Source organism: Streptomyces flavotricini, assembly GCF_020639365.1.
GTDB classification, from domain to species: Bacteria; Actinomycetota; Actinomycetes; order Streptomycetales; family Streptomycetaceae; genus Streptomyces; species Streptomyces flavotricini.
Map to the genome: position 1 here is coordinate 4,335,835 of NZ_JAINUL010000001.1, position 55,683 is coordinate 4,391,517.

The 55,683-nt window shown below is 73.0% G+C and carries 53 protein-coding genes (2 of these 53 cut by a window edge); 16 read left to right on the forward strand and 37 right to left on the reverse strand.

What is annotated here, in order from left to right; genetic code table 11:
• The 14 genes from K7B10_RS19560 to K7B10_RS19625 form a co-directional block, all read right to left on the reverse strand.
• Positions 1–624, reverse strand: the beginning of a protein-coding gene (locus K7B10_RS19560; protein ID WP_229337577.1) for a lyase family protein. 816 nt of this gene lie to the left of the window's left edge; only the first 624 of its 1,440 coding nucleotides appear in the window; its start codon is at positions 622–624; its stop codon lies off the left edge, out of view.
• A complete protein-coding gene (locus K7B10_RS19565; protein ID WP_229337579.1) occupies positions 624–2,528 on the reverse strand; it encodes an FAD/NAD(P)-binding protein in 1,905 nt (634 codons plus the stop codon). The genes K7B10_RS19560 and K7B10_RS19565 overlap by 1 nt, the downstream gene beginning before the upstream one ends.
• A gap of 25 nt (positions 2,529–2,553) precedes the next feature.
• Positions 2,554–4,125 carry a glutamine synthetase family protein gene (locus K7B10_RS19570; protein ID WP_229337581.1) on the reverse strand — a complete coding sequence of 524 codons (1,572 nt, stop codon included), beginning with the start codon at positions 4,123–4,125 and terminating at the stop codon, positions 2,554–2,556.
• On the reverse strand, positions 4,122–5,624 hold the full coding sequence (locus K7B10_RS19575) for an amidase (RefSeq protein ID WP_229337583.1): 1,503 nt from the start codon (positions 5,622–5,624) through the stop codon (positions 4,122–4,124). Before K7B10_RS19575 ends, K7B10_RS19570 begins: the two co-directional genes overlap by 4 nt.
• Positions 5,614–7,350: a hypothetical protein gene (locus tag K7B10_RS19580; protein WP_229337584.1), complete on the reverse strand. Its 1,737-nt coding sequence runs from the start codon at positions 7,348–7,350 to the stop codon at positions 5,614–5,616. The genes K7B10_RS19575 and K7B10_RS19580 overlap by 11 nt, the downstream gene beginning before the upstream one ends.
• Positions 7,351–7,428: 78 nt before the next feature.
• Positions 7,429–7,833 carry a GNAT family N-acetyltransferase gene (locus K7B10_RS19585; RefSeq protein ID WP_030152790.1) on the reverse strand — a complete coding sequence of 135 codons (405 nt, stop codon included), beginning with the start codon at positions 7,831–7,833 and terminating at the stop codon, positions 7,429–7,431.
• Positions 7,820–9,127, reverse strand: a complete 1,308-nt coding sequence (gene purB / locus K7B10_RS19590; protein ID WP_229337586.1) for an adenylosuccinate lyase — start codon at positions 9,125–9,127, stop codon at positions 7,820–7,822. The genes K7B10_RS19585 and purB overlap by 14 nt, the downstream gene beginning before the upstream one ends.
• A 101-nt stretch (positions 9,128–9,228) precedes the next feature.
• Positions 9,229–11,235: an AfsR/SARP family transcriptional regulator gene (locus K7B10_RS19595; RefSeq protein WP_229337588.1), complete on the reverse strand. Its 2,007-nt coding sequence runs from the start codon at positions 11,233–11,235 to the stop codon at positions 9,229–9,231.
• Positions 11,236–11,299: 64 nt separating this feature from the next.
• Positions 11,300–11,638 (reverse strand): PqqD family protein, encoded by a 339-nt coding sequence (locus K7B10_RS19600; protein WP_229337590.1) that lies wholly within the window; start codon positions 11,636–11,638, stop codon positions 11,300–11,302.
• Positions 11,638–12,420 (reverse strand): hypothetical protein, encoded by a 783-nt coding sequence (locus K7B10_RS19605; protein ID WP_229337592.1) that lies wholly within the window; start codon positions 12,418–12,420, stop codon positions 11,638–11,640. Before K7B10_RS19605 ends, K7B10_RS19600 begins: the two co-directional genes overlap by 1 nt.
• 572 nt (positions 12,421–12,992) lie before the next feature.
• Positions 12,993–13,532 carry a DUF5956 family protein gene (locus tag K7B10_RS19610; protein ID WP_229337594.1) on the reverse strand — a complete coding sequence of 180 codons (540 nt, stop codon included), beginning with the start codon at positions 13,530–13,532 and terminating at the stop codon, positions 12,993–12,995.
• A 124-nt stretch (positions 13,533–13,656) separates the two neighbouring features.
• The gene (gene codA / locus K7B10_RS19615; protein WP_308284607.1) at positions 13,657–14,952 is read right to left on the reverse strand and encodes a cytosine deaminase; all 1,296 of its coding nucleotides are present in this window, start codon (positions 14,950–14,952) and stop codon (positions 13,657–13,659) included.
• A gap of 75 nt (positions 14,953–15,027) precedes the next feature.
• Positions 15,028–15,195 (reverse strand): hypothetical protein, encoded by a 168-nt coding sequence (locus tag K7B10_RS19620; protein WP_158734350.1) that lies wholly within the window; start codon positions 15,193–15,195, stop codon positions 15,028–15,030.
• Between the two features lie 93 nt (positions 15,196–15,288).
• Positions 15,289–15,456, reverse strand: a complete 168-nt coding sequence (locus K7B10_RS19625; protein WP_229337596.1) for a hypothetical protein — start codon at positions 15,454–15,456, stop codon at positions 15,289–15,291.
• Positions 15,457–15,563: 107 nt separating this feature from the next.
• Here K7B10_RS19625 and K7B10_RS19630 point away from each other — a divergent pair, with 107 nt between their 5' ends.
• Together K7B10_RS19630 and K7B10_RS19635 are read left to right on the forward strand one after the other, a co-directional pair.
• Positions 15,564–17,357 carry a S9 family peptidase gene (locus K7B10_RS19630; protein WP_229337598.1) on the forward strand — a complete coding sequence of 598 codons (1,794 nt, stop codon included), beginning with the start codon at positions 15,564–15,566 and terminating at the stop codon, positions 17,355–17,357.
• 55 nt (positions 17,358–17,412) lie between these two features.
• Positions 17,413–18,264, forward strand: coding sequence for an SURF1 family protein (locus K7B10_RS19635; RefSeq protein WP_229337601.1), 852 nt, complete (start codon positions 17,413–17,415; stop codon positions 18,262–18,264).
• Here K7B10_RS19635 and K7B10_RS19640 read toward each other — a convergent pair.
• From K7B10_RS19640 to K7B10_RS19655, 4 genes are all read right to left on the reverse strand, one after another.
• Positions 18,236–19,324, reverse strand: a complete 1,089-nt coding sequence (locus K7B10_RS19640; RefSeq protein WP_229337603.1) for a hypothetical protein — start codon at positions 19,322–19,324, stop codon at positions 18,236–18,238. The two genes, K7B10_RS19635 and K7B10_RS19640, sit on opposite strands and share 29 nt — an antisense overlap.
• A complete protein-coding gene (locus tag K7B10_RS19645) occupies positions 19,321–20,103 on the reverse strand; it encodes a SigE family RNA polymerase sigma factor (protein WP_372481435.1) in 783 nt (260 codons plus the stop codon). Before K7B10_RS19645 ends, K7B10_RS19640 begins: the two co-directional genes overlap by 4 nt.
• A gap of 169 nt (positions 20,104–20,272) precedes the next feature.
• Positions 20,273–21,349 (reverse strand): aspartate-semialdehyde dehydrogenase, encoded by a 1,077-nt coding sequence (locus K7B10_RS19650; protein WP_229337605.1) that lies wholly within the window; start codon positions 21,347–21,349, stop codon positions 20,273–20,275.
• Entirely contained in the window at positions 21,346–22,620 is a 1,275-nt protein-coding gene (locus K7B10_RS19655; RefSeq protein WP_030866284.1) for an aspartate kinase, read from the reverse strand. The genes K7B10_RS19650 and K7B10_RS19655 overlap by 4 nt, the downstream gene beginning before the upstream one ends.
• A 233-nt stretch (positions 22,621–22,853) precedes the next feature.
• Here K7B10_RS19655 and K7B10_RS19660 point away from each other — a divergent pair, with 233 nt between their 5' ends.
• Positions 22,854–23,765 carry a hypothetical protein gene (locus K7B10_RS19660; protein WP_229337608.1) on the forward strand — a complete coding sequence of 304 codons (912 nt, stop codon included), beginning with the start codon at positions 22,854–22,856 and terminating at the stop codon, positions 23,763–23,765.
• A 73-nt stretch (positions 23,766–23,838) separates the two neighbouring features.
• Here K7B10_RS19660 and K7B10_RS19665 read toward each other — a convergent pair whose 3' ends face one another.
• From K7B10_RS19665 to K7B10_RS19675, 3 genes are read right to left on the reverse strand one after another with little or no spacing between them, the layout of a single operon-like run.
• Entirely contained in the window at positions 23,839–24,513 is a 675-nt protein-coding gene (locus K7B10_RS19665) for a DUF5063 domain-containing protein (protein WP_229337610.1), read from the reverse strand.
• Positions 24,506–25,105, reverse strand: coding sequence for a recombination mediator RecR (recR, locus tag K7B10_RS19670; protein ID WP_030152816.1), 600 nt, complete (start codon positions 25,103–25,105; stop codon positions 24,506–24,508). The genes K7B10_RS19665 and recR overlap by 8 nt, the downstream gene beginning before the upstream one ends.
• Before the next feature lie 37 nt (positions 25,106–25,142).
• Positions 25,143–25,487: a YbaB/EbfC family nucleoid-associated protein gene (locus K7B10_RS19675; protein ID WP_078621772.1), complete on the reverse strand. Its 345-nt coding sequence runs from the start codon at positions 25,485–25,487 to the stop codon at positions 25,143–25,145.
• A gap of 267 nt (positions 25,488–25,754) precedes the next feature.
• On the opposite strand from K7B10_RS19675, the gene K7B10_RS19680 reads away from it, so the two are divergent.
• Positions 25,755–26,510, forward strand: a complete 756-nt coding sequence (locus tag K7B10_RS19680; protein ID WP_229337612.1) for an SLATT domain-containing protein — start codon at positions 25,755–25,757, stop codon at positions 26,508–26,510.
• A gap of 55 nt (positions 26,511–26,565) precedes the next feature.
• On the opposite strand, the gene K7B10_RS19685 is transcribed toward K7B10_RS19680, so the two are convergent.
• From K7B10_RS19685 to K7B10_RS19700, 4 genes are all read right to left on the reverse strand, one after another.
• Positions 26,566–27,216: a putative DNA-mimic protein gene (locus K7B10_RS19685; RefSeq protein WP_229337614.1), complete on the reverse strand. Its 651-nt coding sequence runs from the start codon at positions 27,214–27,216 to the stop codon at positions 26,566–26,568.
• Positions 27,217–27,407: 191 nt separating this feature from the next.
• A complete protein-coding gene (locus tag K7B10_RS19690; protein WP_229337616.1) occupies positions 27,408–29,966 on the reverse strand; it encodes a glycosyltransferase in 2,559 nt (852 codons plus the stop codon).
• Entirely contained in the window at positions 29,963–30,643 is a 681-nt protein-coding gene (locus K7B10_RS19695) for a GntR family transcriptional regulator (protein WP_229337618.1), read from the reverse strand. Before K7B10_RS19695 ends, K7B10_RS19690 begins: the two co-directional genes overlap by 4 nt.
• Before the next feature lie 99 nt (positions 30,644–30,742).
• Positions 30,743–32,125: an aspartate aminotransferase family protein gene (locus tag K7B10_RS19700; protein ID WP_229337620.1), complete on the reverse strand. Its 1,383-nt coding sequence runs from the start codon at positions 32,123–32,125 to the stop codon at positions 30,743–30,745.
• Positions 32,126–32,264: 139 nt separating this feature from the next.
• Between K7B10_RS19700 and K7B10_RS19705 the strand changes: the two genes are divergently transcribed.
• Positions 32,265–32,972 carry a DJ-1/PfpI family protein gene (locus K7B10_RS19705; RefSeq protein WP_229337622.1) on the forward strand — a complete coding sequence of 236 codons (708 nt, stop codon included), beginning with the start codon at positions 32,265–32,267 and terminating at the stop codon, positions 32,970–32,972.
• Entirely contained in the window at positions 32,965–33,480 is a 516-nt protein-coding gene (locus K7B10_RS19710) for a MarR family winged helix-turn-helix transcriptional regulator (protein ID WP_229337624.1), read from the forward strand. The genes K7B10_RS19705 and K7B10_RS19710 overlap by 8 nt, the downstream gene beginning before the upstream one ends.
• Before the next feature lie 56 nt (positions 33,481–33,536).
• Here the strand turns inward: K7B10_RS19710 and K7B10_RS19715 are convergent, their stop codons facing one another.
• Complete coding sequence (locus K7B10_RS19715) at positions 33,537–34,046, reverse strand: HIT family protein (RefSeq protein ID WP_229337626.1); 510 nt, start codon at positions 34,044–34,046, stop codon at positions 33,537–33,539.
• 213 nt (positions 34,047–34,259) lie between these two features.
• On the opposite strand from K7B10_RS19715, the gene K7B10_RS19720 reads away from it, so the two are divergent.
• From K7B10_RS19720 to K7B10_RS19750, 7 genes are all read left to right on the forward strand, one after another.
• Positions 34,260–35,273, forward strand: coding sequence for an alpha/beta hydrolase (locus tag K7B10_RS19720; RefSeq protein WP_229337628.1), 1,014 nt, complete (start codon positions 34,260–34,262; stop codon positions 35,271–35,273).
• Positions 35,266–36,477 (forward strand): acyltransferase family protein, encoded by a 1,212-nt coding sequence (locus K7B10_RS19725; protein ID WP_229337630.1) that lies wholly within the window; start codon positions 35,266–35,268, stop codon positions 36,475–36,477. The genes K7B10_RS19720 and K7B10_RS19725 overlap by 8 nt, the downstream gene beginning before the upstream one ends.
• Positions 36,478–36,487: 10 nt before the next feature.
• Positions 36,488–37,855 carry a sensor histidine kinase gene (locus K7B10_RS19730; RefSeq protein WP_308284608.1) on the forward strand — a complete coding sequence of 456 codons (1,368 nt, stop codon included), beginning with the start codon at positions 36,488–36,490 and terminating at the stop codon, positions 37,853–37,855.
• Positions 37,856–37,864: 9 nt separating this feature from the next.
• The gene (locus tag K7B10_RS19735; protein WP_229337632.1) at positions 37,865–38,545 is read left to right on the forward strand and encodes a response regulator; all 681 of its coding nucleotides are present in this window, start codon (positions 37,865–37,867) and stop codon (positions 38,543–38,545) included.
• An 87-nt stretch (positions 38,546–38,632) separates the two neighbouring features.
• Complete coding sequence (locus K7B10_RS19740) at positions 38,633–39,985, forward strand: sensor histidine kinase (protein ID WP_229337634.1); 1,353 nt, start codon at positions 38,633–38,635, stop codon at positions 39,983–39,985.
• Positions 39,982–40,641, forward strand: coding sequence for a response regulator (locus K7B10_RS19745; protein WP_229337636.1), 660 nt, complete (start codon positions 39,982–39,984; stop codon positions 40,639–40,641). The genes K7B10_RS19740 and K7B10_RS19745 overlap by 4 nt, the downstream gene beginning before the upstream one ends.
• A 211-nt stretch (positions 40,642–40,852) precedes the next feature.
• On the forward strand, positions 40,853–42,049 hold the full coding sequence (locus tag K7B10_RS19750; RefSeq protein WP_229337638.1) for a cytochrome P450: 1,197 nt from the start codon (positions 40,853–40,855) through the stop codon (positions 42,047–42,049).
• A gap of 25 nt (positions 42,050–42,074) precedes the next feature.
• On the opposite strand, the gene K7B10_RS19755 is transcribed toward K7B10_RS19750, so the two are convergent.
• Both K7B10_RS19755 and K7B10_RS19760 read right to left on the reverse strand, forming a co-directional pair.
• On the reverse strand, positions 42,075–43,649 hold the full coding sequence (locus K7B10_RS19755) for an ABC transporter permease (RefSeq protein WP_229337639.1): 1,575 nt from the start codon (positions 43,647–43,649) through the stop codon (positions 42,075–42,077).
• The gene (locus tag K7B10_RS19760; protein WP_229337641.1) at positions 43,646–44,584 is read right to left on the reverse strand and encodes an ABC transporter ATP-binding protein; all 939 of its coding nucleotides are present in this window, start codon (positions 44,582–44,584) and stop codon (positions 43,646–43,648) included. The genes K7B10_RS19755 and K7B10_RS19760 overlap by 4 nt, the downstream gene beginning before the upstream one ends.
• Positions 44,585–44,659: 75 nt before the next feature.
• On the opposite strand from K7B10_RS19760, the gene K7B10_RS19765 reads away from it, so the two are divergent.
• Positions 44,660–45,163 (forward strand): GbsR/MarR family transcriptional regulator, encoded by a 504-nt coding sequence (locus tag K7B10_RS19765; RefSeq protein WP_229337643.1) that lies wholly within the window; start codon positions 44,660–44,662, stop codon positions 45,161–45,163.
• A gap of 12 nt (positions 45,164–45,175) precedes the next feature.
• Entirely contained in the window at positions 45,176–45,763 is a 588-nt protein-coding gene (locus K7B10_RS19770) for an alpha/beta hydrolase (protein WP_267501424.1), read from the forward strand.
• A 63-nt stretch (positions 45,764–45,826) separates the two neighbouring features.
• Here the strand turns inward: K7B10_RS19770 and K7B10_RS19775 are convergent, their stop codons facing one another.
• Positions 45,827–46,633, reverse strand: a complete 807-nt coding sequence (locus tag K7B10_RS19775; protein ID WP_229345226.1) for a diacylglycerol kinase catalytic domain-containing protein — start codon at positions 46,631–46,633, stop codon at positions 45,827–45,829.
• Positions 46,634–46,817: 184 nt separating this feature from the next.
• On the opposite strand from K7B10_RS19775, the gene K7B10_RS19780 reads away from it, so the two are divergent.
• Positions 46,818–48,101 (forward strand): adenylosuccinate synthase, encoded by a 1,284-nt coding sequence (locus K7B10_RS19780; protein WP_229337648.1) that lies wholly within the window; start codon positions 46,818–46,820, stop codon positions 48,099–48,101.
• Here K7B10_RS19780 and K7B10_RS19785 read toward each other — a convergent pair.
• The 8 genes from K7B10_RS19785 to pyrE form a co-directional block, all read right to left on the reverse strand.
• On the reverse strand, positions 48,085–48,414 hold the full coding sequence (locus K7B10_RS19785; protein ID WP_229337650.1) for a hypothetical protein: 330 nt from the start codon (positions 48,412–48,414) through the stop codon (positions 48,085–48,087). The two genes, K7B10_RS19780 and K7B10_RS19785, sit on opposite strands and share 17 nt — an antisense overlap.
• 77 nt (positions 48,415–48,491) lie before the next feature.
• The gene (locus K7B10_RS19790) at positions 48,492–50,189 is read right to left on the reverse strand and encodes a PKD domain-containing protein (protein WP_229337652.1); all 1,698 of its coding nucleotides are present in this window, start codon (positions 50,187–50,189) and stop codon (positions 48,492–48,494) included.
• Positions 50,190–50,330: 141 nt separating this feature from the next.
• On the reverse strand, positions 50,331–51,215 hold the full coding sequence (locus tag K7B10_RS19795; RefSeq protein WP_229337654.1) for an alpha/beta hydrolase family protein: 885 nt from the start codon (positions 51,213–51,215) through the stop codon (positions 50,331–50,333).
• Positions 51,216–51,381: 166 nt separating this feature from the next.
• Positions 51,382–52,605 carry a kynureninase gene (gene kynU, locus K7B10_RS19800; RefSeq protein WP_229337656.1) on the reverse strand — a complete coding sequence of 408 codons (1,224 nt, stop codon included), beginning with the start codon at positions 52,603–52,605 and terminating at the stop codon, positions 51,382–51,384.
• Complete coding sequence (locus tag K7B10_RS19805; protein WP_229337658.1) at positions 52,598–53,443, reverse strand: tryptophan 2,3-dioxygenase; 846 nt, start codon at positions 53,441–53,443, stop codon at positions 52,598–52,600. Before K7B10_RS19805 ends, kynU begins: the two co-directional genes overlap by 8 nt.
• 208 nt (positions 53,444–53,651) lie before the next feature.
• Positions 53,652–54,065 carry a DUF3151 domain-containing protein gene (locus K7B10_RS19810; protein ID WP_229337660.1) on the reverse strand — a complete coding sequence of 138 codons (414 nt, stop codon included), beginning with the start codon at positions 54,063–54,065 and terminating at the stop codon, positions 53,652–53,654.
• A gap of 129 nt (positions 54,066–54,194) precedes the next feature.
• Positions 54,195–55,217 carry a class II fructose-bisphosphate aldolase gene (fbaA, locus tag K7B10_RS19815; RefSeq protein ID WP_229337662.1) on the reverse strand — a complete coding sequence of 341 codons (1,023 nt, stop codon included), beginning with the start codon at positions 55,215–55,217 and terminating at the stop codon, positions 54,195–54,197.
• A gap of 287 nt (positions 55,218–55,504) precedes the next feature.
• Positions 55,505–55,683 carry the end of an orotate phosphoribosyltransferase gene (gene pyrE / locus K7B10_RS19820; RefSeq protein ID WP_229337664.1) on the reverse strand. The gene runs 361 nt beyond the window's last position, so 179 of the gene's 540 nt are visible here — the last part of the coding sequence; the start codon falls outside the window, past its right edge; it ends in the stop codon at positions 55,505–55,507.

Consider the following 55,683-nt stretch of genomic DNA (forward strand, 5'->3'; position numbering starts at 1 on the left):
GCCGGCGAGCGTGCCCGCCGCCCCGCCGAGCTGCACCGGCAGCCCCCCGTCGAGCAGCGTCCCGACCCGGCGCCGTACGTCGACCACCGCGACGAGCCAGCCCGCCGCCTTGAGGCCGAACGTGGTGGGGACGGCGTGCTGGCCGAGGGTGCGGGCCACCGCCGGAGTGTTCCGGTGCGCGTCGGCCAGCCGGGCCAGGGCCGCCGCCGTCCGGTCGAGTTCGTCCCGTACGAGGCGCAGCGCGCGGGCCGTCACCAGCATCGCGCCGGTGTCGAGGACGTCCTGGCTGGTGGAGCCGCGGTGCACGTACTCCGCCGCCGCGGGGTCCGCAGCGGCGACCACCGCCGTGAACTCCTCGACCAGGGCGACGACCGGGTTGCCGGCGCCGCGCGCCCGTACGGCCAGCGCGGGCAGGTCGATCGCCCCGGCCCGGGCGCACGCCGTGATCGTCTCGGCGGCCCCGGGGGGCACCGTACCCAGCCGGGACTGGGCCCGGGCCAGGGCGGCCTCGGCGTCGAGCATCGCCTGGGCCCAGGCGGTGTCGGTGAGGGCCGCCTCGGTGGCGGCGGCGGCCCTCACCGGTGAGAGGAGGCCGGTGTCGGGGGTCGTGCCCGGGCGGTCCATCAGGTGGCGCTCCTCGTCAGCGTGTCCTGGCGGCGGTCCGCCCCGCGGGCGAGGCCGAGGACGGCGCGGGCCATCGCGTCGGAGTCGCCGAGGATCACCGAGTCGACGCCCGGCCGGGCCCCGGCGGCCGTCACCCAGTGCACGCCCTCGGTCGGCACGCCGTACGCGAAGCGCCGCTCGTGCGCGGCGCCGGCCGCGTCGACGAGGTGGTACGGGCGCCCGGTGACCGCGATGCCGCCGGTCCGGTACGGGCCGCGCCCGTCGCCGATCACGTACGGGACGCACTGGCCGGTGGCGTACAGGTACCCGAGCAACGGGTCCTCGGTGCGCGCCACATCGGGCTCGGGCAGCCGCGCCTCGATGAACGCCCGCGCGTGCACCGCGTCCCCCCCGACGCGGGGCGAGCGGGCGGTGAAGCGGCCCGCGGTCTCGTCCGCGCCGAACTCCGCCCCCGGGCCGAGGACGGTGAGCACACCGGCCTCGATCAGCGCGATCGCCTCCCGGATCCGGCGCGGCGGCGGTCCGATCGACAGGTGGGCGTTCAAGGGCCCGTAGCGGGCGGCCAGTTCGTCGCGGTAGTCCGCGCCGGATATCCCGCCGTGGTCGACCAGCAGCCGCACCTCGTTGCGCAGGTCGCGCAGTACGTCGAGGGCCGCCTTGTACGGGCCGTCGACGTTCCCCGCTGCCGCCTCGGCGACGTCCCGGCGCAGGTGCTCCAGCAGCCAGCCGGTGAACGCGGCGCGGTCGGCGAAGACGCGCTCCCCGCAGGGCCTGGCGACGCGCTCCCAGTCCCAGCGCCGCCCGGGCGGTACGCCCAGCGCGTCGAGCAGCCGGTCGCGGTCGTACGGGGTCCAGGGCCCGGCGGCGCTCCGTTCGAGCAGTCGCGCCGCGGCCTCGGGGCGGCCGTCGGCCCGCAGCAGGGCCGCGTAGTAGACGGTCTCGACCTCCTGGGAGACCAGCGGCCAGATGTCGCGCCGGAAACGGGGCCGCCGCGGGCCCCGGCGCAGCCGGGCCACCGTCGCCGGGGTGAGGACGAGGGGCAGGTGGCGGCCGTGCGCGCCCTTCTGGTTCTCCCCTCGGGCCTGGTAGGGAACGCCCCGGCGGGATCCGGCGTACAGCACGGGCTCGCGCCCGGAGCGGTGGTAGACCAGCCCGGCGTCCTTGGCCTCGTACACCCCGCCGCGGCCCTCGGTCAGCAGGGCCATGTGGTCGAAGAAGGCGAGTCCGAGGCCGCGCAGCAGGACCGGCTCCCCGGGCGCGATCCCGTCGAGCCGGACCTCCGCCGGGTTCCCGGGGGGCAGGTAGCAGAGCCCGCGGCGGGCCGCGAACCGCGCGAAGGCGGCCTCGGCGGGGGTCGGGGAGACCGGCAGGTGCCCTTGGGCCAGGACCACCGCGTCGAGCCCGGACAGCACCGTGCCGTCGTCCAGGGTCACCCGGTCGAGGCCCGGCGCGGCGGGGTCCGCGTCGAGCCGGACGGCCCGCGCGGGGTGCGTACGGATGTCCGCCGGTCCCCGCCCGACCACCGTGCGCAGCACCCACTCCAGGTAGCGCCCGTACAGGGCCCGGGTCGGATAGCCGTCGGGGCCCGGCACTTCCTCCCCGGCCGGGCGGGCCCCGCCGTGCAGGGCGGGGTCGGCGGCCCAGGCGGCCAGGTCGGGGCCGGGCCGCACCGGGCCGTCCATCGTGACGCTGTCGTCGGTGAACAGGGTCACCTGGGAGGCGACCGTGTTCATCAGCAGGTGCCGCGACTGGTCGGGGCGCCACACCCGGCCGCTGCCCGGGCGCGGGTCGACGAGGTGGACCCGCAGTCGCACCCCGGCCGGCAGCAGCTCGTCCGCGTTGGCCGCCAGCCGCTCCAGGACGGACAGCCCCCGCGGGCCCGAGCCGACGACGCAGACCGTCAACCAGTCCTCCTCGTGTGGTTGTTCGTCAGTACGCGGCGAAGTACTCACGGTGCTCCCATGCGGTGGTCTCCCCGGGGCCGGCGGGGCCCGCGACGGCCAGCCACTCCCCGAACCGGGCCACCTCGCTCCGCTTGAGCTGCGCCAGGCAGTCCTGGAGCGGCTTGCCCAGCAGGTCGCGGACCAGGGCGCTGCCCTCCATCGCCGCCACCGCCTCCGCGAGGTCGCGCGGCAGCGCGGCCGCCGTCGGGGCGTGCGGGTCCTCGGCGAGGGCGCCCGGCCGCAGCCCGCGCTCGATGCCGTCCAGACCGGCGGCGAGCTGCGCGGCGAGGTAGAGGTACGGGTTGGCGCAGGGCTCGCCGATCCGGTTCTCCACGTGCGTGGACTCCTCCCCCGGGCCGCCGAGGACGCGGACCAGGGCGCCCCGGTTCTCGGCGCTCCACACGATCCGGTCCGGGGAGAGCGAGAACCGCTCGTCGAGCCGCCGGTAACCGTTGACGGTCGGAATGCAGAACAGGGCGGTGTCCGCTGCGTGTTCGAGCAGGCCGGCCACGTAGCCGAGGCCCTCACGCGACAGCAGCGCACCGCCCTCGCCCGACGGCGGCACGAAGGCGTTGCGGTCCGCCGCCGTGTCGAACAGCGACTGGTGCAGGTGCCAGCCGCTCGGGTCGAAGCGTTCCAGCCGGGGCAGCGCCATGAAGGAGGCGTGGTGGCCGAGGCGGGCGCAGATCTGCTTGGCGACCGTACGGAAGAGCAGCATGGCGTCGGCGGCGTCGAGGCCGTTCATCGGGCTGAAGGTGAACTCCAGCTGGCCCGGCCCCGATTCGTGCTCGACGGTGCGCAGCGGCAGCCCGAGCTCGCGCAGGGCGCGCGCGAGCGGGGTGACGAGGTGCATCAGCCCGTCGGTGAGGGTGTCGAGGTTGAACTGGTAGCCGCCGTTGACCGGTTCGACGGCGGGCGGCTCGCCCTGGACGCCGAATCCGCCGACGGCCGCCGCGGCCCTCGCGGCGGCCCCCGGGCCGTGCTCCGCGCCGGTCAGCCGGGTCACGTACCACTCCACCTCCAGGCCGACGACGTACCGCAGGCCGCGCTCGGCGACGCGGTCGCACTGGCGGCGCAGCACGGCACGGCTGGACAGCGGGTGGGCGGTGCCGTCGCGCAGGTACTCGTCGGCGATGACCCAGCCGGTGGCCGCCTCGGTGTACGGCAGCACCTTGAAGGTGAGCGGATCGGGGACGATCAGGAAGTCCCCGGCTCCGGTCAGCTCGGGTATGCCGATGCCGCCGCCGGGAGCGAAGAAGTCGACGCCCACGGCGTGCCCGGTGTCGAAGACGAAGGGGCCCGGGCTCATGTCGATGCCGTTGCGCAGCGCCGTGCGGAAGGCCTCGACCGTCAAGGTCTTGGAGCGCATCAGCCCGTGCGGATCGCCGAAGCCGACCCGTACGAACTCCAGACCCGCCAGGGTCTCCTCCAGGGCCTGCGCCGCGGTCCGCCGCTCCGCGCTCCACAGGCCGTGGCGCTCGACGAAGCCGACGCTGCCGGTGGCGAAGCGGGCGTAGCGGCGCTCGTCGGCTTCGCGGGCGGTGATGGCCTCGGTCATGTCGATTCCCTTTCCGGTTCCGCTTCCGCTTCCGCTTCCGGTGATCGCGCCGAGAGCGCCGCGTAGTGGTGGTGCCAGGGGCGTGCCTGCTCCAGCTGGTACGCGGCGGCCAGGACCCGCAGGTCCTCGCGCCGCCCGCCGACCAGTTGCAGGCCGACGGGCAGGCCCTCGGGCGAGAGTCCCGCCGGGACGGACACGGCGGGCTGGCCGGTCAGGTTGAAGGTGTAGGCCTCGGGGGCCCAGGCCAGCCAGGACAGGGCGCCCTTGGGGACCGGGTCGGGCGGCTCGTGCCGGTCGGCGGCGAACGGGGCGATGGCCACGGTCGGCATGGCCAGCAGGTCGTACCGCTCCATCAGGGCCTGGCTGCGGGCCCGCAGCACGGCGCGCGCCTCGTACGCCCGGGCCAGCCGGGCGGCGCTGAGCGTGCGCCCGTACCGGATGACGCGGAGCCGGCCAGGGTCGAGCAGGCCGGCGACCTCGTCGAGGTCCCGGGGGTGGGCGGCCGCCTCCCAGCCGGCCAGGATCGTCTCCAGGGCCGCGTACGGGTCCTCGAACGGCGGCGGGATCTCCTCGACCTCGTGCCCCCGGGCCGCCAGCGCCTCCACTGCCTGCCGGGCGACGGCCGCGAGGGCGGGCGACGGCGCGGGATCGCCGAGCGAGGGGATCCAGCCGATGCGCAGGCGGGGCATGCGCGCGGCCGCCTCCTCGGGATCCCCGGCCGGGTCGCCGGATGCACCGTGGGACAGCGGATCGGCGGTGTCGTAGCCGGACATCACCTGGGTGAGCAGGGCCGCGTCGGCCACGCTCCGGGTCAGCGGCCCCAGATGGGACAGCTCGTCCGGGCTCTGGGGCACGTACGGGATCCGGCCCAGCGAGGGTTTGAACCCGACGACCCCGCAGAAGGAGGCGGGGATGCGGATGGACCCGGCGCCGTCGGTGCCGGTGGCGCCGACCCCGATGCCCACGGCCACCGAGGCGGCCGCGCCGGCGCTGGAGCCTCCGGGGGTCAGGGCCGGGTCCCACGGATTGCGGGTCGGGCCCTGCAGCCGGTTCACGCCGGCCGCGCTCCAGCCGCCTTCGGAGGTGTTGGTCTTGCCGATGACGATCGCGCCCGCCGCCCGCAGCCGGGCCACTGCCGGGGCGTCCCGGCCGGGCACGGCGTCGGCGTGCAGCAGGGAGCCGCGGGTGGTGCGGATTCCCTCCGTCGGGGTGAGGTCCTTGACGGAGACGGGCATGCCGAGCAGTGGCCGGGCCCGCCAGACGGCGTTCCCGTACCGGTCGAGGAGCCGGTCCGCGGCCTCGGCCTCGGTGGTGGCGCGCTCGCGGGCGAGCGTGAGGAAGGCGCCGATCCGGGGCTCCCACCGGTCGAGCAGGCGGAAGGTGGCGGCCAGGTGCTCCGAGGGCAGCAGGCTGCCGTCCCCGTAGGCCGCGCGGAGCGCGCGGACGTCGGAGTACCGCGGTGCGGCCGGGTCGGGTGCGGCGGGCAGGTCAGGCGCCATGGAAATCCCGGTACCAGCCGTTGTCGAAATCGCGGACCTCCAGGCCCCGGTCGGCGGCCGCCTGGTGCAGCAGCGCCTGGATCCGCCCGGCCACCATGGCCGCCCGCAGGTCGGCCCGCTCGAACTCGGCGCCCGAGGTGCGCAGCAGCCGCAGGTCGTAGAGGCCGGGGCGGTACGCGCCCTCCAGCACGATGCCGAGCGGGATGCGCAGGGCGTGGCGGACGCCGAAGGTGACGTGTCCGGTGTGGTGCTGGTCGGACCAGTTGGTGATGTCGGCCGTCATCGGGGCGAAGAACCAGTCCTCGCGGCCCGGGGTCTCCTCGGTCCACGACATGCTGTGCGGCAGGTAGTGCCAGGTGTTGTAGCGCATCCGCGCGCTGTAGGCGGAGAGGGTGCGGGCGAGGGCGGCCCGGTCCTCGGCGAACTTCCGCGCGAACGCGGCGCCCGGTGCGACGCAGCAGTAGAAATCCCGGGTGGCCAGGGCGATCCGGTCCTCGGCCGGGTGGTCGCTGTGCAGGACGGCGACGCTCTTGGGGCCGCGGCCCATCACGACGTCGCAGTCCAGGGCTCCGGCCAGCGTCTCGAAGAACCGGTGCAGGAACCCCTCGTACGCGCTGGTGAACCCGGCGGTCGGGGCGAGCCCTACGAGGCGCTCGACGACCTCCTCGGCATGCTCCCGGATGCTCTCGGGCGCGGCCGCCGCGGGGAAGGGGCGGCCCACGGCGTCGGAGAGCAGGCCCGCCACCGGCGCCGGCAGCTCGTCCCAGCCGAGGGGCTCGGCCATGATCCGCTCGCGTTTGTGCAGCGAGGCACCGTTGATCTCGCGGTAGAACACGGCGCCGCCGCGTAACCGCTCGGCGCGGGCGGCGGCGCAGGCCGCGGCCAGGGCGTCGAGGGCGGCGCCCGTCGGCAGGCCGGCGGGATCCGGGACCGGGGCGCCGTACGTCTCGATGCGTTCCCGGAGGAAGCCCGCGAGCAGGTCGGGCGTGAGCTGTACGCCGTTGAACTCCTCGGCCCGGACCGGGGAGCCCGAGCTGATGAGCGCGTGCAGGCAGACGACGAAGGTGGCGTCCTCGGGGGCCCACCGTGCGGCCGGGGTCTCCCGGAGTGCGGTGAGTACGGAACGCTCGGCCCCGGCGGCCAGCGAACGGCCGGGCAGATTGCTGAACTTGCCGAGGTTGCTGTAGAAGCGGTCGCCGACGTAGAGCAGTACGGGGGCCATGTGGAGCAGGGCGTGGCCGACGGCGTCGATCCTCGCCCGGACGCGATCGGCGTCCTGCTGCGCCAGCCAGCGGTGGACCTCCTCGAACTGGATCCGCTGGACGTCCTGGGCCAGCGCCCACAGCCGGCCCAGGGACTCCGGCCGGTTCTGCCATTTGAGGGTGCCGAGCGGCTCGGCCTCCTCGGGGCCGGCGGGCCGGGTGCCGGCCGGGACGACGCGCAGCCGCCCGGTCCCGGTCAGCACCAGCAGGTCCCCGGCGCCCTCGTCGGGCGTGGTTCCGGGGCCGCCGGTCGGGGCGAAGCCCGCGACCTGGGACTCGGCGATCTCCGTGTACACGCGCTCTCCGAGCCCCATGGCCGCTCGGCCGATCCGTTCGGGGACCATCCCGTCCAGGGTGGCTGCTATCCGTATCGCGTCGGCGGCCAGGCCGCAGGCACGGGCCCGTTCGGCGGCCGCCTTGACCTGGGCATCGAATCCGGGCGTCTTCAGCTGCATTGTCGTCACCTACGGAACGTCATTCGACGGCGGTTCGGGATCGGGGCGGGGCGGCCGGCGGACCGTCCCGTCCCGCGGGGCCCGGGTTCAGCCGAGCGCATCGAGGGTCCATGCGGACTCGTGGCGGCTGAAGCCGAGGTGTGGGTAGTACGCGACGGCGGCCGGGGCCGAGAGCAGCACGAGCTTGGCCTGCGGCGCGGCCTCCCGGGTGGCCCGGATCAGGTCCCGGCCCACGCCGCGGCGCTGGAACTCGGCGTCCACGGCGATGTCGCTCAGGTACGTGACGTACGAGCCGTCGGTGATCGAGCGCGCGATGCCGATCAGCCGCCCGTCGAGGCGGGCCGTGATCACGAGGTTGGCGCCGGCCAGCATCCGGGTGAACCGCTCGACGTCCTCGACGGGGCGGCGCTCGCCGAGGGTGGACGCGCGGTACAGGGCGGTGACTTCGGCGACGTCGAGGCTGGCACCGACGACGGGCTCACACTTCCACATGCTGCTGCAGCTCCTTGCTCAGTTCGTCCAGTCGGGATTTGAGGTGGTCGCGGTTTCCGAGGAAGCGCCGCGGGTCCATGTGATCAGCGGTGACGTCCACACCGCGGGAGCCGAGGCCGTCGGCCAGGCCGGTGCCGCGCTCCCAGGCCTCGGTGGCGGCGGCCTGGACCAGCCGGTAGGCCTCCTCCCGGTCCCGGCCCCCGTCGACGAGGTCCAGGAACACCTCCGAGCTGTAGACCAGGCCCCGGGTGACGTCGATGTTGCGCGCCATGCGCTCCGGGAACACCCGCAGCCCGCGCAGCAGTCCGGCGGCCGAGACCAGCTGGTAGTGGGCCACGGTCAGGCTGTCGGGCAGGATGACCCGCTCCACGGAGGAGTGGGCCAGGTCCCGCTCGTGCCACAGGGCGACGTTCTCGTAGGCCGCCCCGGCGTGGGAGCGCAGGAGCCGGGCGAGACCGCACAGCCGCTCGCTGGTCGTCGGGTTCCGCTTGTGCGGCATCGCGCTCGACCCCTGGTAGGCACTGGTGCGCGGCTCGTCGACCTCCCCGACCTCGGTGCGCTGCAGCATGCGCATCTCCAGGGCGAACTGCTCGACGACGGCCCCCGTCACGGCGAGCGCGGAGAGCAGCTCGGCGTGCCGGTCGCGCGCCACGACCTGGGTGGGCATCGACTCGACGCCGAGGCCGAGCTGCCCGCAGACCCACTCCTCCACGTACGGGGAGATGTGCGCGTACGTGCCGACGGGGCCGGAGATGGTGCCGACGGCCACGGCGGCGCGGGCGGCGGTCAGCCGGGCGATGCAGCGGTGGAGGGCGAAGGCGTGCACGGCGAGCTTGTGGCCGAAGGTGGTGGGCTCGGCGTGGATGCCGTGGGTGCGGGCGATGCACACCGTGTCCCAGTGCTCCAGGGCGCGTTCCACGAGCAGTCCGGCGAACGTCCGGGCGGCGTTCAGCACGTGGTCGCACGAGCGGGCCAGGAGGTGTCCGAGGGCGGTGTCGACGAGGTCGTAGCTCGTCATCCCGTGGTGCACCCACCGGGCGGAGGCGGCCGGCATCGGCTCCGTGTAGGCCGCGAGGAACGCGAGGATCTCGTGGTCGCGGGTGCGTTCCAGCTCGCGGACCCGTGCGACGGCGGGGACGGGGGCGCGGCGGATGTCGGCCAGGCTGCCCTGGTCCACGATGCCGAGCTCGGCCTGGGCCGTCGTCGCCAGTACCTCGACGCGCGTCCAGGTGGCGTACTTGTGCTCCTCGGTCCAGAGCCCGGCCAGCTCCGGGGTGGAATAGCGTTCGATCAAGGTCGGTTCTCCTCGGATCTCCCCGTCGGGCGGCGTGGCGGGGGACGGAACGTGGGGGGCAGGACTCGTGAGGCGCAGGCGGCTCAGGGGGCTCAGGGGGCTCAGGCGGTGAAGCCGAGCTCCGGTGGCAACAGGCCGGCCCTGGCCGCGGCGACGACTTCGGCGCGGGCCGCCGTGCCGCCCGCGGACGGGGTGGCCCGCAGCGGGACGAGGGCTCCGGCCGGTCTCGTGTACCAGGCGGCCAGCGCGTTCTGCACCGCCCCGTGCCGGCTGCGCATCGGGTCCACGTCGAAGGTGAGCTCCCGGGCGTACAGCCGGACCAGCGGGTGGTACGAGAAGCGCACCCCGCTGCCCTTGACGAAGTCGGCGTCCAGCAGGTGCTGCGCGGTGAGCCGCTCCAGGGTCTCCTCCGTACGGTCGTCCGGCAGGCCGAGCGCGGCCGCGGCCACCCGTACCGGGAACGAGGCCATCTCCAGCAGGCTGAGCAGCCGGAACGCCCGGCGCTCCGGGGCGTCCAGCGCCGCGTAGCCGACCGCCAGGCTGTCGCGCACGCCGAGGTCGCCGACCGCCAGCTCGTCGAGCCTCCTGCGCTCCGACTCCAGCCGCCGGGCGAGCGTCTCCAGCCGCCAGTGGGGCCGCTCCAGCAGCCGTGCGCCGACGATCCGGATGGCCAGCGGCAGCCGGCCGCAGTACCGGACCAGGTCCTGCGCGGCCCCCTCCTCGGCCGTCACCCGCTCGCGGCCGATGATGCGGGCCAGGATCTCCCGGGACTCCTCCGCGGTCAGCAGTCCGAGGCGCACGTGCCGGGTGCCGCCCAGGGTGGACAGCATCTCCAGGCTGGTCACGACGGCCGCGCAGGTCGGCGAGGCCGGCAGCAGCGGCCGTACCTGCGCCTCGTCACGCGCCCCGTCCAGCACGATCAGCACGCGCCGGTGCGAGAGCAGCCCCCGGTACAGGGCCACTCGTTCACCGGAGTCGGCGGGCACCGCGCCGGGGTCGACGCCCAGGGCCCGCAGCAACTCGCCGAGCGAGTCGGCCGGTTCGCGGAAGGCGTCGCCGCGCTGGAGCTCGACGTACAGCTGGCCGTCGGGGAAGGCGGGGCTGACGGCGTGGGCGACGCGGACCGCCATGGTGGTCTTGCCGACGCCCGCGGCCCCGTACAGGTTGAGGGTCTGCGGGACGGTGCGCTCCGCCCCCTCCCGGGAGACGTCGCGCAGCCGCCGGATCAGGTCCGCCTCGATGCCGGGCCGGGCGAACTCCGCGAGGCGCGGCGGGAGGGTGTACGGACGTCCCCGGCGGGCCGGGGCTTCGGCGGCGCCGCCCGGGCGGGGGCCGGCGGGGCCGGGCGGGGCCGGCACCGGGCCCGGGGCGGACCGGGTGGGCCCGGCGAGTATCCGCCGGTGCGCGGCGCGGAGTTCCTCGCCGGGCTCCACCCCGAGCTCCTCCGCCAGCAGCCGCCGGGCCTCCTGGTACGCGGCGAGGGCCTCGCCCTGGCGGCCAGCCCGGTACAGGGCCGTCATGAGCCGGCCCCACGCGCTTTCCCTGAACGGGTGTTCCGATACGAGCGCCCTGAGGCGGGGCAGCACCTCGGCGTAACGACCCACCGCCATTTCCGCGTCGGCCCAGCTTTCCGTGGCATTCAGCCAGCGTTCAAGCAGGGCCGCCCCGTCGCCCTGCTGGAGGTATTCCGAGGGGACGTCGACGAGCGGGGTCCCGTTGCCCTGCTCCATCGCCGACCGGAACAGCCGGGCGCGCTCGGCGGGTTCGGTGGTGAGTTCCGCCTTCTGCAGGAAGGCATTGAACCGGTCGAGGTCGAGCCGGTCGGCTCCGATTGCGATCGCGTAGCCGGAGGCGCGGCTGATGACTGCGTCGGCGCCCAGCAGTTTGCGCAGGCGGGCGATGTACCCCTGCAGGGTCTTGCGCGCGGTCAGCGGGGGTTCCCCGCCCCACAGCTGCTGGATGAGCTCCTCCGCGGTGAGCGTGCGGGGGGCGTGCAGCAGCAGGGCCGCGAGAACGACGCGGTGCTTGGCCCGCGGAATTTCCAATAGTTCTCCGTTCCGTCGTACGGTCAGCGGACCGAATACATCGAACTGGAGATCGTCCAGCATCTGATGGCCCCCGTAATGTCTCGCCCACGGGAAAATGCGGAGGGGCGGTGGCCCCTGAGGGAATTCAGGCCCGGGAATCACCCTGGGCGATGTTCACGACATCGTGCCGTGCGAGTTCCGTGAAGAGCTCGACGATGTCCTGCACCACGGATTCCTGATCGATGTCGTATTCCTGGGCGATCAGCGCGGCGATATCGGTCACGGTGCGCTTCCCGTCGATCTGCCGCCAGATGTGGGCGGCGGACGCGGTCAGCTCGAAGAAGTGCTCGTACCCGCCGACCACCGTCGTGCCCCGATGGTTGCGGATCTTCACGTTCAACGGCAGCGAGGCCACCGAACCGGGGCCCACCTGCGCGTTCTTGTCGAACGGCGTCTTGTCGAGGGGCGTCTCGTCGAGCGGCATCAGACCGACACCTCCATGGAGATCCGCTGGCAGACGGCGATGGTCTCCTCGACCCACTTGCGCGGGTGGTCCGGATCGAAGGAGCGCATCGTCTCGACGGCCCAGTACGCCTCGAACGGCAGCAGGGCGGGATCGAGGATCTCCATCCGCCGGGCCCGCCACTTCGGCCACAGGCTGCCGAACTGGCCCAGGCTGGCCTGGAGCGCGTCCACGGAGTGGTTGAAGGCGTTCTTCGTCGCGAGGACCGCGCTGTACAGATCGCCCCGGGCGATCTGGCCGGCCGCGTCCTCCGTGTAGCTGTCCGCCTGCTTGAGCGAGTTCACGATCAGCACCGAGCGGTGGGCCGAGGCGGCGAGACGCTCGCGGGTGCCCTCCAGCCAGGCCCCGTCGTCGGCGGCCGCTGCGTACGGAAGCCGCTCCAGCATGGCGATCTCGTGGTAGCTCAGGGTGCGCCAGGTGCCCTGGGCGTCGGCGAACTGCTCCTGGGAGACCTTCGAGAGGACCTGCTCGATCTGGGACGCGGTCCAGTACTCCACGTCCCAGCGGCGGCCGTCGACGAACGTGCCCTCGTACTGGAGCGTGTTCGGCTCGAGCGCCACGTGGTTGGTCTCGTCGATCGTGCTGGTCCAGCGGTCGTGGGTGACCACGTGGACGTCGAGGTCGCTGGTGGGATTGCCCCAGCCCCTGATCAGGGAACCGCTCGCGAACACCGTCTCGTACGCGTCCGGGAGCAGATTGCGGCTCTTGAGCTCGGCTATTACCCCGGAGGTGTCATACGTCATGAGGCACGGCCCTTCCCCGTCTCGGCCCGCCGCGACCGAGATCATCGGATGACGGCGCGCTCTGGTTCTCCTTGGATCGCCGCCACGGCGTCGGAACGGGCGGCACGCCCCGGAAAGGTGATCTCCGACCCCGGGGACAATTTCCGGCTCACCCGAAGAATCGGCTGGCCATGCAGAAGTGCTGAACTTCGGCACGGTCCAGCATATTGACAAACCTTCAGTTGAGTCCAGAACAATCTGGTGGCGCGAATTGGCCTTTACACACGGGGGCTGACTGTCCGTAAAGGACGCATCAGGATGCGTGTACGGCCCAGTTGAGCCACGGGATTCCACGGTGCGCGGAGGAGGCGGCCGCGGCCGCGGGATGGCGCGGCAGCGCCCGGAGGGCACGTCCGGGGCGGGGACAAACCACCGATTCTCGCCATACGCGACCCCGATGAGGACCGGTGGCGGACAAGAAATATTTGCCTTCCCGGGGTCGCGGCTGCAATCTCGCCGACCGCGAGGCCGAGGTGGAGCCGGTTCTTCGCCGGCGTAAGGGCGTGAACCGGCTTGTCGCCCTTGCGTGTTGCTCACCTATCGGTATCGGACTCGGCGGCCAGCGAAGCGAGTTCGACGCGGACCGGTGCGAGGAATGCCGCCGAAGGCCGGACCTCCACCCCGCGCCCCCGCGCCAGCGCCCGGAGGTGGTCGAGGACCGCGCCGAGCGTCGGGAGGGAGCCGGGCGGACGCAGCAGCCACAGCCGCCCCGGCGGCCGGCGCGGGAGGCCGAGGGCGGCCAGCACCTCCTCGGCCTCCCGGTCGAGGTCGTGCAGATCGGGATCGGCGAGCGGGGCCGCCTCCACTCCGGTGATGTGCCCGTGGCCGTCCAGCCGGGTCTCCACCGCCCAGTGGGTGGACCGGTCCGGGACCCAGGTCCGGTCCGCGGGGGGCCACACGTACGGGAGGAAGACCCACAGCGTGTCCTCGGGCGCGGGCTCCCAGCCGAGCACCTCCAGCTCCCGGACCTCGGGCAGCCGGTCCGGCTCCTGCTCACTGCGGCCGGTGCGGCGCAGCGCGAGCGGGTGCGGTGTTCCGTCCTCGTCCCACGAGTCCCACGAGTCCCTCGCCATGCGCGCAGGCTACCGCCGGTCCCACGGGTCGGCCCTGATCCGCCGCCCTGCGCCGCGCCGCGCCGCGCCGCTCGCGACACGGGCCGCCTCACGGGCCGTCTCACGGCCGCCGACCGGCCGTGACCTACGACCGGCGGAAGTCCACCTCCGCGGGCGGCTCCCCCGGCCAGTTCAGCAGGGTCGGCGCGGACGGGGTCTCGGCGAGCACGCTCCCCCGCGCGACCACGTACCGCGGCCGGACCTGGCGGCGCACCGCCTCGGCGGGGGTCTCGGCCGGCAGCAGCACGAAGGAGGCCGGGGCGCCCTCGCGGATCCCGTACTCCGCCTCCGTCAGGCCCAGCACCCGCGCCGCGCGCTCCGTCACCATCTCGAACGCCACCGGGATCTCCTCCGCCCCCGTGAGCTGGGCGGCGTACAGCCCGACGAGGGCGGTCTGGAGGGGGTTCGCGGTGCCGAGCGCGTTCCACGGGTCCATCACGTCGTCGTGGCCGAAGGCCACGTTGACCCCCGCCGCCAGCATCTCCTTGACCTGCGTGAGGCCGCGCCGCTTGGGGTAGCCGTCGAAGCGGCCCTGGAGATTGAGGTTCGCGAAGGGGTTGGAGACCAGGTTGATCCCGGAACGGGACAGCAGCCGCTGGAGCTTGAAGCTGTACGCGCCGCCGTAGGAGCCCATCGCCGTCGTGTGCGAGGCCGTCGCCCGTTCCCGCAGGCCCGAGCGCAGCGCGAGCGCGGCCAGCACCTCCACGAACCGGGACTGCTCGTCGTCGATCTCGTCGCAGTGGGCGTCCACGCGCAGCCCGTGCTCCTCGGCCAACGCGAAGGCGACGCCCAGCGAAGCGACGCCGTCCTCACGGGTGTCCTCGAAGTGCGGGATGGCCCCGACGACGTCGGCGCCCCGGGCCACCGCCTCGCGCAGCAGCGCCTCGCCGCCGGGGAAGGAGACGATGCCCTCCTGCGGGAACGCGACGATCTGCAGGGTCATGAAGTCCCGGACCCGGTCGCGGACCTCCAGCAGCGCGTCCAGCGCGGTGAGCGCGGGGTCGGTGACGTCGCAGTGCGTCCGCACGTGCAGCACGCCCTGGGCCGCCTGCCAGCGCAGCACCCGCGTGGCCCGCGCGATGACGTCCTCGCGGGTCAGGGTCCGCTTGCGCTCGCTCCAGCGCGCGATGCCCTCCCACAGCGTCCCGGAGGCGTTCGGGCGGGGCTCCCCTGCGGTCAGCGCCGTGTCCAGGTGGATGTGCGGCTCGACGAAGGGGGCGCTGAGCAGCCCGCCGTGCGCCTCGATCAGCACGCCGGTGCCCGGCGGCTCCTTCTGGTCGTCGTACGGGACCACCCGCGCGATCCGCCCGTCCTCGGCGACCTCCACGTCGGACAGGCCATCGGTATGGAGCAGCCGGGCACCCCGCACGATCATCCGCATGCGGCCACCCTACGACCGTGGCCCGCGGTTTCCGGGGAAACCGCGGGCCACGGCCACCTGCACCGCATGCCGGGCTCAGCCGCGCTTGGCCTGGGCCTTCTGCTGCATGCCCCGCGTCTTCGCGGAGACGGACTGCACGTCTCTGACCGCGGCCTTCGCGCGTGCCTCGGCCGCCGTGTTCTTCGCCCGCTCCCGCTCGCGCTCCGCGGCCTGTGACGTGCCGGCACGAGCCTTCTTGGCCATGATCACTCCTCCTCGGGACACATCGGGACGCACCGGAGGGCGTACGTCCTCCACTGTCCCTCCGTTCGGAGGAGGCGGCATCCGGAGCGGGGGTCAGCCGCGCCCGCCCTTGCGACGCTGCTGCTCGCGCATCCGGTCCTCCTGCATGGCCATCTTCTGCGCCTCGCGCACGTCCTCGACCAGCATCGCCGGCTTGTTCGGCATCCCGGAGTCGGACGACCGACGGTCCTCGTGAGTCTGTTCCTTGCGCTGCTTCGCCATGATCACTCCTCACTGGAACTGGAAAACGGCTGGGTGGGACCCCGCCCACGCTGCCCCCTCCCGCCCGCCACGACCATTCGACAGCGCCAATCGGGTTACATGGGGGTATGACTGACAACACGGCCGTGCCCGATTGGGAGAAGCGCTTCCGGGCGCCGCGCGTCGGGCTGCCCGACTGGGCCGAGGACGCTCCGGACCGCTCGCTCTTCGTCTCGAACGCCACCGGGACGTACGAGCTCTACGCCTGGGACCGGGCCACCGGCAGCCAGCGGCAGGCCACCGACCGGCCCAACGGGACCACCGACGGGACCCTCTCCCCCGACGGGGAGTGGATCTGGTGGTTCTCCGACACCGACGGCGACGAGTTCGGCACCTGGGTGCGCCAGCCCTTCGCGGGCGGCCCCGACGAGCCGGCCACCCCCGGGCTGGAGCCCTCGTACCCCGCCGGTCTCGCCATCGGCCGGGACGGGACCTCCGTCGTCGGCCGCTCCACCGACGAGGACGGCACCACCATCCACGTCGTGCGGCCGGGCGCCGCCGAGCCCGTGGAGATCTACCGGCACCGGGAGTCGGCCGGCGTCGGCGACCTCTCCCACGACGGCACCCTGATCGCGATCGAGCACACCGAGCACGGGGACGCCATGCACTCGGCGCTGCGCGTGATCGGCCTCGACGGGGCCACCGTCGCCGAGCTCGACGACTCCCGGGGCGGGACGGCGGAGCTGGGCCTGGAGGTGCTCGGCTTCGCGCCGGTCGCCGGGGACACCCGGCTGCTCGTCGGCCACCAGCGGCGCGGCCGCTGGGAACCGATGGTGTGGGACGTGGCCACCGGGGCGGAGCAGGACCTGGCGATCGAGCTGCCGGGCGACGTCAGCGCCGAGTGGTACCCGGACGGCTCCGCGCTGCTGATCGCGCACGGCTTCGAGGCGCGCAGCGAGCTCTGGCGCTACGACCTGGCCGCGCGGGAGCTCGTCAGGGTGCAGACCCCGCCCGGCACGGTCTCGGGCGCGACGGCGCGGCCCGACGGCACCGTGGAGTACCAGTGGTCCTCGGCGGCCGAGCCCTCGGCCGTACGGTCCACCACGGGCGGGACCGTCCTGGACCCGCCCGGCTTCCGGCCGCCCGGCTCGGTGCCGGTGGAGGACGTGTGGGTGGAGGGCCCCGGCGGGCGGATCCACGCCCTGGCGCAGCGGCCCGTGGGCCACGGCGACGGCCCCTTCCCGACGATCTTCGAGGTGCACGGCGGCCCGACCTGGCACGACAGCGACGCCTTCGCGGCGACCCCGGCGGCCTGGCTGGACCACGGGTTCGCGGTGGTCCGGGTCAACTACCGGGGCTCGACCGGGTACGGCCGCGAGTGGACGGACGCCCTCAAGCACCGTGTCGGCCTGATCGAGCTGGAGGACATCGCGGCCGTCCGGGAGTGGGCGGTGGCCTCCGGCCTCGCCGACCCGGCGCGCCTCGTGCTCTCCGGCGGTTCCTGGGGCGGGTACCTGGCCCTGCTGGGCCTCGGCACGCAGCCCGAGGCCTGGGCCGTGGGCCTGGCCGCCGTACCCGTCGCGGACTACGTGACCGCGTACCACGACGAGATGGAGGCGCTGAAGTCCCTGGACCGCACCCTCTTCGGCGGTACGCCGGAGGAGGTTCCGGACCGCTTCGCCGCGTCCTCCCCGCTCACGTACGTGGACGCGGTGAAGGCCCCCGTCCACATCGCGGCCGGCGTCAACGACCCCCGCTGCCCGATCCGGCAGATCGAGAACTACGTGGAGCGGCTGGCGGCGCGCGGGGCGGTGCACGAGGTGTACCGGTACGACGCCGGGCACGGCTCGCTCGTCGTGGAGGAGCGGATCAAGCAGGTCCGGATGGAGCTGGAGTTCGTACGGAAGCACCTGCCCCGGTAGGCCCGGCGGCCGCCCCGGCCCCGGTGATCCGGTGCACCCCCCGTACGGTGGTGGGGTGCACCGGTTTCTCCTGACCCCGCGCTGGTGGGGGATCAACGTCTTCGTCGCGCTCGCCGTTCCCGTCTGCCTGTTCATGGGCACCTGGCAGCTCGGCCGGTTCGAGGACCGCGTCGACAGCCACAAGGAGGCGACCGCCGGACGGCCCGCCGCCGAGGCCGCCGCACCGCTGGAGTCGCTGCTCCCGGTGGACAAGGAGACCTCCGGGCGCCTCGCCTCCGCCTCCGGCGAGTACGCCGAGCAGCTGCTCGTCCCCGGGCGGCGGCTCGACGGCAAGGACGGCTTCTACGTCCTGACCCTGCTCAGGACCGACTCCGGCAAGGCCGTCCCGGTGGTCCGGGGCTGGCTGCCGGGCACCGCCGACGCGGCGAAGGCCCCGGCGGCGCCGGCCGGGCGGGTCGAGGTGACGGGCGCGCTCCAGGCGTCGGAGACCGCCACCAGCAAGGGCGTGTACGCCGAGGGCGGGCTGCCGGCCGGGCAGCTCGGGGTGATCGGGGCGGCCTCGCTGGTCAACCTCGTGCCGTACGAGTTCTACGACGCCTGGCTGACGGTGCAGACCCCGGCGGACGGGCTGACCCCGGTGCCGGCGCAGGCGCCGAACAACACCGGGCTGGACCTGAAGGCCTTCCAGAACCTCGGCTACACCGGCGAGTGGTTCGTCTTCGCCGCGTTCGTGCTGTTCATGTGGTTCCGGCTCTACCGCCGCGAGGTGGAGACCCTGCGCGATGCCGAGGCGGGGCTGCTGCCGGAGGCCGCCGACCGGTCGCCGGAGCCCCCCGCCGCGGCATCGACCGCTGCCCCGGCCCCGGCCTCGACCACCGCTACGGCTTCGGCGCGTCCAGCGGAATGACGCCCGTCCGGTAGACCGTTCCCCCGCAGGCCGCGGGGATCGTCGTCTGCGTGGTCGGCGCGCCCGGCAGCGCCGTGTGCGGGGTGTGCGTCACCTCCACCCCGGCCGGCTCCGGGGCCTTGGCTCCCGTGTCCGGCTCCTGGCCCGTGGCGCGGGCCGCCGTGCCCTGTCCGCCTTCCGGGGCGCCCACCGGGGGCTTGGTCACCGGATCGGGCGTGGCCGCCGGGCAGGACTGCGCGGAGGGCACCCACGCGAAGCGCACCTCGTACGCCGTGTACGGCTGGAGCAGCAGCAGCGGCGTCTCCGCCGAGGGGTCGGGGAGCCCGGCCGCCGGATCCCCCGCCGTGTGGCCGACCACGGTGACCCCCGAGGCCTGGCCCGGCGCCGACACCGAGGCCGCCGTCACGGTGTCCGGGCCGACGACCGTGCAGCCGCGCGCCGAGACGTTGGTGACCTTGAAACTGCCGTACACCTTGCCGTCGGTCTCCGGGGCCCTGGCACTGCCCTGCACCCCGAGCTGCTCCGCGCTGCACCCGGGCACGCCGGGCGCCGCGCCCACCGGGGGCTGCGGGCCGGTGCCGGCCGAGGCCCCCGCCGTGGCGCCCGCGGCGTCCGGGCCGGCGCTGCCGCCGGTCGGGGCTCCGCCCTCCTGCGGGTCGGGCCGCTCGCCGGCGCCGCCGGTCTCCGCTTCCTTGCCTGCGGCCTTGCCGGGCCGGGGCCGCGCGCCCGCGCCGTCCTGGTGCGGATCGGAGGTTCCGCCGCCGGCCGCCGTTCCGGGCTGCTCGCCGTGCCCGGCCATCGCGGAGTGGTCCGCGGCGGAGCCCTCGCCGCCGGTGATGTGCAGGTGCAGGGCCGCCGGGACGGCCGTCCCGGCGAGCAGCACGGCCGCCACCGCCCCGATGACGGCCTGCCGCTTGCGGGTCCGGCGTACGGGGACCGCGTACTGCAGCCGCTCCAGCGCGCCCGCGGACGGCTCCAGGCCCTCGACGGCTCCGCGCAGCAGGCTCCGCAGCGCCTCTTCCTCGCCCGCCCCGCCCGGCGGAGTGTGGTCGTCCTTCATGACTGCGCAGCCTCCATCGCCACCCGCAGCGCGGCAATGCCCCGCGATCCGTACGCCTTGACCGAGCCGAGCGAGACGCCGAGCGTCTCGGCGACCTGGGCCTCCGTCATGTCCGCGAAGTACCGCAGCACCAGCACCTCGCGCTGACGCCGCTGGAGCCCCCGCATCGCCTTGATGAGATCGTCCCGTTCCAGCTGGTCGTACGCGCCCTCTTCGGCACTGGCCATGTCCGGCATCGGCTTCGAGAGCAGCTTGAGGCCGAGGATGCGGCGGCGCAGCGCGGAGCGCGAGAGGTTCACGACGGTCTGGCGCAGATACGCCAGTGTCTTGTCCCGATCGCGAACCCGGTTGCGCGCCGAGTGGACCCGGATGAACGCCTCCTGGACGACGTCCTCGCAGGAGGCGGTGTCGTCGAGGAGCAGCGCCGCCAGGCCGAGCAGCGAGCGGTAGTGGGCCTGGTAGGTCTCGGTGAGGTGGTCGACCGTGGTCCCGGCGACGACGGCCGGCTCGGCGGCAGCGGCGGCAGCGGCGGATGCGGCACCGGTGGACCGGGCGGCCGCCTCTTCCCCGTTCCCCTCGGCCCCCGCGCTATCGCGGGGCGCGGGCACGCGGCCGCCCAAGGTCGGTACGGCGGAGGGGACGGTGATCGGCGCCGCGCCCGCCGGAACAGGAACGATCACGGGGAACCCGCCGGTCGCGGGCGTACGGAAAGGCCGGCGCGGCACACCGGGTGCGCTGCGCGCCGCAACGACGGCGAAGTCGAGAAGTGCCTCTGCCACGCCAGTTGGACACGCGTCCCCCCACCAGGGTTGTACGCGTGAGGCCGCCTCACCAGCAAAATCCCCATAGCCCTCATGCGTACCCGCTCTTCCTGATTGCCCCGCCCGTCCAGGCGGCAGTCAGGCCATCACCTTGATCAAGGGATCAGCTCTGATCCTACAAAGTGAATTACGCGAATTCACCAGCGATCAGTTCCGCGATCCGCGTGGCGTTCAGGGCGGCCCCGTTGCGGAGGTTGTCCGCGCAGACGAAGAACTCCAGCGAGCGCGGATCGTCGAGCGAGACCCGCAGCCGCCCCACCCACGCCGGATCCGTCCCCGCGGCGTCCACCGGCGTCGGGAACTCCCCGGCCGCCGGGTCGTCCACGACGACCACGCCGGGCGCGGCCTCCAGGATCTCCCGGGCGTGCGGGGCGTCCACCTCGGCCTCGAACCGCGCCCGTACGCTCAGCGAATGCCCGGTCAGGACGGGCACCTGTACGCAGGTCACCGCCACCGGGAGCGCGTCCAGGTGCAGGACCCGGCGGGTCTGCGCCCGTACGGCCAGCTCGTGCGAGGACCAGCCGCCTTCGCGCAGCTCGCCGGACCACGGCACCACGTTGAGGGCGAGCGGGGCCGCGAAGGGGCCGGCGTCCTCGCCGACGGCGCGGCGCACGTCCCCGGTCTGCTCGCCCAGCGAGGTCCCGGCGACGAGCGACAGCTGGCGGCGCAGCGTGTCGGAGCCGGCCCGCCCGGCCGCGCTCGCGGCCTGGTACGAGGACACGGTCAGGTCTGCCAGTGCGTACTCGGCGTGCAGCGCGCCCAGGGCCGCGATCATCGCGGCGGTGACGCAGTCCGGGCTCGCGACGATCCCGCGCGGCCGCGTCCGTACGGCCAGCGCGTTGACCTCGGGCACCACCAGCGGCACCTCGGGGTCCTCGCGGAAGGCCGCGGACTGGTCGACGGCGACGGCCCCGCGCGTGACGACGACCGGAGCCCAGCGGGCCGAGATATCGACCGGGGTCAGGAACAGCACCACATCGCCCTGCCCGATGCCCTCGAAGGCGTCCTCGGTGAGGGCGAGCACCTCGCTCTCCTGCCCGCGCACGGCCAGCACGCGGCCGGCCGAGCGCCCGGAGGCGATCAGGCGTATGTCGCCCCAGACGTCCGCACGCTGGGACAGGATCTGGAGCACGACGGAGCCGACTGCTCCGGTCGCCCCGACCACGGCGAGCGCCGGAGCCGGGGTCGACCGGGTCTCGGTCATCGTCCGGTGCCTCCGTAGACGACGGCCTCGTCGCTGTCGGAGTCGAGGCCGAAGGCGGTGTGCACGGCGCGGACGGCCTCGTTGACGTCGTCCTGGCGGGTCACGACCGAGATGCGGATCTCGGAGGTCGAGATCAGCTCGATGTTGACGCCCGCGTCGGACAGCGCCTGGAAGAAGGAGGCGGTGACGCCCGGGTTCGTCTTCATGCCCGCGCCGACCAGGGAGATCTTTCCGATCTGGTCGTCGTAGCGCAGGGAGTCGAAGCCGATGGCGCCCTTGGCCTTCTCCAGCGCGTCGATGGCCTTGTGGCCCTCGGTCTTGGGGAGGGTGAAGGAGATGTCCGTCAGGCCCGTGGACGCGGCGGACACGTTCTGCACGATCATGTCGATGTTGATCTCGGCGTCCGCGATGGCGCGGAAGATCGCCGCGGCCTCGCCCGGCTTGTCCGGTACGCCGACGACCGTGATCTTGGCTTCGGAGACGTCGTGAGCGACTCCGGAGATGATGGCGTGCTCCACCTTCGCGTCCCCTTGCGGATTCTCGTTGCTGACCCAGGTGCCCGGCAGTCCCGAGAAGGACGAGCGGACGTGGATCGGGATGTTGTATCGGCGTGCGTACTCGACACAGCGGTGCAGCAGCACCTTGGAACCGGAGGCGGCGAGCTCCAGCATGTCCTCGGAGGAGATCCAGTCGATCTTCCGGGCCTTCTTCACGACGCGGGGGTCCGCGGTGAAGACGCCGTCGACATCGGTGTAGATCTCGCAGACCTCGGCGTCCAGCGCCGCGGCGAGGGCGACGGCGGTCGTGTCCGAGCCGCCGCGGCCGAGGGTGGTGATGTCCTTGCTGTCCGCCGACACGCCCTGGAAGCCGGCGACGATGGCGATGTTGCCCTCGTCCAGCGCGGTGCGGATGCGGCCCGGCGTGACATCGATGATGCGCGCTTTGTTGTGGACCGAGTCGGTGATGACGCCTGCCTGGCTGCCGGTGAACGACTGGGCCTCGTGGCCCAGGTTTTTGATCGCCATGGCCAGCAGGGCCATGGAGATCCGCTCTCCGGCGGTCAGCAGCATGTCGAATTCACGCCCGGCAGGCATCGGGGATACCTGTTCGGCGAGATCGATCAGCTCGTCCGTCGTGTCGCCCATCGCGGAAACCACGACGACCACCTGGTGGCCGTTCTTCTTGGCGTCCACGATCCGCTTGGCGACGCGCTTGATGCCCTCGGCATCGGCTACGGAGGAGCCTCCGTACTTCTGCACGACAAGGCCCACGTGCGCTCCTCGCTCAATCCAGTACTGCGGTCGCGGGCCAGTCTAACGAGCGACCGCGATGCGGCCGACGCGTACCACATCATGAGACATTCGGTTCACCCCGTGATCATGGCGGGCTGCCGTCGCATGGCCGGCGGGCCCGTCCGGCGTAAAATGATCTGCGGCATGCCACGCAAGGGTTCTCCTGCCCGTCCACCCTGTCTCGGTTCGCTTTCCGACAGGAGGAAAGAACGATGAACCACACGCGTCGCATCACGCTCATGGCCACCCTGCTGGCCTCTTCCGTGGCCCTCGCCCCGGCCGCGGCCGCCCTGGGGACCACGGCCGGAACGGCCGCCGCGCCCACGGGCGGCCAGTGCTCCCTCCAGAAGAGCGGGGGCAAGTCCGACAGCAGCGCCCGCTTCACGCTCACGGGCTCCGGATTCAACGGGTCCAAGAAGGTCACCGTCACCTCCGAAGACGGTCAGAGCAGAACGGTCGGGGTGTCGAAGTCCGGGAACTTCCAGGCCAAGCACCTGCCTTACGGCCAGTACAGCGCCACCCCGGGCCAGGGTTCCGCGGTGAAGTGCACCTCACCGGCGAAGCCTGCCGGCGACACGGGCACGGACACGGGCAAGGCCAAGACGCCCGAGGAGCAGTACGCCGCGGGCCGCAAGGCCGGATTCGACTCGACGAAGGCCAGCTGCGAGACCAAGCCGAAGGCTCCCGGCCTGGCCGCGGTCGACCCGAACTTCGAGAAGGGCTACAACGACGGCTCGGCGGAGGCCCTCAAGGCCTTCTGCGGGACCGGGACCAAGCCGCAGGAGCCCAACACCTCGGCCGCACAGGTCACCACGGTGACCGCCACGGCCACCCCGGCCAGTGGCACGGTGCCGTGCACCCCGTCGGCGGTGATCAACTTCAGTGCGGCCATCACATCCACGAGCGCCGGACAGGTCATCTACCGCTGGACCCGGGACGACGGCGCAGTCGGGCAGTCCGAGGTCATCACCTTCGACGCCCCGGGGACCAAGACGGTCAGCGACACGTGGACCAGGGGAGGCGCCGCCGGAACCAAGCTGACGGGCTGGGAGAAGGTCCAGATCCAGAAGCCCAACGTCGGCAAGGAGTCCAACCAGGCGACGTTCAGCCTGACGTGCTCCTGATCCCGACCACACATCCCGACCGCACCTGAGCGGTCCGCCCGGCCTCCGGCCGGGCGGACCGCTCGCCCGTTCGCTAACCCTCGACTACGCGCTGGCGCGCCGGAGCGCGGCCGATGGTGCCGAGCTCCTCGGCCATCACCCGGCCGGCCTGCTCGGCGAGGTCGTCCTCGGCCAGGTCCTCGTCGGTGTCCAGGCCGTCCAGGGCCTCCAGCGGCTGGTCCAGCCGTACGTGCGCGATCAGCGACTGGAGGGCGCGCAGGGTGGCCGAGGCCGTCGGGCCCCAGTTGGTGAAGTACGAGAACTGCCACCACCACAGCGCCTCCGTGACGCGGCCCGACTGGTGGTGGATGAGCCCGTGCCGCAGGTCGGCGACCACATCGGCCAGGTCGTCGGAGATCCGGTGGGCGACCGGAGCCTTGCGCGGCTCGTAGGGGTCGAAGACCTCGGAGTAGACGTCGACCGGCTCCAGCATGATCGCGAACCGCTCGCGCAGGTCGTCCACGTCCGGCTCCGGGCCGAGGTCGGGCTCGTAGCGCTCGTCGGGCAGGACGTCCTGGTACGCGCCCAGCCGGCCGCCCGCCAGCAGCAGCTGGGACACCTCCAGGAGGAGGAAGGGCACCGCGCTGTCCGGGTCCTCGCCCTTGGCCACCTCGGTGACCGCGACGATGAAGGACTCGATCTGGTCTGCGATCTGGACGGCGAAGTCGTCCGGATCCTGGCCCAGGGCGTGCAGCGTTGCGTCAGACATCGAGAAGTCGCCTTCCTTCAAAGGCCCGCCCGAGCGTGACCTCGTCCGCGTACTCCAGATCTCCCCCGACGGGGAGCCCGCTGGCCAGGCGGGTGACCTTCAGGCCCATCGGCTTGATCATGCGGGCGAGGTACGTGGCGGTCGCCTCGCCCTCCAGGTTCGGGTCGGTGGCGAGGATCAGCTCGGTCACCTCGCCGTCCGCGAGGCGCGCCAGCAGCTCGCGGATGCGCAGGTCGTCCGGGCCGACGCCCTCGATCGGGCTGATGGCGCCGCCGAGGACGTGGTACCGGCCCCGGAACTCGCGGGTCCGCTCGATCGCGACGACGTCCTTCGGCTCCTCCACCACACAGATGACCGTGGTGTCGCGGCGCGGGTCGCGGCAGATGTTGCACCGTTCCTCCTGCGCCACGTTCCCGCACACCGCGCAGAACCGGACCTTGTCCTTGACCTCCAGCAGCGCGTGCGCGAGGCGGCGGACGTCGGTGGGCTCGGCCTGCAGGATGTGGAAGGCGATCCGCTGCGCGCTCTTGGGCCCGACGCCGGGCAGCCTGCCCAGTTCGTCGATCAGGTCCTGGACCACGCCTTCGTACACGGACTGCCTTCTTTCGCTATGGGGTTCGGGGGGAGGACTAGAACGGGAGGCCGGGGATGCCGCTGCCGCCGCCCAGTCCCTGGGCGAGCGGGCCGAGCTTCTCCTGCTGGAGCGCCTGGGCGTTCTCGTTGGCGGCCTGGACCGCCGCGACGACCAGGTCGGCGAGGGTCTCGGTGTCCGCCGGGTCCACCGCCTTCGGGTCGATCACCAGCGCACGCAGTTCACCGGAGCCGGTGACGGTCGCCTTCACGAGGCCGCCGCCCGCCTGGCCCTCGACCTCGGCCTGCGCGAGCGCCTCCTGGGCCGCGGCGAGGTCCTGCTGCATCTTCTGGGCCTGCTGGAGCAGCTGCTGCATGTTGGGCTGGCCACCACCGGGAATCACAGGTCACTCACTCCGTCGCGTCGGTCCAAGACTGGGTCAGCTTGGTCAATCCGAGCCTACGTGCTCCCCGCGCGGCGCGCTCTACGCCGTCAGGACCAACTCTTTCGAGTGAGAGACGGGGCGTGCGCGTACCTGATGGAGACCTCCTTGCAGGCGGAAAACCGGGGATTCGTCGCCCATCGGCCGCCATTCGAAGGTAGGAAGAGCATGCGCATCATTGCGCACACGCGCACCACCACACGTCAGCGCAGGCAGAGGGAGTGCCGGGTGAGCCAGCCGGAGATGCAGCCCGAGGGGCCACCCCGGGATCCCCGGGAACCCCGGGAGGAGGGCAGCGGACCGATGGCGGCGGGCGATCTGACCGGCGGACCGTTCCCCCTCGGGGACTGGGGCGAGCCGGCCGAGCGGCTGGACGAGCTCTACCGGCGGGTCGAGGCCGATGCGCTGCGCACCGCGGAGTGGTATCTGTCCGACCGGGCGTGGAAGCGCCGGGGCGCACGGGTGCTGCGGGTCGGCGCGGCGGCCGGGGCGGTGGCCGGGGCCGCGGTCCCGCTGCTGGAGCTGACGGGCTCGGCGCCCGGCGTGGCCTCGTACGGCTACCTCTCGCTGCTGCTTGCCGCGGCCTGCCTGGCCTGCGACCGGTTCTTCGGGCTGACCTCGGGCTGGATGCGGGACGTGGCGACGGCACAGGCGGTGCAGCGCCGTCTGCAGACCCTGCAGTTCGACTGGGCCTCGGAGAACGTACGGGAGGTCCTGGGGCCCACGGAGGGCACGGCGAGCGAGGCTGCGGACCGCTGTCTGACCGTGCTGCGCCGCTTCTCGGAGGACGTGACGGAGCTGGTGCGGTCCGAGACGGCGGAGTGGATGGTGGAGTTCTCCTCGGGACCGGCGCCGCTGGTGATGCAGTCGCTCGGCGCCCCGTCCTCCCGGGCCGAGGCGGGCCTTCCCCCGGCCCGTTTCCCCCTCCCCCCGGGAACCCGCCCCAACATGCCCCGCCAGCGCCCGCCGGAGCAGCCCCGCTGACTCCGGTCCCGCCGGTGCGGGAGGGGTCGGGGGCGAGCCCCCGACCCGGCGCCGCTCAGCTGAAGATGATCATCGAGCCTTGGCCGAGGCTCCGCGTCGCCGCCGCGTGCAACCCCAGCCACACGTGCCGCTCCCGCGCGAAGGGGCTCTCGTCGTACGGAATCGGCCCGGCCGGCTCCTCCAGGGACGTGGGCCGTCCCGGCGCCACCGGCGCCACCGGCGGATTCCCCGGGTCGATCCCGATCGCCGGCGCCACCACCATCAGCTCGCGCAGCAGCCCCTGCGCCGACCCCAGTGGGCCGCCCCCGGCCAACAGCTCCTCATTGGCCAGCGGAGCCGCGAAGTCCACCGGGACGTACGCCCCGGCGTGGTCGTAGTGCCACACCAGGTGCGACTGCTGCGCCGTCGGCTCGAACATCTCCAGCAGCTGCTCGTAGTCCCCGCCCAGCTCGTCCACCGGTGTCACCGGGAGCCCGCAGATCTGCAGCAGGTACGCCCGCCGCAGGAAGTGCAGGGCGTCGTAGTCGAAGCCGGCGACGGGGGCCACGTCCCCGCTCAGGCCCGGCATGTAGGCGAACACGGGCACCGACGGGAGGCCCGCCTCGCCCAGCGCCTTGTCGTACGAGGCGATCTCTTCCGCGAACGGGTTGTCGGGGCTGTGGCACAGCACGTCGACAAGGGGGACCAGCCACAGGTCACAGGCCAACGCGGGCTCCGATCAGTCGATGCCGCCGATCCGGTCAGCGTAGTGTGCCGAACACCCTCCGCGAAGGGCTGCGCAGAACCTGGGACGGAGCCCTTGGCGAACCGGGGGCGGAACCCGCGCCCGAACCGGGTCCCCATCAGGCGGAACCCGCGCCGGAGCCGCCCGCAAGGGGTGTCTCGTGAAGACACGGCCTAGACCCGCCCCGGGCCCACCCTCCAGACCCAGACGTCCTCGACCTTCTCCGGCTGCCGACCGATCAGCTCGCTGATCATGTCCCGCAGCTCCACCCCCCGGTCCTGGAACGGCAGCACGACCGCGCCCGCCTTCCAGAACTCCAGGTCCCGCCGTGCCTGCTCCCGCCACTGCGGTGTGATCTCCGGCGGCTGCTGCCCGTAGCGGACGTCCCGCAGGAGGTTCGAGAGGTGGCGCGGGGTGGCCCCGTAGATGCCGATCCGGTCGGGTCCCCAGGGGCCGTTGAAGTAGCCCCCGGCCAGCCGGAACCCGAAGTCCGCCTCGACCTGCCAGTGCAGCGCGTCAGCCTGTCCCGGGTCCGGCAGCGGTACCGGGACGAGCGCTTCGCCGTCCTTGACGTAGCCCTTCCAGGCCCCCGAGGTGATGAACGCCGGCACCGGCGCCCGCTCCCGTACGGCCAGCGGCAGCGGCAGCACCGGAATCAGCGCCGCCGCCACCGCGAGGAGGCCGAGCGTGCGCAGCTCGCGCGTGCGCATCCGTACGATCCGGTCCAGCGCGAGCGCGAGCAGCACGCCCAGTACGGGGGCGCACACCATCGCCACGCGCCCCTCGATCACCGACTCGAACAGCGGCAGCTTCACCATCAGCCGCCAGGGCCCTGGCAGCACGACGTCCGTACGCGGGACGGGCACCCAGGGACCGAGGGACAGCGCCAGCGCCACGGCGCCGGTGATCGCGAGTGCGCGGACCACCCTGCGGCGCCACATCCACACGCACACGGCCACGCCGAGCGCCAGCAGCGGCCAGCCGTAGAAGGCGTTCTGCTCGGTGGTGTTCAGGGAGAGCCGCCCGGCCGTCTCGGCGTCGCCGAAGAGCGAGCGGGCCGCGTACTCGACCAGGGCGCGCGGGCTGTTGCCCGCGTTGTCCCCGTGGAGCACCGAGTGGTAACTCTGCGGGCCGAAGAACTGCCAGTACAGCGGGAAGATCAGCAGCGGTACGCAGACGCCCGCGGCGATGACCACGCCGAGGCCCAGCGGCCGTGCGGCCGCGAGCGCGCGCCGCCGGTCGACCAGCAGGTACGCCAGCGAGAAGACCAGCATGCCGAGCGCGGCGATGAGCAGCGGCTCCTCGCCGAGGAAGATCTGGTACGTGGCGAACAGGCCCAGCAGGACCCCGTCGCGGACCACGTTCCGGCCCTCGCACAGGCGCAGGGCCCGGTCGATGATCAGCGGGAGCACGAAGAGGACGACGAAGTTCGGGTGACCGTTCGCGTGCGAGACCATCGGCGGCGCGAACGCGGCGAGCGCGCCGCCCGCGGCGGCGGCCCAGCGGCTCTCCACGAGGCGACGGCGGATCAGCCAGTACCAGGTCCAGGCGCTGGCGGCCATGCCGAGCGTGAGGACGAGCGCGAAGGTGACCGTCTCGCCGAACAGGAGCGTGACCGGGATCAGCGGGACGGTCAGGCCGAGCATGGTGGCGTTCGCCATCAGGTTCACGCCGTCGGGCATGCCCTGGGCCAGGGTGAAGAGCGGATTGCGCAGGTGGGTGATGTTGTCGGTGGCGACGCCGACGAACCACTCCCACTGGTTCTGGTCCTGGAGCGCGTCCTTGAGGTAGCGGCCGTCGAGGTCCGCCCACAGGCCGTGGAAGACGTACACGGAGAGGGCGATGAAGACGGCGGCGACGGCGAGGCCGCCGGAGTTCAGCCGGAAGAGCTCCTTCAGGGCACGGCGCCGGTCGCCCGTGGCCGCGGCCGCGGCTGCGGCTGTGGCTGTGGCTGCGGTCCGGCGGGGGCGGGCGGGCGGCTTCGGGGTGCGGCGGACCGGTACCTCCGCCACGTGCCAGCCCTGGCGGCGCACCCAGCGCAGCACCTCGGCGTCGATGGCCGGGCCGTCGAGGACGGAGGCGCCGAAGGCGGCGCGCGCCCGGTCCCCGTCGAAGAGGGCGAAGCCGCAGGTGTCGGCGCGGAAGCCCGGCATCCCGGGGATGCCCAGGGCGCGGACCAGGCGGTTTCCCGTCCGGCCGAGGACGGCGGCCGGGGCCGGGTCCTCGTGGCTCCCGTGGCTCCCGTGGCTCCCGTGGTTCTCCTCGCCGAGTGCCTGTTCCAGGCGGTCCAGCTCGGCCGGCGGGGTGCGGGGCCCGGCGTCGGCCAGCAGCACCCGCTCTCCGGCGGAGGCGAGGACTCCGGCGCGCAGCGCGGCGCCCCGGCCGCGGTGGTCCTCGGAGCGGATCAGCCGGATCCGGGGCTCGTCGGCGGCCGCGGCCTCGACGAGGTCGGCGGTGGCGTCGGTGGAGGCGTCGTCGACGACGACGAGCTCCCAGTCGCCGGGGCCGCTGCCGAGGCGGGCGTCCAGGTGGGCGCGGAAGGCGTCGAGGGCCGGGCCGATCCGCTGCGCGTCCTCGTGGGCGGGGATGACGACGGAGAGCCCGACGGCGCCCAGCCAGGGGGCGGCCGCGGCCGGTTCGCCCGCGACCCTCTCGCCGGTCGCTCGGGCTCCGCCGGTCGCTCGGCTCCCGCCGGCCGCTTCGGTCTCGCCGGTCGCGGCCGTGTCGGTCATGCGCCGACCGCCTTGAGCCCCGCGGCCCAGTCCAGCCCGTGCTGGTTGTACGCGTACACGAGGCGTCGTACCTCGTCGGCGTCGGCCCGGGTCACCGCGTCCACCAGCTCGTTGTGGCCGGACCACAGTCCGGTGTGCAGGTCCGGCGCGGCCTTCAGGTGCGGTACGGCGAAGACCCAGCACTGCACCCGGATGCGGTGCAGGAACTCCGAGATGTACGTATTGCCGACCAGCCCGCTCAGCTCCCTCCAGAAGCGCAGGTCGTAGCCGATCAGCACTTCGAGGGAACCGCTCTGCGCGGCCCTGCACGCCTCCTCGGCACGACGGCGCACCGACACCAGCAATTCGCCGGAGCCGGGCGCGGTGCCGCGCTCGACGAGCCGCCGGAAGATCCCGTCCACTATGAGCGTACGGGCCTCGATCATGCCCCGGTAGTCGTCCACGGAGAAGACGCGCACGCGAAAGCCCCGGTGCTGGACCGATTCCAGCAGCCCCTGGGCCGAGAGGTCGACCAGTGCCTCGCGTACGGGGGTCGCGGAGACCTCGTACTGCTCGGCGATCTGCTTGACCGTGAACTCGGTGCCCGGCGGCAGGCGTCCCGCCAGCACCTCGTCGCGCAGCGCGTCCGCGATCTGCTGGCGAAGTGTGTTGCGGGTGACAGCGCCGCTGCCTGGCATAGGGGTCCGTCTCCTCAGTAGAACTTTCGGACACCTTAGGCCAGGCAGCGAGGCCGAAACCGATCGAACGCCGGTGGCGTGCGTCTCGCGCGCCCCCGGTCAGGCGGAGGTGGTGTGCCGGTCCGCGACCGTCAGCGCCTCGTCCAGCAGGGCCAGGCCCTCCTTGGCCTCCGCCTCCGTGATGGTGCACGGCGGCACGACGTGCGTCCGGTTCATGTTCACGAAGGGCCACAGGCCGGAGGCCTTGCAGGCCGCCGCGAATTCGGCCATCGGCGCGTTGTCGGCCCCGGCCGCGTTGTACGGGACGAGCGGCTCGCGCGTCTCCTTGTCGCGTACGAGCTCCAGCGCCCAGAACGCGCCGAGGCCCCGGACCTCGCCGACCGACGGGTGCCGCTCGGCGATCTCGGCGAGCGCCGGGCCGATGACGTTCGCGCCGAGGTGGGCGGCGTGCTCGACGACGCCCTCCTCCTCCATGGCGTTGATCGTCGCCACGGCGGCGGCGCAGGCCAGGGGGTGGCCGGAGTACGTCAGGCCGCCGGGGTAGGGGCGGGTGGCGAAGGTCTCGGCGATGGCGCCGGAGATGGCGACGCCGCCGAGCGGCACGTACCCGCTGTTCACGCCCTTGGCGAAGGTGATCAGGTCGGGGGTGACGTCCCAGTGCTGGGCGGCGAACCACTTGCCGGTGCGGCCGAAGCCGGACATGACCTCGTCGAGGATGAAGACGATGCCGTGGCGGTCGCAGAGCTCGCGCACGCCCGCGAGGTAGCCGGCCGGCGGGGTCATGATCCCGGCGGTGCCGGGCACGCTCTCCAGGATGATCGCGGCGATGGTCGCCGGGCCCTCGAAGGCGATGGTGTCGGCGAGGTGCGCGAGGGCCCGCTCGCACTCCTCGGCTTCGGTGGTGGCGTGGAACGGCGAGCGGTAGAGGAACGGGCCCCAGAAGTGCACGACCCCGGCGGCGGCCGTGTCGGAGGGCCAGCGGCGCGGGTCGCCGGTCAGGTTGATCGCGGCGGCGGTGGCCCCGTGGTACGAGCGGTAGGTGGAGAGCACCTTCTGCCGGCCCGTGTGCAGACGGGCCATGCGGACGGCGTTCTCGACGGCCTCGGCGCCGCCGTTGGTGAAGAAGACCTTGTCCAGGTCGCCCGGGGTCCGCTCGGCGATGAGGCGTGCGGCCTCGGAGCGGACGTCGACGGCGAAGCCGGGCGCCAGGGTGCAGAGCCGGGCGGCCTGCTCCTGGATGGCGGCGACGACCTTGGGGTGCTGGTGGCCGATGTTGGTGTTCACCAGCTGGGAGGCGAAGTCGAGGTAGCGGTTGCCGTCGTAGTCCCAGAAGTACGACCCCTCGGCCCCGGCGACGGCGAGCGGGTCGATCAGGGCCTGGGCGGACCAGGAGTGGAAGACGTGGGCGCGGTCGGCGGCCTTGACGGAGGCGCCGGTGGCCGCGATGTCTGCGGGGTTGCCCGTGGTGACGTGAGGGGTCATGCGGCCACGCTAAAAGTGCGCAGGTGGGAAGGGATATCGGCGGACTGTCTGCGGGTGGGGGCCGGGCCTCGGCAGTCTGTCGCCGCGGAAGGGGAACGAGGTGATTGACAGCACACTGTCGAAGTGACAGCCTACTGTCATGTCGATGGAAGAGGCGATGACGATGAAGACGACCGGGACGACGCCCGCTCCCTCCGCTACCTCCGCCCCCTGTGTTCCCTCCGCTCCCACCCCCCGGCCGGTGCACCTCGCGGTGTACGACACGTACGCGGACTGGGAAACCGGCCACACCACCGCGCACCTGACCCAGCGCGGACACCGGGTCCGTACGGTCGGCTTCGCCGCCGGAGCGTCCGTCACCACCATGGGCGGCGTGCGCATCCAGCCCGACCTGGCCCTCGCGGACCTCTCGCCCGAGGACTCCTCCCTCCTCATCCTGACCGGCGCCTCGCTGTGGGACTCCGGCGACGAGCTGGCCCCCTTCGCGGCGAAGGCGCGTGAGTTCCTGGCGGCCGGGGTACCCGTCGCCGCGATCTGCGGAGCCACGGCCGGCCTGGCCCGGGAAGGCCTGCTCGACGCGTACGCCCACACCAGCGCGGCCGCCGCGTACCTGGCCCGGCAGCCGGGCTACGCGGGCACCGGGCGGTACGTCGAAGCCGACGCGGTGACGGACGGCGACCTGATCACGGCGGGCCCGACGGAGCCGGTCGCCTTCGCCCGGGAGGTCTTCGCCCGGCTGGACGTCTACGGGCCGGAGGTGCTCGACGCCTGGTACCGGCTCTTCCACGACTCGGACGCGAGCGCGTTCCCGGTGCTGATGGCGGCGGCGGAGCGTGGCGATGCCTGAGGTCTCCGCTTCGTCGGCACGGGACCGGCAGGACCGGCAGGAGCTGCAGGAGCTGCAGGACCTGCTGAGCCGCACCGCGCTGGGGGTGTTCGGCCTGAACGGCCGGTTCCTCGCGATCTCCGAGGAGCTGGCCGGGCCCGCCGGGCTGACCGCGGCCTGGTGGCAGGTGCTGGGGGCGGTACTCCGGGAGCCGCTGCCGGTGGCGGGGATCGCCCGGGCCATGGGCATCACGCGGCAGAGCGTCCAGCGCATCGCGGACCTGCTGGTGGGGAAGGGCCTCGCGGAGTACGTCCCGAACCCCGCCCACCGGCGCGCGAAGCTGCTGCGCCCGACGGAGGAGGGACGTGCCGCCGTCGCCCGCATCACCCCGGCCCACGCCGTCCTGGCCACCCGCCTCGCGGACCAGCTGGGCGAGGCGGGATTCAGGGAGACGGTCGAGGTACTCGACCGTCTCACGAAGGCGCTGGACACCCTGCTCGCCGAGGGATCCGGCGCCGCCGACGCCTGAGGCGCCGGGGCGGGGCGGGGCGGGAACGCCGTGACCGCGCAGGGGTACGCGTACTCCTACGCGTCCGCGTCCGCCTCGGCCTCCGCCTCCGCCTCCGCCGACCGGTCCAACTCCTCCCCGATCGCCGCGCGCAGCCCGTCGTGCCGGGGGCCCAGCCCGTACCGGCTCCCCCGCATGTACTCGTCCCCGTAGAGCCACACCGGCATGCGCACCCTGTCGGCGGGCTCCCAGTCGTAGCGGGGCCAGATGTGGGCGTGGAGGTACGGATCGGTGTTGCCCAGGATCTCGATGTTCACCCGGCGGAAGGCCGGATCGAGGCGCCTGCAAGCCCGTTCGACGGCCCCGGCGAGCCGCTCCATGTCACCGAGGTACGCCAGTCTGCGCGCCCGCGGCAGGTCCGAGAGCCGGGTCACCGACGGATCGTCGGTCAGCAGCACCGCGTACCCGGGGAGGAACTGCCGGTCCCCGATCACGGCGAAGCCCTGGTCGAGGCGGCGCAGGACGGTGGGGTTCTCGCCCCGATGCGCGCTGCCTATGCGGTCGTTGCGCCAGTCACCGTTGGTCATCCGGGGACCGTACTCCACCGTCCCGGGGATACGTCCCGAGGACTGATCGACCGCTTCGGGCGTGGCTCTCAGGTCTGCCCTGTCATACCTGAGAGCCATACGGAAAGGGCGCTCTGCAGCGGGACGCCGACGAGGCCCCTCCATTCCTAACTTCGAGACCAGAGATGACGCGAGGACAGCCCTCTGGATCGAGCGAAGGAAAAGGGACCCGCCATGACCCGCGCCGCAGGCCGCCCCGCAGGCCGCCCACAAGGACGCCTCGAAGGACGCACCGCGGGCCGCCGCGCCGGACGCCACCCCGGCCGGCTGCGGCGGACCCTGCTGGCCGGGCTCGTCGCCGCGGCGGTCGTGTTCCCCGTCTCCGCCGCCGCCCCTCCCGACGTCCCGGCCCCGCCGCCCGCCGTGCTCGCCGAACAGGCCCCGCTCCAGGCCCGGTACGCCGCCAACCGCGCCGACCTCGCCGAGGCGGGCCGCATGGCGCGGGACGCCGGCCGCACCGGCCGCGCGGCGAAGCTGCGGGCCATGGAGGCGGACGGCACCGCCCGGTTCCTCGCCTTCGACGGTCGCGGCCGGGGCCGTGCCGTCGAGGTGCTCGGCGATCTGGAGACCGCCGACCGGGTCGCCGTACTGGTGCCCGGCTCCGACACCACCCTGGACACCTACCAGCGGTTCCGCGCCGGGGCCGTCGCCCTGCAGCAGCGCCTGCGCGCCGCGCATCCCCGCTCCGCCGTGGTCGCATGGCTCGGGTACGACACCCCCGGCACGGTCAGCGCGACCGTCCTGACCGCCGACCGGGCGGATGCGGCGGCCGCCGAACTGGGCCCCTTCCTCGCCCGGTTGGGGCGGGCCGCCGCGCCCGGCGCCCGGCTCTCCCTGCTCTGCCACTCCTACGGGAGCGTGGTCTGCGCCCGGACCGCCACCGGCCCCGAAGTCGGCGACATGGCCCTGTTCGGCAGCCCCGGTACGGGCGCCGGCTCCGCCGCCGAGCTGCCGACCGGCGCCCGGGTCTGGGCCGGGCGCGGCGGGGCCGACTGGATCGGACACGTCCCCCATGTCCGCCTCGGCGGGATCGGCTTCGGCACCGACCCCGTCGACCCCGCCTTCGGAGCCCGGCTCTTCGCCGCCGGCCCCGGCGGCCACAGCGACTACCTCAAGCCCGGCACCACGTCCCTCGACAGCCTGACCCGCATCGTCCTCGGCCATGACCCGGAGGTCCCCCATGCGTAAGCTCCGTGCCCGCTGGTCCGTCCTCGCGGACCGCATCGACGCCGGGACACCCGCCGACCGGGACCGGGCCGTGGACGCCCTGCGGGCCTTCGCCATCCTCGGCGTGGTGCTGGGCCACTGGCTGGTGACCGCCCTGACCACCGCCGACGGGGGCCTGGGCAACACCAGTCCGCTGGCCCATCTGCCCTGGCTGGCCCCGGTGTCCTGGATGTTCCAGACCCTTGCAGTGTTCTTCCTGGTCGGCGGCCATGTCGCCGCCCGCGGCCACTCCTCGGCGCGCGAGCGCGGGGTGCCGTACGGGGTGTGGGTCGGGCAGCGGCTGTCGCGGCTGTTCCGGCCGGTCGCCGCGGTGCTCGCCCTGTGGACCGTGACCGCGGCCGGGATGCTGCTCGGCGGGGCGGAGCCGGGCACCGTCCAGACGCTGGTCAAGCTCGTCCTCTCCCCGCTCTGGTTCCTCCTCGTCTTCACCGTGCTCACCGCCGCCACCCCGCTCGTGGCCCGGATCGGCCCGCTGTGGCCGCTGGCCGTGGTGGCCGGTGTGGACGTGTGGCGGTTCGGCTTCGGCGGGCCGGAGTGGATCGGCTGGGTCAATGTGGCCGCCGGCTGGCTCGTCCCCTACACCCTGGGCGCCGCCTGGTCCCGCGGGGCGTTCGCCCGGCGCGCCCCGGCCGCCCTCCTGCTGGGCGCGGGCGCGGCCGCCACCGTCGGGCTCGTCCTCTGGGGCGGGTACCCGGCCTCCATGGTCGGCGTCCCCGGGGCCCCGATATCGAACCTGAACCCGCCGACGCTGGCCGCCGTCTCCTTCGGCCTGGCCCAGTGCGGGCTGGCGCTGCTGCTCCGCGGCCCGCTGGAGCGGGCCATGCGAAGGCCCCGGGCCTGGGCGAAGGTGGCGCTGATGAACCTGTCCGCGATGACGATCTTCCTCTGGCACCAAACCTCGATGATGGCCGTCACAGCCCTGGGGCTACTGGCCCCCGTCGACCTGCCCGGACTGCACACCGTGCCCGACTCACCGCAGTGGATAGCCGCCCGGCTGCTGTGGCTGCCGGTGTTCGCCGCCGCACTGGGCGTCTGCTGGGCCGCGTTCCGTACGTACGAGCAGGGCGGGCGGCCGAAACGGGGCGGCTCCTCCAGGACCGTCGCGGCCTCCCGCCCGGCGGCAGGTTCCCCGCCGGCACCGGCCGCGGAGATCACCCATGCCTAGGCTGGCCGGTGTGAACGAGCAGAGCGCGCCCCCGGCCGCCTCCCCGGCCAAGGACCGGAGTCCGGCGGCCGCCGGGGCCCCGGCGGCAGACCCGCACGGGCATCCGGGCCGGGCCGCCGCACCCCGGGGAGGGTGGCTGGGGGCACTGGGCCGGGACCTGCTCACCGCGGAGTGGGATCCGCTGCCCAAAATGTCCCGGCCGCGGTGGCTGAACCGGCTGCCGCATATTGCGGTCGGCTACGTCGCCGTCTTCTTCTGCTTCCTCACCACGGAACAGCTGGGCGACCACTACGGCGTCACCGGCGGTCCGCCCCTGGTGGCGGCGCTCCTGACCGGCGCCTCGATCGCGCTCGCGATGTTCCGGCCGTTGGCCGGCTGGTGGCTCGGCCTGCTGGCCGGCGGGCTGAGCGCGTGGCTGATCCGTCCCGACGTCGGCGCGGGGCAGACGTGGCCCTGGACGGCCGGAGGGTTGATCGCCTTCGCCCCCGTGCTGCTGCTGGTCGCCCTGCGCGTACCGCCGCGCGTGACCGTCTCGGCCGTCACCGTCCCCGTCGTCCTCACCGGCCTGGCCGAGCTGCTCTGGAAGCCGGAGCACGGCCAGACCACCGTACTGACGGCGCTCCTGCTCTACGGGTTCGTCGGACTGCTCGGATACGCCCTGCGGGCCACCCGCCTGGCCCGCGGCAAGCTCGTCGAGCAGGAGACGATCACCGAGGAGGAGCGGGCCCGGCGCACCCTGCTGGAGGAGCGCAGCCGCATCGCCCGCGAACTGCACGACGTCGTCGCCCACCACATGTCGGTGATCTCCATCCAGGCGCAGGTCGCCCCGTACCTGGTGGAGAACCCCTCCGAGGAGCTGAAGGAGAACCTGGCGGGCATCCGGGAGAACGCCCTGGAGGCCCTGACGGAACTGCGCCGGGTGCTGGGCGTGCTGCGCTCCGAGCAGCCGGACGATCCGGCGAACCCGCACCATCCGCAGCCCACCCTCGCCGAACTGGACGGCCTGGTGGACAACGTCCGCGGTGCGGGGCTGGTGGTCACCACGGAGATCGCGGGTGTCCGGCGGCCCCTGACCCCGGGCGTCGAGCTCACCGCGTACCGGATCGTGCAGGAGGCGCTGAGCAACTGTCTGCGCCACGCGCCCGGTTCCCGGGTCGAGGTGGGCATCGCGTACGGGCCGCGCGAGCTGCACCTGTGCATCGCCAACAGCGCGCCGACCCGGCCGGCCCCGCCCTCGCACGGCGCCGGGCACGGGCTGCTGGGGATGCGGGAGCGGGCGGGCATGCTGGGGGGCGAACTCGCCGCCGGCCCCCGCCCGGGCGGGGGGTACGAGGTGAGCGCCGTGCTCCCGATGGATCCCGAGACGAAGAAGGACTGAAGAGGACGCATGAGCACTCCGGCCGACCCGATCAAGGTGATGATCGCCGACGACCAGATGATGGTCCGGCAGGGATTCACCGTCCTCCTCAACGCCCAGCCCGACATCGAGGTCGTCGGTCAGGCCGTGGACGGGGCCGACGCGGTGGCGAAGGTCGCCGAACTCGGGCCGGACGTGGTCCTGATGGACATCCGCATGCCCGGAATGGGCGGCATCGAGGCCACTTCCGTCATCACCGCGGTGCCGGACTCCGCCGTCAAGGTGCTGGTACTGACTACCTTCGACCTCGACGAGTACGTGTACGAGGCACTGCGCGCCGGCGCCTCGGGGTTCCTGCTGAAGGACGCGTCGGCCGACCAGCTCGCGGAGGCGGTCCGGGTGGTGGCGGCCGGCGAGGCACTGCTCTCGCCGAACATCACCAAGCGGCTGATCACGGAGTTCTCCCGGATGGGGGCGCCGCGTGCGCCGTCGAGGGCTCGGATCGACGAGCTGACCGAGCGGGAGACCGAGGTGCTGTCGCTGATCGCGCAGGGGCTGTCCAACGCGGAGATCGCCGGGCACCTGGTGGTGGCCGAGCAGACCGTGAAGACCCATGTCGGGCGGATCCTGGTGAAGCTGGGCCTACGGGACCGGACCCAGGCCGCGGTGTTCGCGTACGAGACGGGTCTGGTCCGTCCGACGGGCTACTGAGTAGCCCGGGTAGTACCTGAGAGGGAGGCCGGGATATCCCCTTCAGCGGCGACGCGGACGAGGGGGCGGCCGACCTACGGTGTGGGTATGAGCGAGACGACCTCCCGGGTGAATCCCCGGACACCCGAGTTCCGGATGGCTTCCGGCATGTTCCAGAGCCTGCGCCGGGATCTGATCACGGACGCCTTCGCCTACCGGCCGCTGGCGCCGATGCGCACCGACGGACCGGTGACCCGGCGGCTTCCCCGGCGGATACGGCCGTACATGGCGTATCTGCCGCATGCGGTCGTCGGATTCGTCGCCTTCTTCGTGGTGATGCTGACCTCCACGACCAGTGGGGAGTACGTCGCGGCGAGCAGCTCCCTCGTGATGGGGCTGGTCGCGGCCACTCCGGTACTGATGACGCTGGTGCGGCCGGTGGGGGCGTTCTGGGCGGCCATCGCCGCCACCGGGGCGCTCGCGGTGGTCGGCTCCAGCTCGAACGACGTGTGGCCCTGGTCGCCGGGTGCCTTCGTCTCCTACCTCGCCACGGTGACGTTCGCCGCGATGCGGACCAGGCCCCGGGCGGCCGGCTGGATGTGGCTGATCACCCTGGGCATCGGGATCGGGGTACCGGTCGTGCTCGGCCGGGGGGAGCCGGTCGAGGTCATGCCGATGGCCTTCCTCCTGGCGGTCTCGCTGCTGGTGGTGACGGTCCGCAACATACGCAGGGAAGCGGAGCAGGAGGTCAGCGCGCAGCAGGAGGTCACGGCCGTCGAGCGGGACCGGCGGACGCTGCTGGAGGAGCGGACGACGATCGCTCGGGAGCTGCACGACGTGGTGGCCCACCACATGTCGGTGGTGGCGATCCAGGCGGAGGCCGCGCCGTACCGGGTGAAGAACCCGCCGCCGGAGCTGGAGGCGGCGTTCGCCACCATCCGGGAGAACGCGGTGGCGGCGCTGACGGAGCTGCGCAGGGTGCTGGGTGTGGTGCGCTCCGCGGACTACGAGGCGCCGGACGCGCCGCAGCCGACACTGGCCTCGCTGGACGGGCTGCTGGCCAATGTGCGGGAGGCCGGGCTGAGCGTGGAGAAGACGGTGACGGGTGCGGTGCGGGAGCTGCCGCCGGGCGTGGAGCTGTCGGCGTACCGGATCATCCAGGAGACGCTGAGCAACACTCTGCGCCATGCGCCGGGGGCGGCGGCCTCGGTCGAGGTCTCGTACGTACTGGGCGGGTTGGGCATACGGGTGGTCAACGCGGCGGCGACCGGGGACGTGCGACCCTCGCCGGGCGCCGGGCACGGGATCACCGGGATGCGGGAGCGGGTGGCCATGCTGGAGGGTGAGATGACGGCCGGAGAGACCGAGGCGGGCGGGTACGAGGTGTCGGTGTTCATACCGGTGCGCGGCCGGCAGGGCGAGGCCCAGGACGCGGCGCAGGGGCCGGGGCAGTCGGCATGACGATCAGGGTGTTGATCGTCGACGACCAGATGATGGTCCGGGAGGGCTTCTCCGTCCTGCTCAACGCGATGGACGGCATCGAGGTGGTCGGCGAGGCGGTGGACGGCCGCGAGGCCATCGCCCAAGTGGCGGCGCTGCGGCCGGACGTGGTGCTGATGGACATCCGGATGCCGGTGATGAACGGGCTGGAGGCGACACGGGAGATCGTGGCCTCCGACACGGACGCGAAGGTGCTGGTCCTGACGACCTTCGACCTCGACGAGTACGTGTACCAGGCCCTGCGGGCCGGGGCCTCCGGGTTCCTGCTCAAGGACGCCTCGGCCCGGCAGCTGGCCGACGGGGTGCGGGTGGTGGCCTCCGGTGAGGCGCTGCTGGCGCCGACGGTCACCAAGCGGCTGATCCTGGAGTTCTCGAAGCTGTCGACCCCGCCGAAGCTGGCGGATCCGGCGGGGATAGGGGAGTTGACCGAGCGGGAGACGGAGGTGCTGGTGCTGATCGCGCAGGGGCTGTCCAACGTGGAGATAGCGGACCGGCTCATCGTCGCGGAGTCCACGATCAAGACGCATGTGAGCCGGATCCTGGTGAAACTGGGTCTGCGGGACCGCACCCAGGCCGCGGTGTTCGCCTACGAGACCCGCCTGGTGACCCCGGCCTAGCCAGGGCCGGGCGGGGCCGGGGCCGGGCGGGGCCGGGGGCCGGGGGCCGGCGGTGTCGAGGCCGCGGGGCGGGTGGTGTCGAGGCCGGCGGTCTCGGCGGCCCGTTGCGCGGCCTCCGTGGCTGCTGGGGCACGGGGGCTCTGTCGCCCCGGCGCGCAGGCCTCACACGCGAGTTCCGGCCGCGCGCGGGGCGGTCTTCTACAGTGAAGGGATGGGCTTTGATCCGTGGGACGCCGCGTTCGTCGCCGATCCTTACCCCGCCTACCGCGAGCTGCGGGAACAGGGGCGGGCGCTGTGGTGGGAGGCCACCGGGCAGTGGCTCGTGCCGCACTACGCCGATGTGAGCGCGCTGCTGCGCGACCGCCGGCTCGGCCGGACCTACCTGCACCGCTTCTCGCACGAGGAGTTCGGCCGCGAGGCCCCGCCCCCGGGGCACGAACCCTTCCATGTCCTCAACGACAACGGCCTGTTGGACCTGGAGGACCCCGCCCACGCGCGTGTGCGGCGCCTGGTCTCCAAGGCGTTCACCCCGCGCACAGTGGAGCAGCTCGCGCCCGCCGTGGACCGGCTCGCCGGGGAGCTGGTCGGTCAACTCCTCGCCGACGGGGGCGGGGACCTGCTCACCGTCGTCGCGGAGCCGCTGCCCGTGGCCGTGATCGCCGAGCTGCTCGGGGTCCCGGAGGCGGACCGAGCCCTGCTGCGGCCCTGGTCGGCGGACATCTGCGGGATGTACGAGCTCCGCCCCGACGAGGAGACCGCGCGGCGCGCGGTCCGCGCGAGCGTGGAGTTCAGCGCCTACCTGCGCGAGCTGATCGCCGAGCGGCGCAAGGAGCCCGGCGAGGATTTGATCTCCGGCCTGATCGCCGCCCACGATGACGAGGGTCGGCTCAGCGAGCAGGAGATGATCTCCACCTGTGTCCTCCTGCTCAACGCGGGCCACGAGGCCACCGTGAACACCACCGTCAACGGCTGGTGGGCCCTCTTCCGCCACCCCGAGCAGCTCGCCTCGCTCGATTCCGAAAAGTTGTCCACAGCTGTGGATGAACTGATGCGTTACGACACACCCCTCCAGCTCTTCGAGCGCTGGGTGCTCGACGACATCCGGATCGGCGACACCCTCATCCCGCGCGGAGCCGAGGTCGCGCTGCTCTTCGGGTCCGCGAACCGGGACCCCGCCCGGTTCGGTCGGCCCGACGCCCTGGACCTCGTACGGGACGACAATCCGCATCTCAGCTTCGGCGCCGGGATCCACTACTGCCTCGGTGCTCCACTCGCGCGGCGGGAGCTGACCGCCTCGTTCGGGGCCCTGCTGGCAGACGGCGTCCCGCCCCTGAAGCTCGTGCGGGAGCCTCGGTGGCGGGACGGGTACGTCATCCGCGGTCTGGACGAACTCCTCGTGGAGTTCTGAGAGTCAGGGGCGTTGCGGGCGGAGGCTACGCGGCCAGGTCGCGGCGGCGCAGCGCCGCCAGGCCGGCCGCCAGCAGGGCCGCCGCCAGCGCGGTCAGCACCAGCAGCGGGGCCCAGGCCAGGGCCTCGGCACCCGGCAGCTTGGGCAGGTGGGCGAAGGGCGAGAGGTTCAGGACGGCCTGCGGGAGGTTCAGCGCGGGGCCGATCCAGCCCAGCGTCAGCGCGCCCCCGGCCACCGCCCAGGCGGCCACCGCGTAGCGCGGGGCGGCTCCGTACAGGAGGGCCGCGAAGGCCCCGATCATCCAGACCGCCGGGAGCTGGGCGAGCGTCGCACCGACCGCCGCGGCCACGCCCTGACCGTGCCCGATCCCCAGGCCGAGCCCCGCCAGCAGCAGGATCAGCGCGGAGCCGCCGAAGGCCACCGCCAGGTGGCCGCCGGCCCAGCGCAGCCGGCCGACCGCGTTCGCGAGCAGCGGTTCGGCGCGCTGCCCCGACTCCTCGCCGCTCAGCCGCAGCACCGCCGAGACGATGAACAGGGCGGCGATCATGCCGAGCATCCCGGCCATCGTCGCGAGGAAGGCGTCCGCGATCCCGCTCTGCCCTCCCATCCGCTCGATGATTTCGCGGGTCCGTTCGTTGTCACCGACCAGCTGCGCGGCCCCGTCCGTCATCCCGCCGAAGACCACCCCGGCCGCCAGGAACGCCAGGCTCCATCCGATCAGGCTCCCCCGCTGGAGCCGCCAGGCCAGGGCCCCCGGGCCGGCGAGCCGGCCCTCCGCCGGGCCCGGGCGGGCCGGCAGGAAGCTCATGCCGATGTCGCGGCGGCCGGCCAGCGCGTACGCCGCCGCCACCTGCACCGCCACGGCCGCCGCGAACAGGGCGAACACCCACCAGCGTTCGGCCGCGAAGGCCCGTACGTTCTCCAGCCAGCCCAGCGGCGACACCCAGGTCAGCGCACTCGAACCCCCGGCGCTCCCGGCGTCCCCGGCGGCGCGCAGCACGAACGCCGCGCCGATCGCCGCTCCCGCGAGCCCCTTCGCGAGCCGCGCGCTCTCGGTGAGCTGCGCCGCGATGGCGGCCAGGGCCGCGAACAGCATCCCGGTGGCGCCGATGCCGAGCCCGAGGGCCATCGCACCGCCCGCCCCGCGCCCGGTGAGCCCGGCCGTCACCAGCAGCGCGGCGAGCCCGTTGGCCGTCAGGGCCGCCAGCAGCGCGGCCGTCAGCGGCGCCCGGCGGCCCACCATCGCCGCGGAGAGCAGCTCCTGACGGCCCGTCTCCTCCTCTTCGCGGGTGTGCCGGACCACGATGACCAGGCTCATGATCCCGGCGAGCACCCCGGCGAAGACCCCGCCGCGCCATGCGGTCAGCGCGCCGATCGAATCGCCGAAGACCGGCCCGTACAGGGCGCGCAGCGAGCCGTTGGTGTTCATCGTGCCGAGCAGCCGGGCCCGTTCGGCGCCCGTCCCGTACACCGACTCCAGCGAGGCGGGCAGGCTGAGCACCAGCAGCGCCACGACCGTGATCCAGACCGGCATCATCACGCGGTCGCGGCGCAGCGCGAGGCGCAGCAGCGTTCCCGTGCCGGCCAGTTGGTTCCTCATCGCGACACGCCCGCCTTCACGCCGCCGTCGGCGCCGTTGCCGTTGCCGTGCACGTCGTCCGCGTAGTGCCGCAGGAAGAGCTCCTCCAGCGTCGGCGGGGTCGAGGTCAGCGACCGCACCCCGGAATCGGCGAGCGAGCGCAGTACGGCGTCCAGCTTGTCCGTGTCGGCCTGGAGGCGGATCTTCAGCCCCCGCACCTCCACGTCGTGCACGCCCGGCAGCTGCGCGATGCCGTTCGGCGGGCCGGCGAGCTCGGCGCTGATCGACGTACGCGTCAGGTGCCGCAGATCGGCCAGCGTGCCCGTCTCCACGGTGCGGCCCTTGCGGATGATGCTGACCCGGTCGCAGAGGGTCTCGACCTCGCTCAGGATGTGCGAGCTGAGCAGGACGCTCCGCCCGGCGGCGCGCGCCTCGGCGACGCAGCCCTGGAAGACCCCCTCCATCAGCGGGTCCAGCCCGGAGGTGGGCTCGTCGAGGATGAGCAGTTCGGCGTCGGAGGAGAAGGCGGCGACGAGCGCGACCTTCTGCCGGTTGCCCTTGGAGTACGTGCGCCCCTTCTTGGTGGGGTCCAGCTCGAACCGCTCGATCAGCTCGGCGCGCCGGGCCCGGTCCAGCCCTCCGCGGAGCCGCCCGTAGAGGTCGATGACCTCGCCGCCCGAGAGGTTGCGCCACAGGGTGACGTCGCCGGGTACGTAGGCGACGCGGCGGTGCAGCGCCACGGCGTCGGCCCAGGGGTCGCCGCCGAGCAGCTCGGCGGTTCCGGAGTCGGCGCGCAGCAGGCCCAGCAGAACCCGGATGGTGGTGGATTTGCCGGAGCCGTTGGGGCCGAGGAAGCCGTGGACCTCGCCGGCGTCGACCGAGAGGTCGAGGCCGTCCAGTGCGTGGGTGCGGCCGAACGCCTTGTGGAGTCCGGCGACACTGATTGCCTTCGTCATGATTCTGAACGTACGCTACTTTCACAAACTTGTGAAGCTAGGGAAACGTATAAAGTCGGAAGGGTGGCGGACGACATGAACACTCAGGCACCTGACGTACGGAGCGACGAAGCGGCGGTCTCCCGCTTCGTGGAGCGGTTCGCCGCGCAGCTGACCGAAGCCGGGATGCAGCGGATGGCCTCGCGGGTCTTCGCACAGCTGCTCGCGAGCGACCGCGGGTCGATGACCTCGGCGGAGCTGAGCGAGGCCCTGCAGATCAGCCCGGCGGCGGTGTCGGGGGCCGTGGCCTACCTGTCGCAGGTGACCATGGTCAGCCGGGAGCGGGAGCCGGGCTCCCGGCGGGACCGGTACGTCCTGCACAACGAGCTCTGGTACGAGACGTTCACCCGGCGGGACCAGGTGCTGAGCCTGTTCGAGAAGACCCTGCGCGACGGCGCGGCCGGGGTCGGCACGGACACCCCGGCCGGCGCGCGCATGGCGGAGACGGCGGCGTTCTTCGCGTTCCTGCAGGGCGAGATGCACGCGATGATGGACCGCTGGCGTGCCCACCGGGCCACCCTGGACCTCCCCACCCCCTAGCTAAGGGCTGTCTTGTCGGTCGGGCCGGATCAGGGAGCGGCCGACGACGCCGGACGCTCCCGCAGGATGGTCCGGCAGATCGACGGGCCGGTGCTGCTCGTGGGCCACTCGTACGGCGGAGCGGTCATCCCCGAAGCCGGCGGCCTGCCGAACGCGACGGGGCTGGTGTACGTCGCCGCCTTCGCGCCGGACGCGGGCGAAAGCCCCGGCGGGATCAGCCGGGAGCAGCCGCCCGCCGCGCTGGAGAACATCGCCCCCGACTCCGACGGCTGCCTGTGGATCAGGCCGGAGAAGTTCCGCGAGAGCTTCGCGCAGGACCTGTCCACCGAGGAGGGTCTGGTCACGGCGGTGACCCGGAAGGCCCCGCTGGCGTCGGCGTTCGGCGACCCCGTCACCGCACCGGCATGGCGGGTGAAGCCGAGGTGGTACCAGGTGTCCGCGCAGGACCGGATGGTCCACCCCGACGACGAGCGCCGCATGGCCGCGCGGATGGATCCGCGCAAGACCGTGGAGCTGGACGCCAGCCACGCGTCACTGGCGTCGCAGCCGCGCGCGGTGGCGGACCTGATCGAAGCGGCCGCCTCCGGGTCGGGCGCCTGACCAGGGCCGGCCCGGCCCCACCGCACGCCGGCCCGGCCCCGCCGCACGCGGGGCCCGGGCCGGTCAGCGCGGCAGCGTCAGCGACCACGCCCCCGGCAGGAGCGTCCACGTGCGGCGCCGGACGGGCCCCGCCACCAGCGCGTCCGCCCGGTAGCGGAAGTCCGATCCCGACACCGTCACCGAGGCCGCCTTCACCCGCAGAGAAGGGCCGCCGGCCAGCCGGACCGTCACCTCCGCCACCCCGCCGGAGGACGACGCCGGCACCACCCGCAGGTCCTCCAGCACCCGGTCCACGTCCACCAGCAGCTGCCCGTCCGCCTCCACCCGCAGCCGGTGCCCCACCCGGGCACCCGGCGGGACCAGCGTCCGCACCAGCGAGCGGTACGCGCTCCACACCGACGGCCCCGAAGGCCTGGCCGCCGCCCGGACGGGTGGAATCCGCAGATCCCCGAGCACCACCCCGTCGCTGTCGTCGACCAGGAGGTCCCGCGTCCGCACGGCCCCGTCCAGCACCGAGCGCGCCGCGGCCACCGCCGACAGCGGAACACCGAGGGTCCGCGCCAGCCCCAGCGACCCCACCTGCCCCACCGGAATCAGCGAAACGGCCCCGTCGCCAAGCCCGCGCTCCCGGTACAGCAGCCCCACGGCCCGTACCAGCGCCCGGTCGTCGCCGACGATCACCGGCTGCCGATGGCCCCGGCGGGCAAGAGCCCGCGCAAACTCCTCCTGCGAATCCGGGAGGCAGATTTTCGCCGCGGCTCCCGCCGACAGAACATCCTTCGCGATCCGCACGGACTCGCCGTCAAGACGGCGGGCGACCGGGTCGACGAGCACGAGCAGGCCGCCTACCGGCGCGCCCGCATGGCTCATGGTGGGCTCTGGAGCCGACACCTCGGTCCTTCCTCGGGTAGCATCTTTGTGCAAGAGGCCCTTGCGCTATTGCGCCAGGGCCTTCGTCTATTCCGGGGTACCGGTCCGACGGCTCAGCCTGCGGTGTACATCGTCGTACGCCCCCTGACCTTGGACATGCCCCATCCGGAAGAGGTGTACGCCTGTGCCCGCTCTTGTGCTGCTCGGAGCTCAGTGGGGTGACGAGGGCAAGGGAAAGGCCACCGACCTGCTCGGTGGTTCCGTTGATTATGTGGTGCGCTACCAGGGCGGCAACAACGCCGGCCACACGGTCGTCGTAGGCGACCAGAAGTACGCGCTGCACCTTCTCCCTTCCGGCATCCTCTCCCCCGGATGCACCCCGGTCATCGGCAACGGCGTCGTCGTCGACCCGGCCGTCCTGCTCTCCGAGCTGCGCGGCCTGAACGAGCGCGGCATCGACACCTCCAAGCTGCTCATCAGCGGCAACGCGCACCTGATCACGCCGTACAACGTCACCCTCGACAAGGTCGGCGAGCGCTTCCTCGGCAAGCGCAAGATCGGTACGACCGGCCGCGGCATCGGTCCGACGTACGCGGACAAGATCAACCGCATCGGCATCCGGGTCCAGGACCTGTACGACGAGTCGATCCTCGCCCAGAAGGTCGAAGCGGCGCTGGAGGGCAAGAACCAGCTCCTCGCCAAGCTCTACAACCGCCGCGCCATCGAGGCGGCGGCGATCGTGGAGGAGATGCTCCAGTACGCGGAGCAGATCAAGCCGTACGTCGCCGACACCACCCTGATCCTCAACAACGCGCTCGACGAGGACAAGGTCGTGCTGTTCGAGGGCGGCCAGGGCACCCTGCTCGACGTCGACCACGGCACGTACCCCTTCGTCACCTCCTCGAACCCGACGGCGGGCGGCGCCTGCACCGGCACCGGCGTGGGCCCGACGAAGATCAGCCGCGTCATCGGCATCCTGAAGGCGTACACGACCCGCGTGGGCGCCGGCCCGTTCCCGACCGAGCTGTTCGACCAGGACGGCGAGGACCTGCGCCGCATCGGCGGCGAGCGCGGCGTGACCACCGGCCGCGACCGCCGCTGCGGCTGGTTCGACGCGCCGATCGCGCGTTACGCCACCCGCGTGAACGGGCTGACGGACTTCTTCCTCACCAAGCTGGACGTGCTGACCGGCTGGGAGCAGATCCCGGTCTGCGTCGCGTACGAGATCGACGGCAAGCGCGTCGAGGAGCTCCCGTACTCGCAGACGGACTTCCACCACGCGAAGCCGATCTACGAGAACCTGCCCGGCTGGTCCGAGGACATCACCAAGGCCAAGACGTTCTCTGACCTCCCGAAGAACGCCCAGGCGTACGTGAAGGCCCTCGAGGAGATGTCGGGCGCCCCGATCTCCGCGATCGGCGTCGGCCCCGGCCGCACCGAGACGATCGAGATCAACTCGTTCCTCTAGGACCGACGCGAAAGGGGCGGTGCGCCACACGGCGCACCGCCCCTTTCCGCTTCCCGTCGTGTCGGTCGTTCTCGTAGAAGCCGAGGCAGTCGACGACCACGTCGACGCCCTCCCAGCCCTGGTTCCAGAAGTCGATGACGTCCCCCTTGCCGCCGGACGTCTGGACGATGCCGTGTGCGGTGGTGGCATACGTGTCCAGCGTGATGCCCAGATCCGGGTTCCCCCCGGCGGGCGCGGCCTGCGCCGTTGCGGGGACGAGACCGAGACCGGCTGTCTCGGGGGCGGCGGAGACTGCGCGTCGGCGATTGCGCACCGGCCCCCCGTGTTCCTGTGAGCGCGTGGAGCGAGTAGCGAGAAGCGAGCAACGTGGAGCGTGGAGCGCTTCTCGGACTAGCTGGTCTGGTACCAGGCGATCAGGTCGACGATCATGTCGATGTCCTGCCAGCCCTGGTTCCAGAAGTCGATGACGCCGCCCTTGCCCCCGGACGTCTGGACCAGGTTGGGCACGGTCGCACCCGCCGTCCAGTTCACGGACGAGGAGACGGGCCGCTGCGGCGTGACCGCGGTGCCGTTCCGGTAGTCGGGCCAGGTGTTCGGGTCCGCGGTGACCGACAGGAAGCCCGCTTCCTTGGTGTTGGTGACCGTGGTGTTCAGCACCCAGCCGTCGATGTCGGAGTTCGTCGTGTCGGCGTCGAACCGGACGGGGAGCATCGTACGGCCCGGCACCGGGCCGGCCTTGCGGCCCCAGCTGTCGATACGGGTGTCCAGGACCCGGTACGGGCCCCCGAGGCACACGAGGGCCGCCCTGCTGTCGGTGCTGTAGTAGCCGACCACGTCGGCCACCACGTCGGCCCGGTCCCAGCTGCCGTTGCGGATGGTGATCTTCCCGTCGGGGCCGACCGGCACGATCACCGCGTTCGAGACCGTCTGACCTGCGGCGAAGTTCACGCTGGAGGTGGACGGCGCCGCCTGTCCGCTCGGGTACGCGGTCAGGTGGCCCGCCGCCCGCGGATTCGTGACCGTCAGGTTGAGCGCCACCGCGGTGACGCCCTTGGGGACGCCCCCGCGCCCGGCCATGTCGACGCCGAAGGTCCCGTAGCCGGCCACCTGACCCTTCGCCGTACCGATGCCCTCGCGGGTGTCGACGGCGCGGACCGGGTTCAGCGTGGTGTAGCCGCTGGCGACCGACGCCGTGAAGTAGCCGGTGACGTCCGCGATCAGGTCGACGGAGTCCCAGCCTCCGTTGATCAGGTGCACGGACCCGTCCTTGGCGACCGGCACGATCACCTGGTTCGCGACGGTCTGCCCCGGGGCGTAGTTCAGGTTCGACCCGGTCTCGAAGCCGTCCTTGTCGGGCTGGACCACGACGTGACCCGCTCCCGCGGCGTTGGTGGCGGTGACGTTCAGGACCACTTCGGTGACCCCGGCGGGGATCTTGGCCGCGCCCGCGACCTTCAGGACCACGGAGCCCCGCCCGGCGACCTTGGCCTGCGCGGCGCCGAGGCCGGCGCGGGTGTCCAGCAGGCGCGTGGGCGCGTGGGCGGTGTACTCGCTGCCCGAGGTGACGAAGTCGAGCCGGTTCACGGCCTCGGCGCCGTTCGTGGTGTCCTTCACCGTGACCGTGACGGTGTACGAGCCGACGGCGGCGTACGTGTGCTGGGTGTTGCGCCGGTCGTAGCCCGTGCTGGAGGCCGTGACCTTGTCCGAGCTCCCGTCACCCCAGGCGATGGTGATGTCGAGATCGGCGACCTCGCTGCTGACGCGCGTCGTCAGGTCGATCGAGTGCGCGGTCGGCGTACTGGCTTCCAGATCGATCGCCAGGTACGGGTTCGTCTGCGCGCCCTGCGCGCCCTGCGCCCGCGCGGTCCCCCCGGACCGGGTCCCCGGCGTGACCACCGTACGGTCGGCCGGGCTGGAGAAGGTCTTGCCCCCCGGCCGCGACCCACCCGTGCCCGGGTTCACCCCGGTCGCCGCGGCCACGCCGTGGCCGGGCGGAACGGCGGGACCGGCCGCGGCGGCCGGAACGGAGGCGAGTCCTGCGAAAGCCGCCACGAGGGCGGCGGAAAACATGAGACGGCGACGGAGCACCGTTCCCCCCTTGGTCTGGTGCAAAACCCTGAACGGGTTCGAAAAAATCCCGTTCAGCGTACAGACAGGTCGGCTCCTCGGACCACGGGGTTCTTCCTCGTCACGTCCACGGGCAGTGGGGTCACCAGGCCCCACCAGGCCCTACCAGGCGAGCTGCGAGATCTCCTCGGCCACCACCGCGCAGGCGTCGGCCGCGGGGTCGATGAGCGGGAAGTGGCCGACCCCGTCCAGCAGCGTCAGCCCCACGGTCTCGCCGGCCTTCGCCGCCGCGGCCACGTACGACTCCGCCACCGACGACGGGACCACGATGTCCTCCCGGCCGTGGACGACGGCCGTCGCGATCCCGGTCGGCAGCAGGACCGCCGGGTCCGCGAACGGCAGCCGCTGCGCCCACTGTTCGGCGCCGCCCAGCAACTGCGCGGACGCGCCCCCGCACACACCCAGCTCCTCCGCGGCCACGAAGTCCGCGATCGGGGCGAGCGCCACCACGCCGCGCAGCAGCGGCGGGGAGGGCAGTCTCCAGGCGTCCGGGGACGCGGGCGGCAGGACGTGCCGGGCCGACGCCCACAGCGCGAGGTGGCCGCCCGCGGAATGGCCGGTGATGACCGTACGGCGCGGGTCGGCCTGCGGGAGGTGGGCCGGGACCAGCTCCGGGAGCGCGTCCATCGCGGCGGCCACGTCGTCGAAGGTCTCGGGCCAGCGGCCGGCCATGTGCCCCTCGGCGTCCTGGTGCGGCAGGGAACTTCCGCGCCGGTACTCGACGTTGGCGACGGCGAAACCCCGTCGGGCCAGGAAGTCCGCGAGCGGGGTGATGTGGTGCCGGTCGTACGGGGCGCGCCAGGCGCCGCCGTGCAGGAGCACGACCAGCGGGGCCGCGCCCGCGGCGCCCCCGCCGCGCGGGGCGTAGAAGTCGATCACCTGGTCGGGGTGGTTCCCGTAGGCCCCGGTCGCGTCGGGGGCTACCGGCGGGTGGGCGAAGGCCGAGGCGGCCTCGGCGGCGTCCCGTTCGACTGCGGGGTCCGTCATCGGCTCAACCTCTCGGTAACGCGTGGGACTGGTGTTCCGGCAGAGCGGGACCGTATCAGGCCGGAACAGGCCCGTCGGTGGCGGGCGGGGACCTTGGCCGGGATGTGCGGGGGCGGGCGGAGCCGAAGCCCCGCCCGCCCTTTTGCCGTGACGTTTCGCCCCTACATCACCCGAAGATGTGACCCAGTGTCCGGGCCGCGCGCTCCGCGTCGGCGAAACCGACGTAGAGCGGGGTGAAACCGAAGCGCAGGACGTCGGGGGCGCGGAAGTCCCCGATCACGCCGCGGGAGATCAGGTCGTCCATGACCGCGCGGGCGTTCTCGGTGCGCAGCGAGACCTGGCTGCCGCGCCGGCCGTGCTCGGCCGGGGTGACCGATTCGACCTTGCCGGCCGGGACGTACGCGGCCACGCACTCCAGGAAGAAGTCGGTCAGGGCGAGGGACTTGGCCCGTACGGCTTCCACCGAGACCCCGTCCCAGGCGTCGAGCGCCGCTTCCAGGGCCAGCATGGACAGGATGTCCGGGGTGCCGACCCGGCCGCGGACCGCGCCGGCCGCCGGGGTGTAGTCGGGGGTCATCGCGAACGGCTCCGCGTGGCCGTTCCAGCCGGGGAGCGGGGAGTCGAAGGCCTGCTGGTGGCGTTCGGCGATGTAGAGGTACGCCGGGGAACCGGGGCCTCCGTTCAGGTACTTGTACGTACAGCCGACCGCGAGGTCGACACCGTGCTCGTCCAGGCCGACGGGGAGCGCGCCGGCCGAGTGGCACAGGTCCCAGACGGTGACGGCGCCGGCGGCGCGGGCCGCCGCGGTGAGGGCCGGGAGGTCGTGGAGGCGGCCGGTGCGGTAGTCGACGTGGTTGAGGAGGACGACGGCGGTGTCCTCGCTCATCGCCTCGGCCGCGCGCGAGGGGTCGACCGGCATGACGGTGAGGCCGGTCATCCGGGCGGCCGACTCGGCGATGTAGCCGTCGGTGGGGAAGGTGGAGGCGTCGACCAGCATCCGCGTACGGCCGGGGCCGGCCAGGCGGGCGGCTCCGACCAGCGCCTTGAACAGGTTGACGCTGGTGGAGTCGCCGACGACCGTCTGGCCGGGGGCGGCGCCGATCAGCGGGGACAGCTTGTCGCCGATCCGCTCGGGCGCGGTCCACCAGGTGCCGGTGCTCCAGGACTGGATGAGCTCCGTGCCCCACTCGTGCGTGATGACCTGGGCGATGCGGGCCGCGACCCCGGTCGTCAGCGCTCCCAGCGAGTTGCCGTCCAGGTAGACGACCCCGTCGGGGAGGCTGAAGCGGTCGCGCAGCTTGCCGAGCTCGTCCGCGGTGTCGAGGGCGGCGGCGCGGGCGGCGAGGTCCGCCGGGGACCCCGCGCCGTACGAGGAGTTCGCGTCAGACATGGCTGCGCGCCGTCCAGAGCTCCGGGAACACGTTCTTCGTGGCGCGCTTTTCGAGCCAGGTCACGCCGGCCGAGCCGCCCGTGCCGGTCTTGGCGCCCATCGCACGGCGGGTGGCGACCAGGTGGTCGTTGCGCCAGCGCCAGACGAGCTCCGCGACGTCCGTGAGGACCTCGCCCAGACGGTGCAGGTCGTGCTGCGCGTCGGGGTCCGCGTACAGGGAGGTCCAGACGGCCTCGACCTCGGGCGAGGGCTCGTACCGCCGGGAGAGGTCCCGGTCCAGGACCGCCTGCGGGACGGGCAGGCCGCGGCGGGCCAGCAGGCGCAGCACCTCGTCGTACAGGCTGGGCTCCTGGAGGGCCTTCTCCAGCTCCGCGTGGACGCGCGGGGCGCCGCGGTGCGGGACGAGCATCGACGCGGACTTGTCGCCGAGGAGGAACTCCATGCGGCGGTACATCGCCGACTGGAAGCCCGAGCCCTCGCCGAGGGCGGCGCGGTAGGCGTTGAACTGGCCCGGGGTGAGCTGGGCGAGCGGGCGCCAGGAGGCGTTGAGGGCCTCCAGTTCGCGGAGGGATCGTTTCAGCGCATCCATCGCGACCGGGATGTCGTCCTCGCGGAGGGCCTTCGCGGCCGTCTCCCATTCGTGGACGATGACCGTGAACCACAGCTCCATGACCTGGGTCGTCACCAGGAAGACCATCTCGCCCGGGTCGTCCGAGCGGGGGTGCTGGAGGTGGGTGAGGACGTCCGCCTGGACGTAGTCCTCGTACGGGGTCGTGCCGGCGAAGTCGAGGTTCGGGGTGTCCGAACCGGCTCCGGAGGCATCAAGGGTGTTCGACATCGCTGTCTCCTCGACACGTGCTTCCGGGTAGCGGTCCGCCCCTTCCGATGGGTGAGTGGAGCCCCGGTCCCCTGCTCGCATCATAGGACCGGTTGCCCGGCTCCCTCTATTGGGGTGTGACCGGGGTCACAGGTGTTTTTCGGACACTACGGCATGCCGGGCCCCCGCGCTCGGGGTCCCGGCATGCCGGATGGGGATCAGGCGCGGCTCAGGCGCCGAGCACGTCCGCGGCCGTCTCGGAGGAGTCGCGCAGGAAGGTCGAGCAGCGCTCGTACTCCTCCTTCTCGCCGATCGCGCCGGCCGCGCGGGACAGGGCGTGGAGGGCGCGCAGGAAGCCGCGGTTCGGCTCGTGCTCCCACGGCACCGGGCCGTGGCCCTTCCAGCCGGCGCGGCGCAGCGCGTCGAGGCCGCGGTGGTAGCCCGTACGGGCGTACGCGTACGACTCGACGGTCCGGCCGGCGGCGAACGCCTCGTCGGCGAGGACCGCCCAGGCGAGGGAGGAGGTCGGGTGCGCGGCCGCCACCTCGACGGCGGGCGTGCCCGCGGCGATGGCCTCGCGGCCCGGCTCGTCGGGGAGGTGGGTGGGGGCGGGGCCCCCGAGCAGGTTCTGGTGAATGGACATGCCCCAAGTCTGGGGTATCCGGCCCCTCGACGGCTCGGCCGCCCCGGCCCGGGCGATCACGCCGAAGGGCCCGGGTCCGCCGTCGCGAGACGGCGGCCCGGGCCCTTCGGTCGTACGAGGTGGCGGGTACTACTTCAGCTTCGTGCCCGTCGAGCGCAGGTTCGCGCAGGCCTCGGTGACGCGCTTGGCCATGCCCGCCTCGGCGAGCTTGCCCCAGGTGCGCGGGTCGTAGGTGGACTTCTTGCCGACCTCGCCGTCGACCTTCAGGACACCGTCGTAGTTGCGGAACATGTGGTCCGCGACCGGGCGGGTGAAGGCGTACTGGGTGTCGGTGTCGAGGTTCATCTTCACGACGCCGTTCTCCAGCGCGGTGGCGATCTCCTGCTCGGAGGAGCCGGAGCCGCCGTGGAAGACGAAGTCGAACGGGCTGGTCTTGCCGTACTTCTCGCCGACACCCTGCTGGAGGTCCTTCAGCAGCTCGGGACGCAGGACGACGTTGCCCGGCTTGTAGACGCCGTGCACGTTGCCGAAGGAGGCGGCGAGCAGGTAGCGGCCCTTCTCGCCCAGGCCCAGGGCCTCGGCGGTGCGGATCGCGTCGTCGACGGTGGTGTACAGCTCGTCGTTGATCTCGTGGGTGACGCCGTCCTCCTCGCCGCCGGTCGGGGTGATCTCGACCTCGAGGATGATCTTCGCGGCGGCGGCCTTGGCGAGCAGCTCCTGGCCGATGGCCAGGTTGTCGGCCAGGGTCTCGGCGGATCCGTCCCACATGTGCGACTGGAAGAGCGGGTTCAGGCCACGGGCCACGCGCTCGGCCGACACCTCAAGGAGGGGGCGGACGTAGCCGTCCAGCTTGTCCTTGGGGCAGTGGTCCGTGTGCAGCGCGACGGTGACGTCGTACTTCGCGGCGACGATGTGCGCGAACTCGGCCAGGGCCACCGCACCGGTGACCATGTCCTTCTTGTGCTGGCCACCCAGGAACTCCGCACCACCGGTGGAGATCTGGATGATGCCGTCGCTCTCGGCCTCCGCGAAGCCGCGCAGTGCAGCGTGCAGGGTCTGGGTCGAGGTCACGTTGATCGCCGGGTAGGCAAACTTGCCTGCCTTCGCCCGGTCGAGCATCTCGTTGTAGACCTCGGGGGTTGCGATGGGCATCTGTCCGCTCCTTGGATGTGCGGGGAGTGTGCGATTGCTGGCCCTGACCTGGGGGCGACGTAACCGTCGGGCTCATCTTTCCAGACTCCGCACGACACTCCACCCGTGCCGGGTGGAGCGTTTCACGTGAAACACTCCGCCCGAACGGGAAAGAGCAGGTCAGGACCTGTGCCCGGAGCCCCGGGAACCTAAGTCACCAGTTCTCCGGCGGTCAGCATGCGAGACCGGACAAGATCAAATGCGATCGGGCGGGATCAGCGCGGGGGCACGATCGGTCCGGTGCGCACTCAGCCCAGGTCGAGATCGGCGAGCCGGTAGCCGGTGAGGTAGGGCAGACCCGCCTCGGCGATCGCGTCCGCGGCGCCGCGGTCCACGATCGTGGCGACGGCGACGACCTCGCCGCCGGCCTCGCGGACCGCCTCGACGGCGGTCAGCGGCGACCCGCCGGTGGTCGAGGTGTCCTCGA

Excerpts from the sequence above, each read along its gene's own strand:
- K7B10_RS19570 (WP_229337581.1), bottom strand. The coding sequence starts at position 4,125 with ATGACCGAGGCCATCACCGCCCGCGAAGCCGACGAGCGCCGCTACGCC.
- K7B10_RS19575 (WP_229337583.1), bottom strand. The coding sequence starts at position 5,624 with ATGGCGCCTGACCTGCCCGCCGCACCCGACCCGGCCGCACCGCGGTAC.
- K7B10_RS19585 (WP_030152790.1), bottom strand. The coding sequence starts at position 7,833 with ATGTGGAAGTGTGAGCCCGTCGTCGGTGCCAGCCTCGACGTCGCCGAA.
- K7B10_RS19595 (WP_229337588.1), bottom strand. The coding sequence starts at position 11,235 with ATGCTGGACGATCTCCAGTTCGATGTATTCGGTCCGCTGACCGTACGA.
- K7B10_RS19600 (WP_229337590.1), bottom strand. The coding sequence starts at position 11,638 with ATGCCGCTCGACGAGACGCCCCTCGACAAGACGCCGTTCGACAAGAAC.
- K7B10_RS19605 (WP_229337592.1), bottom strand. The coding sequence starts at position 12,420 with ATGACGTATGACACCTCCGGGGTAATAGCCGAGCTCAAGAGCCGCAAT.
- K7B10_RS19610 (WP_229337594.1), bottom strand. The coding sequence starts at position 13,532 with ATGGCGAGGGACTCGTGGGACTCGTGGGACGAGGACGGAACACCGCAC.
- codA (WP_308284607.1), bottom strand. The coding sequence starts at position 14,952 with ATGCGGATGATCGTGCGGGGTGCCCGGCTGCTCCATACCGATGGCCTG.
- K7B10_RS19620 (WP_158734350.1), bottom strand. The coding sequence starts at position 15,195 with ATGGCCAAGAAGGCTCGTGCCGGCACGTCACAGGCCGCGGAGCGCGAG.
- K7B10_RS19625 (WP_229337596.1), bottom strand. The coding sequence starts at position 15,456 with ATGGCGAAGCAGCGCAAGGAACAGACTCACGAGGACCGTCGGTCGTCC.
- K7B10_RS19630 (WP_229337598.1), top strand. The coding sequence starts at position 15,564 with ATGACTGACAACACGGCCGTGCCCGATTGGGAGAAGCGCTTCCGGGCG.
- K7B10_RS19640 (WP_229337603.1), bottom strand. The coding sequence starts at position 19,324 with ATGAAGGACGACCACACTCCGCCGGGCGGGGCGGGCGAGGAAGAGGCG.
- K7B10_RS19650 (WP_229337605.1), bottom strand. The coding sequence starts at position 21,349 with ATGACCGAGACCCGGTCGACCCCGGCTCCGGCGCTCGCCGTGGTCGGG.
- K7B10_RS19660 (WP_229337608.1), top strand. The coding sequence starts at position 22,854 with ATGAACCACACGCGTCGCATCACGCTCATGGCCACCCTGCTGGCCTCT.
- K7B10_RS19665 (WP_229337610.1), bottom strand. The coding sequence starts at position 24,513 with ATGTCTGACGCAACGCTGCACGCCCTGGGCCAGGATCCGGACGACTTC.
- K7B10_RS19690 (WP_229337616.1), bottom strand. The coding sequence starts at position 29,966 with ATGACCGACACGGCCGCGACCGGCGAGACCGAAGCGGCCGGCGGGAGC.
- K7B10_RS19695 (WP_229337618.1), bottom strand. The coding sequence starts at position 30,643 with ATGCCAGGCAGCGGCGCTGTCACCCGCAACACACTTCGCCAGCAGATC.
- K7B10_RS19700 (WP_229337620.1), bottom strand. The coding sequence starts at position 32,125 with ATGACCCCTCACGTCACCACGGGCAACCCCGCAGACATCGCGGCCACC.
- K7B10_RS19705 (WP_229337622.1), top strand. The coding sequence starts at position 32,265 with ATGTCGATGGAAGAGGCGATGACGATGAAGACGACCGGGACGACGCCC.
- K7B10_RS19710 (WP_229337624.1), top strand. The coding sequence starts at position 32,965 with ATGCCTGAGGTCTCCGCTTCGTCGGCACGGGACCGGCAGGACCGGCAG.
- K7B10_RS19715 (WP_229337626.1), bottom strand. The coding sequence starts at position 34,046 with ATGACCAACGGTGACTGGCGCAACGACCGCATAGGCAGCGCGCATCGG.
- K7B10_RS19720 (WP_229337628.1), top strand. The coding sequence starts at position 34,260 with ATGACCCGCGCCGCAGGCCGCCCCGCAGGCCGCCCACAAGGACGCCTC.
- K7B10_RS19725 (WP_229337630.1), top strand. The coding sequence starts at position 35,266 with ATGCGTAAGCTCCGTGCCCGCTGGTCCGTCCTCGCGGACCGCATCGAC.
- K7B10_RS19735 (WP_229337632.1), top strand. The coding sequence starts at position 37,865 with ATGAGCACTCCGGCCGACCCGATCAAGGTGATGATCGCCGACGACCAG.
- K7B10_RS19740 (WP_229337634.1), top strand. The coding sequence starts at position 38,633 with ATGAGCGAGACGACCTCCCGGGTGAATCCCCGGACACCCGAGTTCCGG.
- K7B10_RS19745 (WP_229337636.1), top strand. The coding sequence starts at position 39,982 with ATGACGATCAGGGTGTTGATCGTCGACGACCAGATGATGGTCCGGGAG.
- K7B10_RS19750 (WP_229337638.1), top strand. The coding sequence starts at position 40,853 with ATGGGCTTTGATCCGTGGGACGCCGCGTTCGTCGCCGATCCTTACCCC.
- K7B10_RS19755 (WP_229337639.1), bottom strand. The coding sequence starts at position 43,649 with ATGAGGAACCAACTGGCCGGCACGGGAACGCTGCTGCGCCTCGCGCTG.
- K7B10_RS19760 (WP_229337641.1), bottom strand. The coding sequence starts at position 44,584 with ATGACGAAGGCAATCAGTGTCGCCGGACTCCACAAGGCGTTCGGCCGC.
- K7B10_RS19765 (WP_229337643.1), top strand. The coding sequence starts at position 44,660 with ATGAACACTCAGGCACCTGACGTACGGAGCGACGAAGCGGCGGTCTCC.
- K7B10_RS19775 (WP_229345226.1), bottom strand. The coding sequence starts at position 46,633 with ATGAGCCATGCGGGCGCGCCGGTAGGCGGCCTGCTCGTGCTCGTCGAC.
- K7B10_RS19795 (WP_229337654.1), bottom strand. The coding sequence starts at position 51,215 with ATGACGGACCCCGCAGTCGAACGGGACGCCGCCGAGGCCGCCTCGGCC.
- kynU (WP_229337656.1), bottom strand. The coding sequence starts at position 52,605 with ATGTCTGACGCGAACTCCTCGTACGGCGCGGGGTCCCCGGCGGACCTC.
- K7B10_RS19805 (WP_229337658.1), bottom strand. The coding sequence starts at position 53,443 with ATGTCGAACACCCTTGATGCCTCCGGAGCCGGTTCGGACACCCCGAAC.
- K7B10_RS19810 (WP_229337660.1), bottom strand. The coding sequence starts at position 54,065 with ATGTCCATTCACCAGAACCTGCTCGGGGGCCCCGCCCCCACCCACCTC.
- fbaA (WP_229337662.1), bottom strand. The coding sequence starts at position 55,217 with ATGCCCATCGCAACCCCCGAGGTCTACAACGAGATGCTCGACCGGGCG.